The organism is Sphingopyxis sp. YR583, from assembly GCF_900108295.1.
Classification (GTDB): domain Bacteria; phylum Pseudomonadota; class Alphaproteobacteria; order Sphingomonadales; family Sphingomonadaceae; genus Sphingopyxis.
The window spans coordinates 512,754-569,810 of record NZ_FNWK01000002.1; the positions used below are offsets into that span (position 1 = coordinate 512,754).

The 57,057-nt window shown below is 64.5% G+C and carries 51 protein-coding genes and 1 tRNA gene (2 of these 52 running past the window's edge); 30 read left to right on the top strand and 22 right to left on the bottom strand.

Features of this window, described 5'->3' with window-relative positions:
• The 3 genes from BLW56_RS14500 to BLW56_RS14510 form a co-directional block, all read right to left on the bottom strand.
• Positions 1 to 509 carry the 5' portion of a DUF4893 domain-containing protein gene (locus BLW56_RS14500; protein ID WP_093511372.1) on the bottom strand. Its footprint begins 139 nt before the window's first position, so the window shows 509 of its 648 coding nt (coding positions 1-509); the start codon lies at positions 507 to 509; its stop codon lies beyond the left edge, outside the window.
• A gap of 75 nt (positions 510 to 584) precedes the next feature.
• Positions 585 to 1,370, bottom strand: a complete 786-nt coding sequence (locus BLW56_RS14505) for a 3-hydroxybutyrate dehydrogenase (protein ID WP_093511373.1) — start codon at positions 1,368 to 1,370, stop codon at positions 585 to 587.
• A 57-nt stretch (positions 1,371 to 1,427) separates the two neighbouring features.
• Positions 1,428 to 2,573 (bottom strand): patatin-like phospholipase family protein, encoded by a 1,146-nt coding sequence (locus BLW56_RS14510; protein WP_093511374.1) that lies wholly within the window; start codon positions 2,571 to 2,573, stop codon positions 1,428 to 1,430.
• A gap of 147 nt (positions 2,574 to 2,720) precedes the next feature.
• Here BLW56_RS14510 and BLW56_RS14515 point away from each other — a divergent pair, with 147 nt between their 5' ends.
• Together BLW56_RS14515 and BLW56_RS14520 are read left to right on the top strand one after the other, a co-directional pair.
• Positions 2,721 to 3,626, top strand: coding sequence for a KPN_02809 family neutral zinc metallopeptidase (locus BLW56_RS14515; protein ID WP_093511375.1), 906 nt, complete (start codon positions 2,721 to 2,723; stop codon positions 3,624 to 3,626).
• A complete protein-coding gene (locus tag BLW56_RS14520; RefSeq protein ID WP_093511376.1) occupies positions 3,599 to 4,885 on the top strand; it encodes a metal-dependent hydrolase family protein in 1,287 nt (428 codons plus the stop codon). Before BLW56_RS14515 ends, BLW56_RS14520 begins: the two co-directional genes overlap by 28 nt.
• On the opposite strand, the gene BLW56_RS14525 is transcribed toward BLW56_RS14520, so the two are convergent.
• A complete protein-coding gene (locus BLW56_RS14525) occupies positions 4,882 to 5,580 on the bottom strand; it encodes an HPP family protein (RefSeq protein WP_093511377.1) in 699 nt (232 codons plus the stop codon). The two genes, BLW56_RS14520 and BLW56_RS14525, sit on opposite strands and share 4 nt — an antisense overlap.
• 144 nt (positions 5,581 to 5,724) lie before the next feature.
• Here BLW56_RS14525 and BLW56_RS14530 point away from each other — a divergent pair, with 144 nt between their 5' ends.
• Positions 5,725 to 7,794, top strand: coding sequence for a S9 family peptidase (locus tag BLW56_RS14530; RefSeq protein ID WP_093511625.1), 2,070 nt, complete (start codon positions 5,725 to 5,727; stop codon positions 7,792 to 7,794).
• An 18-nt stretch (positions 7,795 to 7,812) separates the two neighbouring features.
• Here the strand turns inward: BLW56_RS14530 and BLW56_RS14535 are convergent, their stop codons facing one another.
• Positions 7,813 to 8,160 carry a cupin domain-containing protein gene (locus BLW56_RS14535; protein ID WP_093511378.1) on the bottom strand — a complete coding sequence of 116 codons (348 nt, stop codon included), beginning with the start codon at positions 8,158 to 8,160 and terminating at the stop codon, positions 7,813 to 7,815.
• Positions 8,161 to 8,246: 86 nt separating this feature from the next.
• Here BLW56_RS14535 and BLW56_RS14540 point away from each other — a divergent pair, with 86 nt between their 5' ends.
• From BLW56_RS14540 to BLW56_RS14560, 5 genes are all read left to right on the top strand, one after another.
• Positions 8,247 to 11,099, top strand: coding sequence for a valine--tRNA ligase (locus tag BLW56_RS14540; RefSeq protein WP_093511379.1), 2,853 nt, complete (start codon positions 8,247 to 8,249; stop codon positions 11,097 to 11,099).
• Positions 11,099 to 11,584, top strand: a complete 486-nt coding sequence (locus BLW56_RS14545) for a hypothetical protein (RefSeq protein ID WP_093511380.1) — start codon at positions 11,099 to 11,101, stop codon at positions 11,582 to 11,584. The genes BLW56_RS14540 and BLW56_RS14545 overlap by 1 nt, the downstream gene beginning before the upstream one ends.
• Before the next feature lie 13 nt (positions 11,585 to 11,597).
• Entirely contained in the window at positions 11,598 to 13,058 is a 1,461-nt protein-coding gene (locus BLW56_RS14550; RefSeq protein WP_256203482.1) for an MATE family efflux transporter, read from the top strand.
• A 101-nt stretch (positions 13,059 to 13,159) separates the two neighbouring features.
• Entirely contained in the window at positions 13,160 to 14,326 is a 1,167-nt protein-coding gene (locus BLW56_RS14555) for a sensor histidine kinase (protein WP_256203483.1), read from the top strand.
• A gap of 2 nt (positions 14,327 to 14,328) precedes the next feature.
• Positions 14,329 to 15,060: a LytR/AlgR family response regulator transcription factor gene (locus BLW56_RS14560; protein WP_093511382.1), complete on the top strand. Its 732-nt coding sequence runs from the start codon at positions 14,329 to 14,331 to the stop codon at positions 15,058 to 15,060.
• A gap of 64 nt (positions 15,061 to 15,124) precedes the next feature.
• Here the strand turns inward: BLW56_RS14560 and BLW56_RS14565 are convergent, their stop codons facing one another.
• Positions 15,125 to 15,472, bottom strand: coding sequence for a UrcA family protein (locus BLW56_RS14565; protein ID WP_093511383.1), 348 nt, complete (start codon positions 15,470 to 15,472; stop codon positions 15,125 to 15,127).
• Positions 15,473 to 15,751: 279 nt separating this feature from the next.
• On the opposite strand from BLW56_RS14565, the gene BLW56_RS14570 reads away from it, so the two are divergent.
• Entirely contained in the window at positions 15,752 to 16,207 is a 456-nt protein-coding gene (locus BLW56_RS14570; protein WP_143043471.1) for a hypothetical protein, read from the top strand.
• Between the two features lie 3 nt (positions 16,208 to 16,210).
• Here the strand turns inward: BLW56_RS14570 and BLW56_RS20950 are convergent, their stop codons facing one another.
• Entirely contained in the window at positions 16,211 to 16,603 is a 393-nt protein-coding gene (locus BLW56_RS20950; RefSeq protein ID WP_256203484.1) for a hypothetical protein, read from the bottom strand.
• Positions 16,604 to 16,735: 132 nt separating this feature from the next.
• On the opposite strand from BLW56_RS20950, the gene BLW56_RS14575 reads away from it, so the two are divergent.
• A complete protein-coding gene (locus tag BLW56_RS14575) occupies positions 16,736 to 18,268 on the top strand; it encodes a BCCT family transporter (protein ID WP_256203485.1) in 1,533 nt (510 codons plus the stop codon).
• A gap of 16 nt (positions 18,269 to 18,284) precedes the next feature.
• Here BLW56_RS14575 and BLW56_RS14580 read toward each other — a convergent pair whose 3' ends face one another.
• Complete coding sequence (locus BLW56_RS14580; RefSeq protein WP_093511386.1) at positions 18,285 to 20,354, bottom strand: M13 family metallopeptidase; 2,070 nt, start codon at positions 20,352 to 20,354, stop codon at positions 18,285 to 18,287.
• A 239-nt stretch (positions 20,355 to 20,593) separates the two neighbouring features.
• Here BLW56_RS14580 and uvrA point away from each other — a divergent pair, with 239 nt between their 5' ends.
• From uvrA to BLW56_RS14605, 5 genes are all read left to right on the top strand, one after another.
• On the top strand, positions 20,594 to 23,488 hold the full coding sequence (gene uvrA, locus BLW56_RS14585; RefSeq protein ID WP_093511387.1) for an excinuclease ABC subunit UvrA: 2,895 nt from the start codon (positions 20,594 to 20,596) through the stop codon (positions 23,486 to 23,488).
• Positions 23,489 to 23,709: 221 nt separating this feature from the next.
• Positions 23,710 to 25,395 (top strand): cellulase family glycosylhydrolase, encoded by a 1,686-nt coding sequence (locus tag BLW56_RS14590; protein WP_218140525.1) that lies wholly within the window; start codon positions 23,710 to 23,712, stop codon positions 25,393 to 25,395.
• Positions 25,396 to 25,465: 70 nt separating this feature from the next.
• Entirely contained in the window at positions 25,466 to 25,978 is a 513-nt protein-coding gene (locus BLW56_RS14595; protein WP_093511389.1) for a DoxX family protein, read from the top strand.
• Positions 25,979 to 26,050: 72 nt separating this feature from the next.
• Positions 26,051 to 27,217: a saccharopine dehydrogenase family protein gene (locus tag BLW56_RS14600; protein ID WP_093511390.1), complete on the top strand. Its 1,167-nt coding sequence runs from the start codon at positions 26,051 to 26,053 to the stop codon at positions 27,215 to 27,217.
• A 7-nt stretch (positions 27,218 to 27,224) separates the two neighbouring features.
• The gene (locus BLW56_RS14605; RefSeq protein ID WP_093511391.1) at positions 27,225 to 28,025 is read left to right on the top strand and encodes an acyl-CoA thioesterase; all 801 of its coding nucleotides are present in this window, start codon (positions 27,225 to 27,227) and stop codon (positions 28,023 to 28,025) included.
• Here BLW56_RS14605 and BLW56_RS14610 read toward each other — a convergent pair.
• From BLW56_RS14610 to BLW56_RS14620, 3 genes are all read right to left on the bottom strand, one after another.
• Entirely contained in the window at positions 28,016 to 29,362 is a 1,347-nt protein-coding gene (locus BLW56_RS14610; protein ID WP_093511392.1) for a sensor histidine kinase, read from the bottom strand. The genes BLW56_RS14605 and BLW56_RS14610 overlap by 10 nt on opposite strands.
• Positions 29,359 to 30,093, bottom strand: a complete 735-nt coding sequence (locus BLW56_RS14615) for a response regulator (RefSeq protein WP_093511393.1) — start codon at positions 30,091 to 30,093, stop codon at positions 29,359 to 29,361. Before BLW56_RS14615 ends, BLW56_RS14610 begins: the two co-directional genes overlap by 4 nt.
• 139 nt (positions 30,094 to 30,232) lie before the next feature.
• Positions 30,233 to 30,817 carry an EF-hand domain-containing protein gene (locus tag BLW56_RS14620; RefSeq protein ID WP_256203486.1) on the bottom strand — a complete coding sequence of 195 codons (585 nt, stop codon included), beginning with the start codon at positions 30,815 to 30,817 and terminating at the stop codon, positions 30,233 to 30,235.
• Between the two features lie 222 nt (positions 30,818 to 31,039).
• Here BLW56_RS14620 and BLW56_RS14625 point away from each other — a divergent pair, with 222 nt between their 5' ends.
• Positions 31,040 to 32,857: a DUF885 domain-containing protein gene (locus tag BLW56_RS14625; RefSeq protein WP_093511395.1), complete on the top strand. Its 1,818-nt coding sequence runs from the start codon at positions 31,040 to 31,042 to the stop codon at positions 32,855 to 32,857.
• A 144-nt stretch (positions 32,858 to 33,001) separates the two neighbouring features.
• On the opposite strand, the gene BLW56_RS14630 is transcribed toward BLW56_RS14625, so the two are convergent.
• Entirely contained in the window at positions 33,002 to 33,175 is a 174-nt protein-coding gene (locus tag BLW56_RS14630; RefSeq protein ID WP_093511396.1) for a DUF1328 family protein, read from the bottom strand.
• A gap of 208 nt (positions 33,176 to 33,383) precedes the next feature.
• On the opposite strand from BLW56_RS14630, the gene BLW56_RS14635 reads away from it, so the two are divergent.
• Positions 33,384 to 33,887 carry an FKBP-type peptidyl-prolyl cis-trans isomerase gene (locus BLW56_RS14635; protein WP_093511397.1) on the top strand — a complete coding sequence of 168 codons (504 nt, stop codon included), beginning with the start codon at positions 33,384 to 33,386 and terminating at the stop codon, positions 33,885 to 33,887.
• 19 nt (positions 33,888 to 33,906) lie between these two features.
• On the opposite strand, the gene BLW56_RS14640 is transcribed toward BLW56_RS14635, so the two are convergent.
• Entirely contained in the window at positions 33,907 to 34,323 is a 417-nt protein-coding gene (locus tag BLW56_RS14640) for a Rap1a/Tai family immunity protein (protein ID WP_093511398.1), read from the bottom strand.
• 167 nt (positions 34,324 to 34,490) lie between these two features.
• A tRNA-Gly gene (locus tag BLW56_RS14645) sits at positions 34,491 to 34,564 on the bottom strand.
• An 89-nt stretch (positions 34,565 to 34,653) separates the two neighbouring features.
• Between BLW56_RS14645 and dinB the strand changes: the two genes are divergently transcribed.
• Positions 34,654 to 35,784, top strand: a complete 1,131-nt coding sequence (dinB, locus tag BLW56_RS14650; protein ID WP_093511399.1) for a DNA polymerase IV — start codon at positions 34,654 to 34,656, stop codon at positions 35,782 to 35,784.
• Here dinB and BLW56_RS14655 read toward each other — a convergent pair.
• Both BLW56_RS14655 and BLW56_RS14660 read right to left on the bottom strand, forming a co-directional pair.
• Complete coding sequence (locus BLW56_RS14655) at positions 35,777 to 36,235, bottom strand: hypothetical protein (RefSeq protein WP_093511400.1); 459 nt, start codon at positions 36,233 to 36,235, stop codon at positions 35,777 to 35,779. The genes dinB and BLW56_RS14655 overlap by 8 nt on opposite strands.
• Before the next feature lie 56 nt (positions 36,236 to 36,291).
• Positions 36,292 to 37,884, bottom strand: a complete 1,593-nt coding sequence (locus tag BLW56_RS14660) for a peptide chain release factor 3 (protein WP_093511401.1) — start codon at positions 37,882 to 37,884, stop codon at positions 36,292 to 36,294.
• A gap of 77 nt (positions 37,885 to 37,961) precedes the next feature.
• Between BLW56_RS14660 and BLW56_RS14665 the strand changes: the two genes are divergently transcribed.
• Both BLW56_RS14665 and BLW56_RS14670 read left to right on the top strand, forming a co-directional pair.
• Positions 37,962 to 38,600 carry a hypothetical protein gene (locus BLW56_RS14665; RefSeq protein ID WP_093511402.1) on the top strand — a complete coding sequence of 213 codons (639 nt, stop codon included), beginning with the start codon at positions 37,962 to 37,964 and terminating at the stop codon, positions 38,598 to 38,600.
• A 272-nt stretch (positions 38,601 to 38,872) separates the two neighbouring features.
• A complete protein-coding gene (locus BLW56_RS14670; RefSeq protein ID WP_093511403.1) occupies positions 38,873 to 39,205 on the top strand; it encodes a hypothetical protein in 333 nt (110 codons plus the stop codon).
• 37 nt (positions 39,206 to 39,242) lie between these two features.
• Here the strand turns inward: BLW56_RS14670 and BLW56_RS14675 are convergent, their stop codons facing one another.
• From BLW56_RS14675 to tpiA, 4 genes are all read right to left on the bottom strand, one after another.
• Positions 39,243 to 39,926, bottom strand: a complete 684-nt coding sequence (locus tag BLW56_RS14675; protein ID WP_093511404.1) for a Crp/Fnr family transcriptional regulator — start codon at positions 39,924 to 39,926, stop codon at positions 39,243 to 39,245.
• Between the two features lie 25 nt (positions 39,927 to 39,951).
• A complete protein-coding gene (locus BLW56_RS14680) occupies positions 39,952 to 41,583 on the bottom strand; it encodes a CTP synthase (RefSeq protein ID WP_093511405.1) in 1,632 nt (543 codons plus the stop codon).
• A gap of 107 nt (positions 41,584 to 41,690) precedes the next feature.
• Positions 41,691 to 42,137, bottom strand: coding sequence for a preprotein translocase subunit SecG (gene secG, locus BLW56_RS14685; RefSeq protein WP_093511406.1), 447 nt, complete (start codon positions 42,135 to 42,137; stop codon positions 41,691 to 41,693).
• Positions 42,138 to 42,207: 70 nt separating this feature from the next.
• Entirely contained in the window at positions 42,208 to 42,960 is a 753-nt protein-coding gene (tpiA, locus tag BLW56_RS14690) for a triose-phosphate isomerase (RefSeq protein ID WP_093511407.1), read from the bottom strand.
• A gap of 180 nt (positions 42,961 to 43,140) precedes the next feature.
• On the opposite strand from tpiA, the gene BLW56_RS14695 reads away from it, so the two are divergent.
• The 5 genes from BLW56_RS14695 to trpC all read left to right on the top strand — a co-directional run bounded on the left by BLW56_RS14695 (position 43,141) and on the right by trpC (position 49,149).
• Positions 43,141 to 45,087, top strand: coding sequence for a peptidylprolyl isomerase (locus tag BLW56_RS14695; protein ID WP_093511408.1), 1,947 nt, complete (start codon positions 43,141 to 43,143; stop codon positions 45,085 to 45,087).
• 7 nt (positions 45,088 to 45,094) lie between these two features.
• Positions 45,095 to 46,612: an anthranilate synthase component I family protein gene (locus tag BLW56_RS14700; RefSeq protein WP_093511409.1), complete on the top strand. Its 1,518-nt coding sequence runs from the start codon at positions 45,095 to 45,097 to the stop codon at positions 46,610 to 46,612.
• Between the two features lie 169 nt (positions 46,613 to 46,781).
• Entirely contained in the window at positions 46,782 to 47,372 is a 591-nt protein-coding gene (locus BLW56_RS14705; RefSeq protein ID WP_093511410.1) for an anthranilate synthase component II, read from the top strand.
• Positions 47,369 to 48,367: an anthranilate phosphoribosyltransferase gene (gene trpD, locus BLW56_RS14710; RefSeq protein WP_093511411.1), complete on the top strand. Its 999-nt coding sequence runs from the start codon at positions 47,369 to 47,371 to the stop codon at positions 48,365 to 48,367. The genes BLW56_RS14705 and trpD overlap by 4 nt, the downstream gene beginning before the upstream one ends.
• Positions 48,364 to 49,149 (top strand): indole-3-glycerol phosphate synthase TrpC, encoded by a 786-nt coding sequence (gene trpC / locus BLW56_RS14715; RefSeq protein ID WP_093511412.1) that lies wholly within the window; start codon positions 48,364 to 48,366, stop codon positions 49,147 to 49,149. Before trpD ends, trpC begins: the two co-directional genes overlap by 4 nt.
• A gap of 48 nt (positions 49,150 to 49,197) precedes the next feature.
• Here the strand turns inward: trpC and BLW56_RS14720 are convergent, their stop codons facing one another.
• Complete coding sequence (locus BLW56_RS14720; RefSeq protein ID WP_143043473.1) at positions 49,198 to 49,491, bottom strand: hypothetical protein; 294 nt, start codon at positions 49,489 to 49,491, stop codon at positions 49,198 to 49,200.
• 210 nt (positions 49,492 to 49,701) lie between these two features.
• Between BLW56_RS14720 and moaC the strand changes: the two genes are divergently transcribed.
• The 3 genes from moaC (at position 49,702) to lexA (ending at position 52,111) form a co-directional block, all read left to right on the top strand.
• Complete coding sequence (moaC, locus tag BLW56_RS14725) at positions 49,702 to 50,175, top strand: cyclic pyranopterin monophosphate synthase MoaC (protein WP_093511414.1); 474 nt, start codon at positions 49,702 to 49,704, stop codon at positions 50,173 to 50,175.
• Positions 50,172 to 51,362, top strand: coding sequence for a molybdopterin molybdotransferase MoeA (glp, locus tag BLW56_RS14730; protein ID WP_093511415.1), 1,191 nt, complete (start codon positions 50,172 to 50,174; stop codon positions 51,360 to 51,362). Before moaC ends, glp begins: the two co-directional genes overlap by 4 nt.
• Before the next feature lie 65 nt (positions 51,363 to 51,427).
• Complete coding sequence (gene lexA, locus BLW56_RS14735; RefSeq protein ID WP_093511416.1) at positions 51,428 to 52,111, top strand: transcriptional repressor LexA; 684 nt, start codon at positions 51,428 to 51,430, stop codon at positions 52,109 to 52,111.
• On the opposite strand, the gene BLW56_RS14740 is transcribed toward lexA, so the two are convergent.
• Positions 52,065 to 54,224 (bottom strand): ComEC/Rec2 family competence protein, encoded by a 2,160-nt coding sequence (locus BLW56_RS14740; protein ID WP_093511417.1) that lies wholly within the window; start codon positions 54,222 to 54,224, stop codon positions 52,065 to 52,067. The two genes, lexA and BLW56_RS14740, sit on opposite strands and share 47 nt — an antisense overlap.
• 58 nt (positions 54,225 to 54,282) lie before the next feature.
• Between BLW56_RS14740 and gltX the strand changes: the two genes are divergently transcribed.
• Both gltX and BLW56_RS14750 read left to right on the top strand, forming a co-directional pair.
• A complete protein-coding gene (gltX, locus tag BLW56_RS14745) occupies positions 54,283 to 55,749 on the top strand; it encodes a glutamate--tRNA ligase (protein WP_093511418.1) in 1,467 nt (488 codons plus the stop codon).
• A gap of 39 nt (positions 55,750 to 55,788) precedes the next feature.
• Positions 55,789 to 57,057, top strand: partial view of a citrate synthase gene (locus BLW56_RS14750; RefSeq protein WP_093511419.1) — the 5' portion only. It continues 15 nt past the right edge of the window; the window shows 1,269 of its 1,284 coding nt (coding positions 1-1,269); its start codon is at positions 55,789 to 55,791; the stop codon falls past the right edge of the window.

The window sequence follows — 57,057 nt, forward strand, 5'->3', positions numbered from 1 at the left end:
GCCATCTTCTCGTCGCCAAGCTCGAGCGTGCCAAGGAAGACCTGCCGCTTCAGATTGTCGGGAAAGATCAGCCCGACGGGGCGCTGCGACCCCGTCAGCTTGGTCAGGCTCGACAATCCCTGTTCGGGGGCGACGCGGCAACGGAACCAGCCGTAAGCCACGTAGGACAGGCTGCTGCGTCCCTGCGCGCCGACCTTGATCGTCCGGCAACGGTAGTCGCCGGCGGGCAAATGCGGATTGGGCAGTGCCGCCGTCGGTTGCAGCAGCACCCCCTCGCGATCGATATCGGCGCCGAAACCCTTCGCGCGCGCGTCGGCGAGCGCCGCTTGCCAGCTGCTATACCAGCCGCGAATCCGCTCCTTGTCGACATCGGTCGCCGTTGCGCGCCAAGTGCCCGTTGTGTCCGACGGTGCGTCGGCCGACGACGGCGGCACCGGCGGCACTACCGACCGGCACGCGCCAAGGGTGACGACGAGCGCCACCGCCAAAACCCAAATGGTGCGACCCATGATTCTCCGTCTCTTCCCCGGCTTGTTGTGGTTAACCTTAGGAGGGCAAAGGAGATTGCTCAAGAGCGCAGCGGATCAGGCGGCCGTCCAGCCACCGTCGACGCTGAGGTTCGCGCCAGTGATGTTTGCGGCCTCGTCGCGCGTCAGGAAAGATGCGACGGCGGCCACCTGCTCGACGGTAACGAACTGTTTCGTCGGCTGCCCCGCGAGCAGGACGTCGTTGATCACTTGTTCGCGCGTCATACCCCGCGCCTTCATCGTGTCGGGGATCTGGTTCTCGACCAGCGGCGTCCAGACATAGCCCGGGCTGATGCAGTTCACCGTAATTCCGGCATCGGCGACTTCGAGCGCGACCGTCTTTGTCAGGCCGGCGAGGCCATGCTTCGCGGTGACATAGGCCGACTTGAACGGCGATGCGACGAGCGAGTGCGCCGACGCCGTGGCGATGATGCGCCCCCATTTCTTCCGGCGCATGACAGGCACCGCATGGCGGATCGTGTGGAATGCCGCGGTCAGATTGAGCGCGATGATCATGTCCCATTTCTCGACCGGGAAATCTTCGACCGGCGAGACGAACTGCATGCCGGCATTGTTGACGAGAATATCGACCCCGCCGAAATCGGCGTCGGCGCGCTTGAACATCTCCTCGATCTGTTCGGGCTTGGTCAGGTCGGCCCCATCATACGCGGCTTTGCCACCGCTGATCGTTTCCAGCCCCTTGCGCTCGGTTTCAATCGCATCGGTATCGCCAAACCCGTTGATGATGATCGAGGCGCCTTCGGAGGCAAAGGCCTTCGCAATGCCGAGCCCGATGCCCGACGTCGATCCGGTGACAAGGGCGGTCTTTCCTTTGAGGCGCATGGGAGAAATCCTTTCAATGGGGGAGAATGGAGAGATGAGAGATAAGGCCGGGCCGCTTCAACCATCCTTTGGTCTGAGGCCGTCCGATTGGACCGCGAAACTGTCGGATCGTCCTTCGGCAATGCTTTCGGCGAGCAGATGTCCGTCCTTCATCGCCGCCTCGACGGCAGCTCGGCCGAGCGCCCAATTGACCTCCATCGTCGAGCGCGAAAATTCGAAGTCGCGCGCTCCGGTCTGCCATTTCGGCGGCTCATGGATCAACTGGACAACGTTGAGCGCCTTGCAGTCGACCATCCGACGCACCGCTTTCACCTCGGGCAAATCGGCAAATTCGTCGGGCAGTTTCTGCAGCATGCGATCGATCAGCCGATGCTCCTTGCGACGCCGCACCAGCCCGTCGGAGATGCGCCGCGTGCGGCTGGAATAGCGGATATCCTTCTCGCGCGACCAGGCTTCCTCCAGGTCGTGCGGCCGCTCGCCCCGCGCGGGGAACAGGTCGACCTGGAACACCAGCATATCGTCATTCGCCGAGGCGACGACATGTTCGAGCGGCGTGTTCGACACGAGGCCCCCGTCCCAATACCATGTCCCGTCGATCTCGACCGGCGGCAGGCCCGGCGGCAGCGCGCCCGAGGCGAGAATATGTCGCGCATCGATCGTGTCGCATGTCGTGTCAAAATAGCGGAAATTGCCCGTCTCGACGGCAACGGCGCCGACCGACAGCCGCACCTTGCCATTGTTCACCCGGTCCCAATCGACCAGCCGGTCGAGCATCGCCACCAGCGGTGCGGTATCGTAGAAGCTCACCGCCTCCGGCGTCTGCCGCGCTGCGAAGGCGGGCGGCGGAAAGCGCGGGATGAAGAAGCCGGGGACGCCGAACGCCGCGACCTGCCCCGCCGCCGCCATATGCGTCCACTCGCGCGCCCAGTCATTGTCCACCATCGGCAGCGAAGGCAGCGCGGACGAGACGCCTTCCCAGAATTCGCGCATCTTTCCGACCGCCTGATCGCGCTCGTTCCCGGCGATGATCGCGGCGTTGACAGCGCCGATCGAGATGCCGGCAACCCAGTCGAGTTCGATGCCGAGTTCGATCAGCGATTCATACACCCCAGCCTGGAATGCCCCGAGCGCTCCGCCGCCCTGCAGGACGAGGACGACAAGGTCGGGAAGCGGCAGAGCGGCACGGGCGGAGCGGCGGGGCATGGACTCGCGATCCTTGGTTAGGAATGCGCGATTTGTGCACCGCAGCACATGCTATTGCAATGGCTTGTCGGCCGCGAAGCCCCTTCCAATTGATCGGCGCTGCTGTAACACTCAGGCGAGACCAGATCTTGCCGGTGGAGAAACCCGATGCGCCTCGACGATTATGATCCCGGAGACGATATTCGCGATCTGGGCCGCGGTGGTGGCGGTTTTGGCGGCGGCGGTGGCGGCGGCCTCGGCGGGCTGCTGATCGGCTTCCTGCCGATGCTGCTCGGCCGCAAGATGGGCTGTGGCACCATCCTGCTTCTTGGCGCGGTCGCTTTCTTCGTACTCGGCCCCGGCGCCAACATGCTGAGCACGGGCGGCGGCACGAGCGATCCGATGGCCGACAGCCGGAGCGGCGCCAATGTCGCTTGCGACACCGATGCCGAACGCTTTGCCTGCAACGTCTTCGGCTCGACGCATCAGGTCTGGGGCGAATTGATCAACGGTTATCGCAAGCCCACACTCAATTTCTTCACCGACCAGAATCGTTCGGGCTGCGGCGCGGCGCAGGCGGCGATGGGCCCCTTCTATTGCCCCGCCGATCAGGGCGTCTACCTCGACACCGCCTTCTTCCGCGAACTCGACCAGCGTTTCGGCGCGGCGGGCGATGCGGCGCAGGCTTATGTCGTGGCGCACGAAGTCGGCCACCATATCCAGACGATCAGCGGCACTTCGGATCGGGTCCGCAGTGCGCAGAGCCGTGCGTCGCAGGCCGAGGGCAATGCGCTGCAGGTCCGTATGGAATTGCAGGCCGATTGCTACGCCGGCGTCTGGGCCGCGCGCGCAAGGAACAGCGCCGGCCAGCCGGTGATGGAGGCGGGCGATATGGAAGAAGCGATGCGCGCCGCCAATGCGATCGGCGACGACACGCTGATGCGCTCGGCCGGACAGCGCCCCGTGCCCGAAAGCTTCACGCACGGAACGAGCGAACAACGCATGACCTGGCTGCGCCGCGGCCTGCAAACGGGGGATCCACGCCAGTGCAACGCTTTCGATACCGCCATCTGAACGCCGCGATCGCGGCAAGCCTTTTGGCGGTATCGCCGGCATCGGCCCAAACGCTTTATATCAAGGCCGGCCGGCTGATCGACGGCGTCTCGAACGAAGTGCGCACGGGCGAGTGCATCACCGTCGAGGGCGAGCACATCAAGGCGGTCGGCCCCTGCGGCAAGGCGCCCGATGGCGCGACGGTCGTCGACTGGTCGGGCTTCAACGTCCTCCCCGGCCTGATCGACCTGCACACCCACTTGGCCGACCTCGGCCAGAGCGCCGATCTCGCCGCGCCGATAAAGGCATCGCCTGCCGAAACCGCGCTGGTCGGGGCGCGCAACGCGCGCGTCACGCTCGACGCGGGTTTCACCAGCGCGCGCGACGTCGGCACCTATCGCGGCCTGACCGACGTGACGCTGCGCAATGCCATCGACCGCGGCGACGTGCCCGGCCCGCGCATGTGGGTTGCGGGCGCCTATATCACCATTCCCAAGGGCGGCGGCGAACTCAACGGCGTCGTGCCGAACGAAGAATTGCCAGCCGACATGCGCCTCGGCGTCGCTGCAACCCCCGAGGAAGCCGCAGCGAAGACGACATATCTGCTCGACCATGGCGCCGACTTCATCAAGACGATCGCGACCGGCGCGGTGCTCGCCATCGGCACCGAGCCCGGCGCGCCCGAATTGACCGTCGAACAACTGCGCGCGGTGGTAAGGGTCGCCCATGCTCGCGGCAAGAAGGTCACGGCCCATGCGCACGGCGCCATCGGCATCCAGAATGCAATCAACGCCGGCGTCGACAGCATCGAACACGCCAGCCTCGCCGACGAGGCGACGCTGCAGCTCGCGAAAAAGCGCGGCACCTGGCTCGCGATGGATATCTATAACGGCACCTATATCGACGATATCGGCACCAAAGAGGGCTGGCCCGAGGAATATCTCCGCAAGAACCGCGAAACGACCGATGCCCAGCGCGCCGCCTTCCGCCGTGCGGTCGAACTGGGCGTCAACATCGGCTACGCCACCGACGCCGGCGTCTATCCGCACGGGCTCAACGCGCGCCAGTTCCGCAATATGGTCAAATATGGAATGACGCCGATGCAGGCGATCCAGTCCGCCACCGGCCGCGCGTCGGAGGAAATGGGACGCAGCGACGTCGGTGCGATCGTCCCCGGTCGCTACGCCGATTTCGTCGCCGTAAAGGCCGATCCGCTCACCGACATCACCGTCCTCGAAAAGATCGACCATGTGATGAAGGGCGGCGCTATCGTCCGCTAGGACTTGTTCCGCTCGGCCGCATGCGCCTCGGCGCGGTCGAGCAGCAGCGCGAGATCCTCGCGGCTGATGTCGAACGTCTCACCCAGATCGTCGAGCGCCGCGTCGATATCGCCCATCAGCAGACCCGAAGCCGGCGCGGGCGCCAGCGCCTTGCCTTCGACGGGCTTCGCGCGGTGCGGATAGCTGTGGCCTGAAAAGCGGTGGAACAGCCAGCCAATCAGGGTCATCAGCAGCGAATTGGCGATCACGACGATCAGGAAATCCGCCACATGCGCCGAAAACAGCGCATAGCCGCCGAGTACTGCGCTGAGCGCCGCGGCCCCCCCGGGCGGATGCAGGCAGCGCAAGAGCGACATCGTCAGGATCGCCAGTGAAACCGCAACTGCGGCGGCAATCGCCGGATCGGGAAATATCCATGCGACGACCGCGCCAACCATCGCCGAAATGACATTGCCGCCGACGATCGACCAGGGCTGCGCGAGCGGGCTCGCGGGCACGGCGAACAGCAATACCGCCGAAGCGCCCATCGGCGCGACGATCCACGGCATCGACGCGGGGAACAGCGCGACACAGGTCAGCCCGACGAAACCGATGCCGATCAGCGCGCCGATGCTGGCGATCACGCGATCACGCAAGCTCGCGCCCGCCAGCAGCGGCACGAACAGGCGGCCGGTGTTCAATATGGCGCGGACCATCGCTTTCCTTCTCGTTCTTGGGCGATGGGCCCGATGGAGCCTTTCGCTCCCTCCCGCCAGCGAAATTTAGTTGGGATCGACGAAGCACCGTTTGGCGTGCCTTCGCGCTTGAACGCGCGGGCCGCTTCGCTAAAAACCGCTTTCATGCGAAACCAGATCCTCTGCAGCGCGATCGCGCTCGCCGCCGCCCTCTCCTCCCCCGCCTCCGCCCGCCCGATGACCGAGGTCGACCTTGCGACCTTGAAGCGCGTTGCAGCGCCGACCGCGTCGCCCGACGGCCGCTGGATCGTGTTCCAGATGACCGAGACCGAGGGTGAGACCTATAAGCGCTCGACCGGCCTCTGGATCGTCGACCGCAATGCGAAGGGCGCAAAGCCTGCCCCGATCGCCGACACGGCAGGCAAGAATGAAACAGCGCCCGCCTTCGACAAGGACGGCATCCTCTATTTCCTATCAAACGCGTCGGGTAAGGATCAGGTGTGGCGGATCGACCCCAAGGCGGACGCCGCCGCGACGCAGGTCACAGATACGCACGCCGATGTGTCGGGCTTCAAGATTTCGCCCGATGCGACCAAGCTGCTCGCTTGGGGCGACATTCCGAAGGAATGCACCGACTTCGGTTGCGACGCCAAGGACAAGGGCGCGCTGCCCGGTCCCGGCACCGGCCGCCTCTATAAAGACGGCGCGGGTTTCGTCCGCCATTGGGATCAGTGGGAAACCCCCGGCACCTACAGCCGCCCCTTCGTCTTCAACCTCTCGGGCGGCAAGGCGACCGCGGCGCGCCCAGTCGATGCCGGCCTTGTCGGCGACAGCCCGTCGAAGCCGTTTGGCGGCGGCGAAGAACTTGCATGGGGCGCCGACAGCCGCACCGTCTTCTTCACGCTGCGCAAGGCCGACCGCAACGAACCGACGTCGACCAATCTCGATGTCTATAGCTGGCTGGTCGACAGCCGGATGATGCCGGTCAATCTGACGCAGGACAATCAGGCAACCGACACGCTGCCGACGCCTTCACCCGACGGCAAATGGCTTGCTTATGCCGCGATGGCACGCCCCGGCTATGAGGCCGACCGGCAGGTGCTGATGCTGCGCAACCTCGAAAGCGGCGAAACGAAAAAGCTGACCGATGCGTGGGACCGCTCGGTCGCCTCGATCGCGTGGGCGGCGGACGGCAAATCGCTCTATGTCACCGCGCAGGACACGCTCGAACATCCGGTGTTCCGCATCGATGCGACAACGGGCAAGGTCGACAAGCTCAAGGCGACGACGGAAGCCTTCGAGGGCAATATCGGCGACGTCACCCCGCTTCCCGGCGGCGCGCTGCTCTATTCGCGCAACACCGCGCTCGCCCCGACCGATCTTTACGTCCGCGATGCAAAGGGCAAGGTCAGCCAGATCACCGCGGTCAATGCAGCAACACTCGCGCAGTTCGATCCGGTCGAAATGGACCGTATCCAGTTCGCGGGCGCAAATGGCGACAAGGTGTGGGGGATCATCCTGAAACCCGTCAGCCCCGTCCAGAAGCTGCCGGTCGCCTTCATCGTCCACGGTGGGCCGCAGGGCAGCTTCGGCAACGCATGGTCGACACGCTGGAACCCGCGCCTGTTCGCGCAGCGGGGCTATGGCGTCGTCAGCATCGATTTCCACGGCTCGACGGGATATGGTCAAGCCTTCACCGACAGCATCAACAAGGACTGGGGCGGCAAGCCGCTCGAGGATCTGAAGCTAGGACTTGCTGCTGCGGGCAAGCAAGACGCGCAGCTCGACCTCACTAACGCCTGCGCGCTCGGCGCCTCCTATGGTGGCTATATGATGAACTGGATCGCCGGCCAGTGGACCGACGGTTTCAAATGCCTCGTCCAGCATGACGGGGTCTTCGATGCGCGCGCAATGGCGTATGAAACCGAAGAACTCTGGTTCGACGAATGGGAACATGGCGGCCCCTATTTCCAGGTCCCCGAAGAATATGAGAAATGGAACCCGGTCCATCACGTGGCCAAGTGGAAGACCCCGATGCTGGTGATCACCAGCGAGAAGGACTTCCGCATCCCCTATACGCAGGGCCTTGCCGCCTTCACCGCACTCCAGCGTCGGAACATTCCGTCGCAGCTTCTCGTCTTCCCCGACGAGAACCACTGGGTGCTAAAGGGCGCGAACAGCGTCCAGTGGCACCAGACGGTGTTCAACTGGCTGGACAGCTATCTGAAGAAATGAGCCTTCACGGGCGGCGGATCACTCGACGATCTCGCCGCCCGTCTTGCCGTAGAATATCCGCCACAGCGCCAGATCGTCGCTGAAATCGGCATAATGATGCTCGACCCCGGCCGCGACAAACAGCAGGTCGCCCGCAGCGAAAGGCGTTCGCTCACCGCCGTGGATCAGCACGCCCTCGCCGCTTATGACAGCGTAAAGCTCATCCTGCTCGTGCGGCGTCTGGCGGTTCGGCGGGACGGGAACCGACAGGCGGACATCGAGCGTCCCGCGTTTCAATGCCAGCACCGATCGTTCGCCCTCTGGTGTCGGCACTTGCGCCGCATAGTCGGCAAAGCGGATGACACCGCTGCGTATCGCATCGTCCATGGCGCTGCTCCTGCAAGCCTGCGTCACTCTAAACTCTGCCGATCCGGCTTGCCAGCCCGCACCCCGGCTGGCAAAGGCGCCCGGCTATGCCGATGGAAAAAACGTTCGATCCCGCCACTATCGAGGCGAAATGGGCCCATGAATGGGAAAGCCGCGGGCTGTATCGCCCTGCGCGTCCCGATGCGACACCCTATACGATCGTCAATCCGCCGCCGAACGTTACCGGCGCGCTCCACATCGGGCATGCACTCGACAATACCTTACAGGACGTGCTCGTCCGCTACGAACGCCTGCGCGGCAAGGACGCGCTCTGGGTTGTCGGTATGGATCATGCCGGCATCGCGACGCAGATGGTCGTCGAGCGCCAGCTCGAGGCGCGGCAGGACAAGCGCACCAATTACAGCCGCGAAGAATTTATCGACAAAGTCTGGCAATGGAAGGCCGAAAGCGGCGGCCAGATCACCGGCCAGCTCCGCCGTCTCGGCTGCTCGATGGACTGGGGCCGCGAACAATTCACGATGGACCCGCATTTCACCGAGGCCGTGGTCAAGGTGTTCGTCGACCTCCACAAAAAGGGCCTGATCTACCGCGACAAAAGGCTCGTGAACTGGGATCCGAAGCTCAAGACCGCGATTTCGGACCTCGAGGTCGAGACGCACGAGGTTCAGGGCGGCTTCTGGCACTTCAAATATCCGCTCGCCGACGGTGTCACACTCGACGATGGCCGCGATTATATCGAGGTCGCGACGACGCGCCCCGAAACGATGCTCGCCGACATGGCGGTCGCGGTGCACCCCGACGATGCACGCTACAAGAGCGTCATCGGCAAGGACATTCTGCAGCCAATCACCGGTCGCCGCTTCAAGATCGTCGCCGACGAGCATGCCGATCCCGAGCTTGGATCGGGCGCGGTGAAGATCACCCCGGGACACGACTTCAACGACTTCGAGGTCGGCAAGCGCGCGGGCATCCAGCCCGGCCGCATGTTCAACATGTTCGACGAAGACGCGAATGTGCAGCAGGTGTCGGACCGGCTGATTCCCGACGACTTTCTCGGCCTGCACCGCTTCCGCCGCAACGGCGAGGACGGCGCACGCGAACTCGTCGTCGCGATGATGAAGGAAGAGGGCTTCCTCATCCCGCACATCGACAAGGACGGCAACGAGCATGACGCCGAACCGCGCACGATCCAGACGCCGTTCGGCGACCGCGGCGGCGTGGTAATCGAACCCTGGCTGACCGACCAATGGTATGTCGACGCCGAAACGCTCGCCCAGCCGCCGATCGCGGCAGTGCGCGACGGCCGGATCAACATCGTCCCCAAGACGTGGGAAAAGACCTTCTTCAACTGGATGGAGAATATCCAGCCTTGGTGCGTCTCGCGCCAGCTTTGGTGGGGCCACCGCATTCCCGCTTGGTACGGTCCCGAAATCATGGCCGACGGCGAGCTCAGCTATCTGCTCACCGCCAAGGGTCAGCTCGGCCGCGAGCCGGTGTTCGTCGCGAACAGCTTCGAGGAAGCCGCCGCGCAGGCGCGCGAATATTACGCGACCAAGCCCAAATATGCGAACGGCGCCGAGATCATCGAACTCAGCGGCGACGAGGATGAAACGCGCGCCTTTATCAAGGCGGTCCGTGAAAACCCGGACAATATCGAGATCGCGCTCCGCCGCGACCCCGACGTTCTCGACACCTGGTTCTCCTCGGCGCTCTGGCCCTTCGCGACGCTCGGCTGGCCCGAGAGCACCGACCTCGTGAAGCGCCACTACCCCAACGACGTCCTCATCTCGGGCTTCGACATCCTGTTCTTCTGGGATGCGCGCATGGCGATGCAGGGCATGGAGTTCATGGGCGACGTTCCGTGGAAGACGCTCTACCTCCACGGCCTCGTCCGCGCGCCCGATGGCGCGAAGATGTCGAAGTCGAAGGGCAATGTCGTCGACCCGCTCGGCCTCATCGACCAGTACGGCGCCGACGCGCTGCGCTTCTTCATGTCGGCGATGGAAAGCCAGGGCCGCGACATCAAGATGGATGACGCGCGCCTCGCGGGCTATCGCAACTTCGCGACCAAGCTGTGGAACGCCGCACGCTTCTGCGAAGCCAATGGCATTGCGGCCTCGACCAGCTTCGAGGCGCCCGCAGCGACGCTACCCGTCAACCGCTGGATCATCGGCGAGGTCGCCGCGACCGTCGCCGCGATGGAGACAGCCTTCGCCGCCTATCGCTTCGACGAGGCAGCGAACGCGATCTACAGCTTCGCCTGGGATCGTTTCTGCGACTGGTATCTCGAGCTGATCAAGGGCGCGATCGATGACGAAACCAAGGCCGTCGCTGGCTGGGTGCTCGACCAGATCCTCGTCATGCTCCACCCCTTCATGCCCTTCATCACCGAAGAGCTTTGGACGGGCCTTGGCGACCGCGCCGATTACCCGCTGATCACCGCGAAATGGCCGGCACCGGCTGGCGCGCGCGATGCTGAGGCCAGCGCCGACATCGACTGGCTAATCAAGCTGGTCAGCGAATTGCGCGCCGCCAAAGCCGAACTCGGCCTGCCGCCGGGTGCCCGCCTGACCGCACATTTCCCGGCGTCGCTGAAGGGCCGCACCGACAAGCTCGCGGCGCAGCTTGACCGCCTTGCGCGCCTCGAGAGCGTCAGCTTCGATCCCGCTCCCGCAGGCGCCTCGGCGCAGCTCGTCGTCGAGGGTGAGACGATCACCGTTCCTCTCGAAGGGGTGATCGACATCGCCGCCGAGCGCGACCGCCTGACCAAGACGCTCGCCGCCGCGACGAAGGAACGCGACGGCCTCGCCGGCCGCCTGAACAACCCGTCGTTCGTCGAGCGCGCCAAGCCCGAAGCGGTCGAAAAGGCGCGCGCCGACCATGCGGCCAAGGAAGCAGAAGCTGATCGGCTGACCGCCGCACTGGCGCGGCTGGGGTGATGCGCGGCTGGCAGGCTCCGCTTCTGGCCACGGCGCTGCTGCTTGCGGCGCCGCTTGCCGCAAGCCAGGCCACGCCGCACACCCCCGCCGTCGGCAGCGCCGAGCGCAAGGCGATCCTCGACGCACTGCGCTCGCATCCCGATTTCCGTTTTACCTTTCGCCATCTGCGCGTGTGGCAGGATGGCGATCGCGCGATCGCCTATGCCGAGGGCGACAATGGCGTCATCGGCGGCTTCAAGATCATCCTCTCCCGCGACGGCGATGCAGGCTGGCGGACGGTCTGGGGCGAAGGCGACGGCGGCAGCGATAGCTGCGCCGCAGGCGCGCGACATTACGCATGGGCGGTGACGCTCATCGCATCCTATCATATTGACGCCGACAAGCTCTTCCCCGGCATCACCGACCAGACCCGCGAATTCGAACGCATGGCGAAAGAGGATCCCGAACTCCAGTGCACCGGCGACCTCGAAGGCGGCCCGGAATGATGGAAGTTCGGCGGTGAGCGACGAGCCCCATATCACCCCCACTCCCGTTGCGGCAGCGGCGGATCCTGCGGCCAGCCCGGTCCCGCCGCGCCAGACCGCGCGCGGTGGTGGACGGATGGACCTGACGACGGGTCCGATCACGAAAACGCTGATCCTCTTCGCCCTGCCCACCCTCGCGTCGAACATCCTCCAGACGCTGTCGGGTTCGGTGAACTCGATCTGGGTCGGACAATTTCTGGGCGAAGGCGCGTTGGCTGCGACCGCCAATGCGAACATCATCATGTTCCTGATGTTCGGCGCCTTCTTCGGCTTCGGCATGGCGGCGACGGTGCTGATCGGCCAGTCGATGGGCCGCGGCGATATCGATGCAGCGCGCCGCGCGACCGGCGGGGTGATCGGCCTCGCGCTTATCTTTTCCGTCGTCATCGCAATACTCGGCTGGTTCGCCTCGGACCGCATCCTCCACTGGCTGAAAACCCCGCCGGAAGCTTTTGCGCTGGCGCATGACTATCTGCGCGTCACCTTCCTCGCCGTCCCCGCCTCGATGCTCTCCGTCACACTGATGATGGCCTCGCGCGGCGCAGGCGACGCGGTGACGCCGCTCCGTTTCATGATCCTCGCGGTCGTCCTCGACATCGCCTTCAATCCGGTGCTGATCCTCGGCCTCGGCCCCTTCCCGCGCATGGGCATCGCCGGCAGCGCGCTAGCGACCGCCCTCGCCGGCACGATCAGCCTCGCGGGTATGATCGGCTGGTTCTATGCAAAGAACCACGTCCTCCGCCTTCGCGGCCGCGAACTCGCCTATCTTTATCCCAAATGGTCCGAGCTACGCTTCATCATCGGGCGCGGCCTTCCGATGGGCGCGCAAATGCTCGTCATATCGGGCGCGGGGCTCGTCATGGTCGGCCTCGTCAACCGCGAGGGGCTCGTCACCGCCGCCGCCTATGGCGCGACGCTCCAGCTCTGGAACTATATCCAGATGCCCGCACTCGCGGTCGGCGCCGCGGTCAGCTCGATGGCGGCGCAGAATATCGGCGCCGGGCGCTGGGATCGTGTGTCGTCGGTGACGAACAGTGGCATCGCGATCAACCTTGCGATGACCGGGGTGCTCATCGTCTTGCTCCTGATCTTCGATCGCGCCGCGCTGGCGCTTTTCCTCGGCAGCGAAAGTCAGGCGATCGACGTCGCACGCAATATCCAGTTGATCGCGACGTGGACCTTCCTGCCGTTCGGCACGACGATCGTGCTCATCAGCACCTTGCGCGCCAACGGCTCGGTCGTCCCGCCGCTCGTCATCCTGTTCCTGTCGATGTTCCCGATCCGGCTTGGCATTTACTATTTCGGCTATCCGGCGATCGGCAGCGACATCCTCTGGTGGAGCTTCCCACTCTCGTCGCTTGCCTCGCTGGCGATGGCCTGGGCGATCTATCGGCGCGGAGGCTGGCGACGCACCCTGCCCCAACCGGCCAGTTGAGCGGCACGCCGCTTTCGACCAAGGCGCGCGCAGCTTCGACTGGCGGCCCGGCGCCCGCTAGCCATCGACCGCGATTTGACGCTAAAGCAGCGTCAATGAATATGACAAATCGCAAAGACGCGCTGCGCGATCAGCGCGCGAAAATGCTGGCGGTCGATCCCGACTGGCGCGCGTCCGACGCGCGCGTCAATCCGCGCGTCGCGATAGGTTCGATCATTGCGATGTGGGTGATCTATTTCCTGATCACCACGGTCCTCGCCATGCTCACCGGCGCGCCCGAGCAATGGACCTCGTCCGGGCGCCGCGCCGTTGTCGTGATCGCGGGCATTCTCTGCACCTTCGTCCTGTACCAACTGCTCCAGCGCGCCCAGCCGCAAAGCTTCGGCGCCCGCCTCGCGGCCGCGATGGGCGCGGCTGTACCGCTCGTCATCGTCTATGCGACGATCAACCTGCTCGTTTTCTATTACTGGTTCCCCGTGGCCGACAGCGCCAAGCTGATCGAGGAAATGCAGACCAAATATCCGGGCGCCTGGGAAATCATGCTGATCCTCGACAGCTCGATCCGCTGGTATTTCTTCTTTGCTGTCTGGGCAGCGCTCTATGTCGCCTTCGGCTATGCCAATGAAATGCGTGCGGTCGAGCGCCGCGCAAATCACTTCCGGATCGAGGCGCAGACGGCGCAGCTTCGCGCCCTCCATTATCAGGTCAATCCGCACTTCCTGTTCAACACGCTCAACTCCCTGTCGACGCTCGTTCTCAAGGGATCGAAGAGCGAGGCCGAGACGATGATCATGAATCTCGCCTCGTTCCTCCGGTCGAGCCTGGCGGTCGACCCCGAGCAACTCGTCAGCCTCGACGAGGAAATTGCGCTTCAACGCCTCTATCTCGACATCGAGCAGACTCGCTTCCCCGATCGCCTGCAGGTCGAAGTAACGATGCCGAAAGAGCTGGAAAACGCCCGCGTTCCCGTGCTGATCCTGCAACCGATCATCGAAAATGCGATCAAATATGGTGTCGCCCCGAGCAAGGGGAAGATCGCGATCAGCCTGCATGCCAGTGCCGAATATGGTTTGCTGGTACTCCGCATCGAAAATGATATCGACCCCAAGGCGCCGGTTCCAGCGTCGGGCACTGGCCTCGGCCTCGGCAATGTCCGCGAACGCCTTCTCACGCGTTACGGCCCCGCCGCAGGATGCGAATGGGGCAAGTCCGACACCGGGGGATTTGTCGTATCGCTTTGGCTGCCATTCGCACGGGAGGCTAGTTGACCATGATCCAGACGCTTCGCACGCTGATCGTCGACGACGAACCGCTTGCCATTGAACGATTGCAAATCCTCACCGGCCAGCAGGACGGCATTTCGCTCGTCGGCACCGCCAGCGACGGCGCCTCGGCGCTCCGCATGGTCGATGCGCTGGCTCCCGATCTCGTGCTTTGCGACATCGCAATGCCCGATCTCAACGGGCTGGAGGTTGCCGCCGCGATCGAAGGATTGGACAATCCCCCCGCGGTCGTCTTCGTCACTGCCTTCGATCGCTATGCGGTCGCGGCCTTCGATGTCGCGGCGGTCGATTATCTGCTCAAGCCGGTGTCTCCCGATCGCCTCGCCCGCGCTCTGTCCCGAGTACGCGAATGGCGCGCGACCGAGCGATCTCCCGCGCAGAAAAGTAAATGGATCAACGAATTCTGGGTGCAGAACCGCGGCGAGATGCTGCGCATCGACGCAGGCCAGGTCGATTTGATCGAGGCGGAGCGCGATTATATGCGGCTCCATGTCGGCGGCCGCAGCTGGTTGATCCACCAGACGATCAAATCATTGGAAGCGCGTATGAACCCCGACCAGTTCATGCGCATCCACCGGTCGAAAATGATCCGCCGCGAAGGGATTGTCGGATTGAAGCATCATGGCGACGGCGCATGGAGTGTCGATCTGGGTGAAGGCGGTGTGCACCGCATCGGCCGCACCTATCTTCACGATGTAAAGGCGATCATGCACGCCTGAGAAAAAAAAGGCGGCCATGCCGCCGGGGCATGACCGCCTTTTTCGCGTCGAAACCGACACTAAGTCAGGGGGCAGCGACGACCAACGCGCCGCGGTCGGCCAAAAGGGCATTCTGCCCGCTGAACACGCTTGCAAGCTGGGTGTCGGCTGCGCGACTGGCCGCGTCTTCGCAGGCACGGACATCGGCGCGTTCGGCAAGCGTGCGGCGGCTGTGCGAGCTGCAAACCTGACGGATTGCCGTTTGCACCCGTCCCGTCAGCCGATCGCGGCCCTTTTCGCTCGACAGGTTGAGGTCATCGTATCGAACGGTGACGCTTTTCTGCTCCTTGTTCGAATCCGATGCAGCGGAAGGCACGCTAAGCCCTGCCGCCGCCAAGGGCGCCGCGAGCAGAATGAAAGAAAATTTCGCCATGGGGGAGTCCTCTCGTCAAAAGGATGCGGGATACCGGTTGGCGGACCGGGGAGACCGTTGCCCGATATCCCGCAAGAAGGTGATACCCTCTGGACGTCATCAGAATCGCGTTTGGATCGATCGGTACGGACTACCGCTCGATTTGCAGACGAAAGACGTTAATCCGTCGACGAACGGCCGACCGGCAGGAAATATCGTAACGGCGGGACTGTATCGGACATATGGCTGCCGCCGAATTTGGCGTTAGCGGAGAAACTATCTTGCGCTACAAGAGCGTCCATGCGCGCTCGATTGTTCCGCTGGTCGATCATAACGCTCGCCGGAGTTGCCGGCGGCCTTGCGCTGGGCGAGGTCGCGACGGGATCTCGGAGTGGCAGCGGCCGCGGCGAGCCCGCATCCTTTTCGCGACTTAGCGCGAATCCGGCGGCCTTGATGCCACAGGGCAAGGGAGCATCTCCCTGCCCCGATTGCCCGGACAGCTATGGCGTCGCGGCACGGCTGCGGGCGCTTCGCGACGATCGAGCGGGCGACGACAGGATGAGCGACGAATTTCGCGAATTGGGCGCGGTCGATCTCGACGCGCCGACAAGGACATACGCCGACGACGACTATCGCTATGGCGGGCGCTTTCCCGATCCGCCGCCTGTCGTGGCGGACAGAAATCCTGCGCCTCCCACGACAGCGGATTGGCCTTCGCTCGGCGACAATGCGGCCGATCCGCCGCCCGAACATTAGGGCTTAACGGGGCGGCGTTGCCGGCGCAGCGCAACGCGTCGTATCGCCGGCCTTGCACGCCGCGACATCGGCTTCCCACTTCATTCTTTCCTCGGCCGACATCGCTGCAACGCGCGCTTTCTCCGCTTCATAAACAGCCGTTTCCTCACTGAACACCTGCTGATCATGCGCTACCTGTTGCTCGGCAGCAGACACTTCCTGTTGATAGGTCGTGTTGTCGGCCTTCGCCCGCGCGGCCTGTTCGGCGTTAAGCCGGGCGGTATTGGAGCGTTCTTCCGCGGTGGTGCCATCCTTGACGGGCTTGGCTGCTGCCTCGGGCGCAGTCTGGAACGCCGCAACCTGACCGGGCATGAGCAGCGCGAATGCGGCGGTAGCCGCCCAAATCTTGATGGTCATCGAAGCATCTCCTTCAATCGATCGGTCTGCGGGTCAAACGCTCTGCCCGGTGGGGCGTTCCCCGGGCGAATTGACCTCGCCACGGGCAATCGCCATGCTGGACATTTCCTTCATGTCCGATCGGCCGATCAATTGCCAGCGCCACCGAAGCACCCTCTCAATCGTCCGGTCTTCTTCACCCCGCTCGCGGTGCTCCTCGCCGCCGTCGTCCTCAGCCTGTGGCGGGGCCCCGACGTCGTTTTGGCCGAAACGGCGATCAACGACTGGATATTGCAGAATTTTTCTCCGCTCTTCGCCTGGGCGGGAATCGGCTTTCTTGCGTTGCTTGCGGGGATAGCGCTTTCACCGCTCGGCGGGCGGATCATCGGCGGGCCCGGCGCCAAGCCGATCCTGACCCGCTGGCGTTGGTTCGCCGTAACGCTTTGCACGACGATCGCCACCGGCATTCTGTTCTGGGGCGCCGCCGAGCCCCTGTTTCACCTCAATGATCCACCCGCGATGCTCGGACTTAAACCGGGCAGCGATGCCGCAGCGACCTTTGCCATGTCGACGATGTTCCTGCACTGGACGCTGACACCCTACGCCATCTACACCGTTGCGGGGCTTGCCTTCGCACTCGTCTATTACAACCGCCGCGAGCCCTTCAGCCTGTCGTCGCTGTTCGTTCCCTTGCTCGGCCGGCGTGCGCATGGCCCCGTCGGGACGGGGATCGATATCATCTGTCTTTATGCGCTGGTCGCGGGAATGGCGGCATCGCTCGGCGCCGGCCTGCTCGCACTTGCAGGCGGGATCGAGGGAATTGGCGGCATTGAGGGCGGAACGGCGCTGCGCTGGGGAATAGCTGCAGCGATCGTCGGCAGCTTCCTGATCTCGGCCGCGACCGGATTGCAAAAGGGTATCGCCGGCCTCTCAGTGCTAAATACATGGATATTCTTTGCAATTATCGCCTTCGTCCTCATCGCCGGCCCCACCGCCGAAATGATCGGCCTGTCGCTACGCGGCACCTTCGACTACTTCCAGACCTTCGTTCCGCGTAACCTCGGCCTCGACGTCGATACCGACTGGCATCGGCAATGGACGATCTTCAACTGGGCCAACTGGTTCGCCTGGGCGCCCGTGACCGCGCTGTTCCTTGGCCGCCTCGCCGTCGGCTACAGCGTGCGCGCGTTCATCATGTACAATCTCATCCTGCCGTCGCTCTTCGGCGCGGTCTGGATGACAGCCATAGCGGGCGCTACGATCCTGTTCGACCAGCAGAGCGGCGCAAGCCTCTATGCTGTCCTGACAGCCCAAGGCCCCGACCCCGTGTTGTTTCGCCTGTTCAGCGCACTGGGCGGCGGTCCCGTCGTTGCCGGGATCGTGCTCTTCGCTATCTTCCTGTCTTATGTCGCGGGCGCCGACGCCAATGTCTCGGCGATGAGCGCACTGTCGACGCGCGGTATCACGCCTGACGCGCCCGAGGCGCCGCTGTGGGTGCAGGCGGTGTGGGGTGTGACCGTCGGGCTGGTCGCGATCGTGCTGGTCGCGGGTGGCGGCATCGACGGCATTCGCATGATGTCGGTACTCGGCGGTTTCCCCGCGCTGTTCGTCATCATCGGCGCGGCGCTGTCGCTAAGCGTGATGGCGGTACGGGGACGGCACGAAGCCGCCCCCGCCGAATCCTGAGAAAGGGGCCTCAAGACTACCAGATCCGTGTGCGTTCCTCGGGCTTCAGATAATATTTGGCGCCCGCGGCGACGCTGAACGCCTTGTACCACGCATCGACGTTGCGCACCGGCCCGATGATACGCCAGCGCGCCGGGCTGTGCGGATCGCTCGCGACCTGCTGCTTGATCGCATCTTCGCGCTGCTTGGTCCGCCAAGCCTGCGCAAAGGCGAGAAAGAAGCGCTGGTCGCCGGTCAGGCCATCGATCACCGGCGCCGGTTTTCCACCCAGCGATCGACGATAGGCGTCATAGGCGACCTCCAGCCCGGCTAGATCGGCGATATTCTCGCCCATCGTCAGGTCGGGGTTGATGAAAGATCCCGGTGCTGCCTCATAGGTCGCATATTGTGCGCCGAACGCCTTGGCCTGCGCATCGAAACGCGCCGCATCTTCGGGCGTCCACCAGTCGCGCACCGCCCCTTCAGCGTCGATCTTGCGGCCCTGATCGTCGAAGCCGTGCGTGATCTCGTGGCCGATCACCGCGCCGATCGCGCCATAGTTTACGGCGTCGTCGACGCTTTCGCTGAAATAGGGTGCCTGCAGGATTCCGGCGGGGAACACGATCTTGTTTTCCAGCCCGCCATTATAGGCGTTCACTTCCTGCGGGTTCATCGACCATTTCTTGCGGTCGACCGGCTTGTTCAGGTCCGACAGCGCATAGGCATATTCGAACGCCGCACTGCGCTTCACATTGCCGTACAGGTCCGCGGGATCGATCTTGAGCCCGGAATAATCGCGCCATTTATCGGGATAGCCGACCATTACGTCCATCTTCGCTAGCTTAGCGAGCGCGGCTTCTTTCGTGGCAGGCGCCATCCAGCTGTTGTTCCGGATGCGGTCGCCCATCGCGAGCTTCAGGTTGGTGACGAGCACCTCCATCTTCGCCTTCGAGCTCGCCGGGAAATATTGCTTCGAATAGGTTTCACCGACGAGTTCGCCAAGGCTGCCGTCAACCAGCGTTAGCCCGCGTTTCCAACGTGGGCGCAGTTCGCCGACACCGCTCAGCGCCTTGGTATATTCGAAGCGGCTGTCGACGAACGCCTTCGACAGATAGGGTGCCGCATTGTCGGCGACATGGAATTGCTGCCACAGCTTGATCGTGTCGAGCGGCGTCTTGGCGTAGAGCGCCGCAATGTCGCGGATCGCACTATTCTCGTTGACGATGATGCGCTTTTGCGGCGCGATGCCCGACCCCGCGAACCATGCCTTCCAATCGAGACCGGGCGCATAGGCGGCAAGTTCGTCCGACGACATCGGGTTGTTGATCTTGCCGATGTCGCGGCGGTCGGCGATCGCCCAACTCACCTTGGCGATCTCGGTCTCGAACGCCATGATCGCATCGGCCGCCTTTTCGGGGTCGGCATTGCCCGCCATCTTCATCGTCCGCGCGATATAGGCGCGGTACGCATCGCGCTGCGGCTTGAAGCTGTCGTTCAGATAATAATCGCGCTCGGGAAGTCCCAGTCCCCCTTGCCCCAGCCACAACACATTGACCGTCGGATCAGCCGTGTCGGCATAGGGGCCACCGCCAACGATCGTCGCACCGAACGTTCCCTGCGTACTGCCCATGAAGCGGGCCATTTCGCTCTTGTCCTTGATCGCGGCGACTGCCGCCATATCGGCGAGCAACGGCTTGGCGCCAAGCGTTTCGACACGCGCCTCGTCCATGAAGCTTTGATAAAGGCCGCCGACCTGGCTCGTCGCGGGCGCCCCCGCGACGACCGCGCGCAACTGGCGCTGCGTCAGGTTATAGACGTCGTAATCGACCCCGGCCGAAGCCTGGTCCGACGGAATTTCGGTGCGCGCAAACCACGCGCCATTGGCATATTTGTCGAAATCGTCGCCGGGCTTCACCGACGTATCGCGGGCGCCGAGGTCGACGCCCCAATTGCCGAAGGTCAGCGCCTTCAGCGATCCGCTTTCGGTTCCGCCCGCGGCTTCGTCGGCCATCAGCGAAGGCGATGGCGAACCATCCTGCGCCAGTGCCGGCGCCGCCAATGCGGCTGCAATGGCCAGCGAGGCCACGCCCAAAAATCCCGTCTTCATTCCCCGTCTCCTTATTCCCCGCGCCGGTCCGAAGGGTCGACGAACATGGCAATGACTGTCCGCCCGTGACGCCAAGCGGTCAAGCGAGCGATACGACGCTTGGTCGAAGCCTTTGGGATGTTGGTGGAAAGGCTTGTCGGCGCACGCGCATTGCGGCGCGGCTCGAGCCACCCTATCTAGGGCCCAACCGCGCAAAACCGCACTTGCGCCCCTAGAACAAATCTGGAACATACCTCTCCATGAGTCTCACCCACATTAAAGTGCGCGGCGCGCGCGAGCATAATCTCAAAGGCGTCGACGTCGACCTGCCGCGCGATGCGCTGATCGTCATCACCGGCCTGTCGGGTAGCGGCAAATCGTCGCTCGCCTTCGACACCATCTATGCCGAGGGGCAGCGGCGCTATGTCGAGAGCCTGTCGGCCTATGCGCGCCAGTTCCTCGAGATGATGCAAAAGCCCGACGTCGAGCATATCGACGGGCTGTCGCCGGCGATCAGCATCGAGCAGAAGACGACCAGCCGCAACCCGCGCTCGACCGTCGCGACGGTCACCGAGATTTACGACTATATGCGCCTGCTCTGGGCGCGCGTCGGCATTCCCTATTCGCCGACGACCGGCGAGCCGATCAGCGCGCAGACGGTCACCGACATGGTCGACCGCGTGATGGCGCTGCCCGAAGGGACGCGTGCCTATCTTCTCGCGCCCGTCGTGCGCGGCCGCAAGGGCGAGTATAAGAAGGAACTCGCGCAGTGGCAGAAGGACGGCTTCACGCGCGTCCGCATCGACGGCGAATTCTACGAGATCGGCGACGCGCCGGCGCTCGACAAGAAATACAAGCATGATATCGAAGTCGTCGTCGACCGCATCGCGGTGCGCGAAGGCCTCGGTACGCGGCTCGCCGACAGCTTCGAGACCGCGCTCAAGCTCGCCGAAGGGCTTGCCTATGTCGACCTCGCCGACGGCCCGGTTCCGGGGCGCGAGGAAGAAGACACCGGCGGCGCGATGAAGGGCGCGGGGATCCCGGCGAACCGCCTGATCTTCTCCGAAAAATTCGCCTGCCCTGTCTCGGGCTTCACGATTGCCGAGATCGAACCGCGGCTGTTCAGCTTCAACGCACCGCAGGGTGCATGCCCGGCCTGCGACGGCCTCGGCGAACGGCAGGAGTTCGACCCCGACCTCGTCGTCCCCAACCATGCGCTCAGCCTGAAGAAGGGCGCGGTCGTACCTTGGGCGAAATCGAACCCGCCCTCACCTTATTATATGCAGGTGCTCGAAAGCCTCGGCAAATCCTATGGCTTTGACCTTACGACCCCGTGGCAGGATCTGCCCGGCGAGGTGCAGCTGATCATCCTCTACGGCACCGGCGGCAAGCCCGTCGAGCTGACCTTCAAGGACGGTAAGCGCACCTACACGACGAATAAGGCGTTCGAGGGCGTCATCGGCAATCTCAACCGCCGCCTGCTCCAGACCGAAAGCGCGTGGATGCGCGAGGAACTGAGCAAATATCAGGCGCCGCACCCGTGCGAGACCTGCCATGGCGCGCGCCTCCGCCCCGAACCGCTCGCGGTGAAGATCGCGAGCGAGGACATCAGCATGTCGGCGCAGCGTAGTGTCGCGGATGCCCTCAATTGGTTCAGCACGCTCGACGAGAAGCTGAACGACACGCAAAAGCAGATCGCCAAGGCGATCCTAAAAGAGATCAACGAGCGCCTCGGCTTCCTCAACAATGTCGGGCTCGATTACCTCAACCTCAACCGTACCTCGGGCACGCTCTCGGGGGGCGAGAGCCAGCGCATCCGCCTCGCTTCGCAGATCGGCAGCGGGCTGTCGGGCGTGCTCTATGTCCTCGACGAGCCGAGCATCGGCCTCCACCAGCGCGACAACGACCGGCTGCTCGCGACGCTCAAGCGCCTCCGCGACCTCGGCAACACCGTGATCGTCGTCGAACATGACGAGGATGCGATCCGCCACGCCGATTATGTCGTCGACATGGGCCCCGGCGCGGGCCTCCATGGCGGCGAGATCGTCGCCGAGGGCACGCTCGACGAAGTGCTCGCGAACACGAAGAGCCTGACCGCGGCGTACCTCACCGGTGCCAAGAAGATCGAAGTGCCGAAGCATCGCCGCAAGGGCAACGGCTTCGACCTCGTGCTCAAGGGCGCGCGCGCGAACAACCTCAACAATGTCACCGCGAAAATCCCGCTCGGTACATTCACCTGCGTCACCGGCCTGTCGGGCAGCGGCAAGTCGAGCCTGATCATCGACACGCTCTATGCCAGCGCAGCACGCGTGCTCAACGGCGCGCGGATGATCGCGGGACCGCACGACAGCCTGAAAGGGCTGGAGCATTGCGACAAGGTGATCGACATCGACCAGTCGCCGATCGGCCGCACCCCGCGGTCGAACCCCGCGACATATACCGGCGCCTTCACGATCATCCGAGACTGGTTCGCGGGGCTGCCCGAAAGCCAGGCGCGCGGTTACAAGCCCGGGCGCTTCAGCTTCAACGTCAAGGGCGGACGCTGCGAGACCTGCACCGGCGACGGCCTCATCAAGATCGAGATGCACTTCCTGCCCGACGTCTATGTGACGTGTGAGACGTGCCACGGCAAACGCTACAACCGCGAAACGCTCGAGGTGAAGTTCAAAGGCCACAGCATCGCCGACGTGCTCGACATGACGGTCGAGGATGCTGCCGAGTTCTTCAAGGCGGTGCCGTCGATCCGCGAAAAGATGGCGATGCTCGTCCGCGTCGGACTCGGCTATATCAAGGTCGGGCAGCAGGCGACGACGTTGTCGGGCGGCGAGGCGCAGCGCGTCAAGCTCGCCAAGGAACTCTCGCGCCGTTCGACCGGTCAGACGCTCTACATCCTCGACGAGCCGACCACCGGCCTCCATTTCGAAGATGTCCGCAAGCTGCTCGAAGTGCTGCAGGCACTCGTCGATCAGGGGAACAGCGTCGTGGTGATCGAGCATAATCTCGATGTCATCAAGACCGCCGACTATATCCTCGACCTCGGCCCCGAAGGCGGGGTCAAGGGCGGCGAGATCGTCGCGGCGGGAACGCCCGAGCAAGTGGTGAAGGAGAAGCGCAGCTTCACCGGGCAATATCTGGCGCCGCTGCTGGGGAAATGATCCAACCCCGCTACTCGCGGACGCGCTGCGCAGGGATGTGCGGCCGGATAGGTTCCGCGTAGCGCCTTAAATCTTCCGATCCCTCGGCTGCGTGAAGGAAGGCCAAGCTTGCCGGGGCGAAAGGATTGTTGCGCCCGTCAAAAGTGATGATAACGTTCTCATTTCCATAATATGGGGATGAGGCGATGAAATTCTACGCGGTTGCTTTGACGCTTTCAGCCTTGTTTTCTTCAGCCATCGCGAATGCCGAAGGCTTTCTGACGGTCGAGGGCACCCGCATCGTCGACACTTCGGGCAAACCCGTCATCCTCCGCGGAATGGGGCTCGGCGGCTGGATGCTGCAGGAAGGATATATGCTGAAGCTCGGCGAGGTCGGGCAACAGCATCAGATCCGCGCTAGGTTGGTCGAACTTGTCGGTGAGGAGCGCACTGCGACCTTCTATCGCGCATGGCTCGACAACCACACGACCGAAGCCGACATCGCGCAGATGGCGAAATGGGGTTTCAACTCGGTGCGCTTGCCGATCCATTTCGACCAACTCACGCTGCCCGCTGACAAGGAGCCCAAGGCTGGACAGGACACTTGGCACGAGGAAGGTTTCCAGCGCATCGACCGCCTGCTCGCATGGAGCAAAGCGAACGGCATCTATCTGATACTCGACCTCCACGCCGCGCCCGGCGGTCAGGGCAACGACCTTGCGATCTCCGACCGCGACCCCGCCAAGCCGTCGCTTTGGGAAAGCGAGGAAAATCAGCGCAAGACCGTCGCGCTGTGGAGCAAGATCGCGGCGCGCTACAAGGACGAGCCGTGGATTGGCGCCTACGACCTCATCAACGAGCCCAATTGGAGCTTTGCGACCCCCGGCAAGGGCAATGGCTGCGACGAGACCGAGAACAAGGCCGTCTGGGATCTGCAGAAGCGCATCACCAAGGCGATCCGCGCGGTCGACAGCAAGCATATCGTAATTATCGAGGGCAATTGCTGGGGCAATAACTACAAGGGCCTGCCACCCGCGTGGGACGCCAATATGGTGCTGAGCTTCCACAAATATTGGAACCGCAACGACGAAGCGAGCATCGCCGAGATCAAAGCGCTGCGTACCAGCTATAACCGCCCGATCTGGCTCGGCGAGTCGGGCGAGAACAGCAATGGCTGGTATCGCGACGCGATCGCGCTGGTCGAGGGAGACGGGATCGGCTGGAACTTCTGGCCGCTCAAGAAGATCGGCTTCAACCAGCCGCTCGAGATCGTCGCCGGCGACGGATGGATGAAGATCGTCGCGTGGATGACCGGCAAGGGCCCGAAGCCCGCCGCCGACGAAGCCTTCGCCGCGATGATGCAGCTCGCCGAGAACACGCGGGTCGACAGGAACGTTCCGAAACCCGACGTCATCGACGCAATGCTCCGGCAGCCGCGCGACGCGAGCTACCGCGCCTTCGCGCCGCGCACGCTCGGCACGACACCGCTGACCATCGCCGCCGCCGACTATGATCTTGGCCCACCGGGCGTCGCCTATCACGACGGCGTCGACGGCAATTATCACGTCGCGACCGGCGGCGAACGGACGCCGTGGAACAATGGCACCACCTATCGCAACGATGGTGTCGACATCGCGCGCGAAGCCGACGGAACGCCCTATGTCAGCGATTTCGTCACGGGCGAATTCATGCGCTACAGCGCCGATGTCGCAAAGGACGGACGCTGGACCGTCTCGGCACGCATACGTTCGGCGAAGGGGGGGCGCGTCGGCATCGACGAGCGCGGCGTCGCAATTCCCGCGAGTACCGTCTGGCACGTCGTCAAGCTCGCCGACGTCGACCTGCCCGCCGGTCCCGGCGCGGCGACATTGCACGCGATCGATTGCAGCGATTGCGAGGTCGCCGCGCTGATCTTTACTCCGCGCTGACCGGAACCCGATCCCCTTGCCGCGCGTCCTGTCTGCACAAGCGGACGGGGCGTGCAGTGGAGGAATGCCAATGTCCATGATCGCCGTCTTTTTCGGCCGCCTGTTCATCGCCCTGATCTTCATCGTTTCGGGGATCAACAAGCTGATCCATGTCAGCGATACCGATGCGATGATCTCTGCCGCGGGATTGCCCGGCGGCCTCGCCGTCCCCACCGGATTGTTCGAGCTGCTCGCGGGCATCTGCCTCGCATTCGGCATCGCAACCCGGCTCTGGTCGGTGCTGCTTGCAGGCTTCGTGTTGCTGACGATCCTTTTCTTCCATCGCGAGTTTACCGATCCGGTGCAGGCGATGGCGGCGATGAAGAACCTCGCGATCGCGGGCGGGCTGCTCTGCCTGTTTGGCTATGGCAACACGCGCTGGAGCTATGATGCCCTGCGCGCAAGGAGGCGGGCGGAAGTGGCCGAAAGTGCCGCGCAGCGTCACGCGACCGAAGCGGAACTTCGGGCGGCGCGGGCCGAGGGACGCGCCGAAGCGGCCGGGGCCCCGGTGGCCGTCGAAAAGCGTCCTTTCTGGAGGCGTTAGACCTTCGCGCTTGGCATCGCGTGCCGTCTGCGCTAGCCTTCACTTAACGTTTACGTAAAGGGAGGGTTTGCCATGGCGTCCCGCGATCTCGACATCGTTGTTTACGGCGCGACCGGTTTCACCGGTCGGCTCGTCGCCGAATATCTCGCGCACCAATACAAGGACCGCAGCGACGCGCCGAAATGGGCGATGGCGGGGCGTAGCCTGGAAAAGCTGGCCGAAATACGCGACCTCATCGGCGCGCCGCAAGAAACTCCGCTGATCGTCGCCGACGCGAGCGATCCCGCGAGCCTCGACAAGATGGCGGCGAGCACGCGAGTTGTCCTCACTACGGTCGGCCCTTACCAGCTTTACGGCAACGAACTCGTCGCCGCCTGTGTCCGCGCGGGCACCGCCTATGCCGACCTTTGCGGCGAGCCGGGCTGGATGCGCGAGATGATCGACGAACATGAGGCCGCCGCCAAGGCCTCCGGTGCGCGTATCACTTTCAGCTGCGGCTTCGACTCGATCCCCTTCGATCTCGGCGTCTCGTTCCTGCAGGCCGAGGCCGTCAAACGGCACGGCCAGCCCGCACCGCGCGTGAAGGGCCGCGTCCGCAAGATGGCGGGCGGCGCCTCCGGCGGCACGATCGCGAGCCTGACCGAGACGCTGAAAGCGATCGCGAAAAAGCCTTCGCTCGCGCTGCTCCTCAAATCCTCTTTTGCGCTGACCCCGGGCTTTGAGGGTCCGTCGCAGCCGACCGGACTGATCCCCGAATATGACAGCGCGACGGGCACCTGGACCGCGCCCTTCGTGATGGCGCCGATCAACACCAAGAACGTCCATCGGACCAACTTCCTGCTCGGCCACCCCTGGGGTCAGGATCTGGTGTATGACGAGATGGTGATGACTACGATCGGCGATGCGGGCAAGGCGATGGCCGAAGCGATGGCAAAGGCCAACCCGTTCGATCCGAGCATCAAACCCGGCGACGGCCCGAGCAAGGAAGAACGTGAAAACGGGTTTTACGACATCCTTTTCGTCGGTGAATATCCCGACGGGACCACCGTGCGGGCGAGCGTTCAGGGCGACCGCGATCCCGGCTATGGCTCGACATCGAAGATGCTCGCCGAAACGGGAATCGCACTGCTCGAGAACAAGGGTGCGGGCGGCATATGGACGCCGGGCGCGCTGCTCGGCGACGCGCTGATCGCGCGGTTGACGGCGAACGCCGGATTGACGTTCCAGATCGAGGAATAAACATAGGATGACGACCTCTCCCAGCGCGCTCGACGCGCTTCTCTCCACCGTGCGTGTCGATGGCGACGTCGCGACCGCGCATATCGACGATGGCTGGATGCAGGGCCGCACCGCCTATGGCGGGATCAGTTCGGCAGTCGCGCTGGCGGGGGCGATGGCGCTGCATCCGACCGAGACCCCGCTACGCTATGCCCAGATCAGTTTCGTTGGCCCCGTCGGCGGCGATTGCACCGTCGAAACGCGTGTGCTGCGGCAATCGAAATCGAGCCTGTTTATCGATGCCGGCGTATCGAGCGATCAGGGTTTCGGGACCGCGGCGGTGTTCGCTTTTTCGGGCGACCGCCAAAGCCATCTCGACCACAACCGCCTCGGCATGCCTGACGCCCCCGATCCGGAAACGCTGGAGCCGGTTCCCGAGCATAAGGCACGTCCGAGTTTCGTGCGGCATTTCGATATGCGCCCGACCACCGGCCCACGCTTTGCGTGGAAAAGCGATGTCGGCGAATATCTGACCTGGGTGCGCTTCGTCGAGGAGCCCGCCTGCCATCCCGCAATCGCGCTTCTCGCGATGGGCGACGCCCTGCCCCCCGCTGCGATGGCCTTGTTCAGCGAGTTCGGTCCGATCAGTTCGATGAACTGGACGGTGAACATGCTGACCGGCAATCCGCAAACCGACGACGGCTGGTGGCTGCTCTCGGCCAAGACGGGCTATGCGCGCCACGGCCTGTCGGTGCAGGACATGATGCTGTGGAACCGCGCCGGCGAACCGGTGCTGAGCGGCAGTCAGGCGATCGCGATCTACGCCTGAACCGGCAGCTCGATAATCGCGTCGAGACCTCCGCCGGAGCGGTTGTGGAGCGTCAGGGCGCCGCCTTCGCCTTCGGCGATGTCGCGCGCAATCGACAGGCCCAGCCCGGCACCACCCGTGGCGCGGTTGCGTGACTGTTCGCCGCGCGCGAAGGGTTCCACCAGCGTCCGTATCTGTTCTTCGGTTAGCCCCGATCCGTCGTCCGACACGATGATGCGTGCCCGCCCCGCCTCTGCCGTGACCGAAAGCCGCGCCCGGAGGCCATAGGCGACGGCGTTGTCGGTCAGATTGCGCAGCGCCCGCTTGAGCAGCATGGGCCGCGCCAAAACGTTGACGCCGGCGACATCCTCCATCGCGACATCCTTGCCGCGTTCCTGATAATCCGCGACCAGTTCGCCAACCAGCTCGCGAAGCGGAATGCGCTCCTTCGCCTCGGTTCCCGCGCCCGACCGTGCAAGCGCCAATATGTCGCTGAGCATCGCGGTCATTTCCTCGATACTCGCAATCATCTTGTCGCGCAGCCTATCGTCGTCGACCTGCTCCACCCGCACGCGCAGGCTTGCAAGCGGGGTGCGCAGATCGTGACCGACGGCGCCGAGCATACGGTCCTTGTCCGAGAGCATTGTCGAAATTCGTGCGCGATAGGCGTTGAATGCGGCAATCAGATCGCGGACGTCCGATGGCCCTTCTTCGTCGAGCGGCTCGGCATCGCGCAGCGCCGGATTGACCCGCGCCGCGCGGGTCAGATCGCGCAACGGCCGCGCCGCGCGCCATGCGATGAACATGATCGGGACCAGCAGCAGCAGATAGAGCGACAGCGTCTGCCAGACGAGAAAGCCCTGCAGCCGGTTGCCCCCCGCCGCGATGCGCGAGCGTACGGCGAAATAGCGGCCATCGACCTTTGCCACGACGACAACCGCGCGGTCGGGAAATTCGGGTCGCCGCAGCCGCTGGCGTTCGCGCAGCGGAAGCGCCCAGGCGTCGACCGATTCAACCTGGATATTGGTTTCGTCCAGCAAGCCTCTGACATATTTGGCAAGATCGGGAAGCGGTGTTGCGCCGACGGGCAGCGGCGGCATAGTGTCCGAAATCTGGAGCTTTTGCGCACGCTCGCGCGCCTCCTCATCGGACTGGGGGCGCCTGAAATCGCCGCGACGGTCGCGCTCGATCGCATCGATGACACGCGCGACCGCCATGCCGCCGCCATGCGCCAGCGCCTGCTGCTTCATCCCGCGCGACAACAGAACGAAATTGATCGCCTGCGCGACGAACAGCATCACCGCGACGGCGAAAACAAGCTGGCCGATCAGGCTTCGGGGCCACAGGCGCAGTTTCATGCCGCCGGCCCCATGCGCTTGACTTCACAGGCGAGCGTATAGCCCCCGCCCCACACCGTCTTGACGATCTGGGGATGGGCGGGATCGACCTCGATCTTCTTGCGCAAGCGGCTGACCAGATTATCAATCGCGCGATCGAATATATCGGCTTCGCGCCCGCGCACCATGTCGAGCAGGCGGTCGCGGCTCATCACCTGCCGCGGATGGCGCACCAACGCGTGAAGCAAATGATATTCGCCCGACGACAGCGCGACCTCATTGCCTTGATCGTCGACGAGCACGCGTTCGACCTCGCGCAGCACCCAGTCGCCAAAGGCATAATAGGTGCCGCCGGGGTCGAGCGCCCGCCCGCCCTGCTGCGTTCGGCGTAATACGGTGCGGATGCGCGCAACGAGTTCGCGCGGATTGAAGGGTTTAACGACATAGTCGTCGGCGCCGATCTCCAACCCGATGATACGTTCGGTATCCTCGGCGCGGGCGGTCAGCAGAATGACGGGAATGCTGCTCGTCTCGCGCAGATGGCGGGTCAGCGAGAGGCCATCCTCGCCCGGCATCATGATATCGCTGACGACCAGGTCGATGCCTTGCGCGCGCAGCACCGAGCGCGCCTCGGCGGCGCTCGCCACATCGGTCACCGCGAAGCCCTGCGCGGTCAGATATTCGCCCAGCGGCTCACGGATCGAAGGTTCATCGTCGATCAGCAGGATTCGGGGCGTATCACTATCGGTCATGAGGGTTCCGTCGAAAAGATGCTAGTTCGCCCACCGACCGCAGGGGCCGATGGGCGATAGCTGGCAGGGACCGGCAACAAAGGCAATGCCGGGAGGGGAGGAGGGCCTGCGCCTTGCCGCGCGGCCCCTGCCAAATGGCTTAAGGGTTGGCGGGAGCTGCCGGGGCAGTGCCGCCGCGCTTGGCGCGCCAGGCGCTGCGCTGGGCCTGACGTTCCTCCGGCGTGACCTGCCCATCCTTATTCGCGTCGGCGGCATCGAAGCGCGCGAGCGCCGCGGTCTGGAATTCCGCCAGGCTGATCGCCTTGTTACCATCGGTATCGGCCTTGCCCATCATCATGCCGCGATGACCGCCACGCTTGCCGTGATGACCGCGCATGCCGCCTCGCTTGCCGTCGCCGGCCTCGGCACGCTTCTCGCCACGCTCGGCGCGTTTTGCGGCGCGGTCGGCACCATGCTGGTCCCACTCGGCCTTGCTGATGCTGCCGTTGCCGTCGGCATCGAGGCTGGCAAAGCGCTTCGCCTGCATTTCGGCGTGCCGCGCTGCGCGGTCGGCCGCGTCGACCTTACCGTCCTTGTTCACATCCATCTTCGCGAACATCTCCGCCGTCTTGGTCTGCACCTCGGCGCGGGTCTGGACGGCATTGCGGTCGGCGCCGCCGGGAGCAGCGAGAACGGGCACGGCGATCAGCGCGGAGCCCAGCATCAAAAGAGAAATTTTCTTCACGTAACGAACTCCTTCAAGGGACGCCCGGGGAAAGGCTGTTGTCCCGATGACGACCTTTTAGGCACCATTTGTCCCAACCAATTGCCGGATAGGCGAAAAATTGTCGCAACATGTCGCAGAAGCCGTGCCCCGTTCATTTGCCGGCAAGCGACGCGGGGGAGAGTTGCCGCGACCGTATACTAAATCTAGGGTCGGCCCAAATTCCCCAGGAGAGAGAATCGCATGACCGACCACGCACCCGATCGACGGGCAATTCTTGCCGGAATAGGTAGCCTTGCCGTCGCCAGCGTCGCGGGGCCCGTCGCGGCAAAAGAAAGTCCCGACGCTCGCCTCGACGCGCTACTCTCGAATCAATTCGAACAGGGGCTGCGCGACGATCCGACGCGCGCGACGTCACTCGGCATCGATACCGGAACCCGCGCTGCGCTACGTGCGAAATTCCCCGACTGGTCGCCCGCGGCGCGCACGGCGCGGACAAAGCAGATCGACCGCGACCTTGCCGCGGTCCGCGCGATCAAGGCCGACACACTCGGCGATGCATCCCGCATCGCGCATGACAGCGCCGAATTCGATTTGGTCACGCGGCAGCGTCTTGCGCGGTTCACCTATCACACCGGCGGGTTCGGTCACCGTCCCGGCCCCTATGGCGTCACCCAGCTTGGCGGCTTCTATACCGGCGTCAGCACCTTCCTCGACAGCCAGCACCCCGTTGCGACCAAGGCCGACGCCGATGCCTATATGACGCGGCTTCAGGCGATCCCCGCGCTGTTCGACGCCGATACCGACATCGTGAAGGCGAATACGGCGATGGGGGTGGTCGCGCCGCGCTTCATTCTCGATCAGGCGCTACAGCAGCTCGCGCGCCTGCGCGACGGCGAGGTCGGCGGCAAGACACTGGTCGCGTCGATCGCGAAGCGCAGCACCGCGATCGGGCTTTCGGGCTATGGAGAACGTGCCGCCGCGGTTTTCGACGGACCGATCCGTGCCGCGCTGACGCGCCAGATCGAAACGCTCACCGCCCTCCTCCCGCGCGCCGGCACCGATGCCGGTGTTGCGCGCCTGCCCGACGGCGAAGCCTATTATGCCGCCACACTCGCGCAGCATACGACGACGAACCTTAGCCCGGCGGAAATCCATCGTATCGGCCGCGAGCAGGTCGCTGACCTGACGGCGCGGATGGATGTTCTCCTGAAGGCGCAGGGCTATACGACCGGCAGCATCCGCGACCGGCTGAATGCGCTCGGTAAGGCCGAGGGCCAGCTGTTCGCCAATGACGACAGCGGGCGCGCCGAAATGCTCGCCTATCTGAACGGCCTGCTCGTCAAGATCCGCGGCCGCCTGCCGCAGGTGTTCACCCGCCTGCCGAAGGCGCCCTATGAAATCCGGCGCGTGCCGCCCGAGATCGAGATCGGTGCGCCGGGCGGATCGGCGCAGGCGGGCACGCCAGATGGATCGCGCCCCGGCATCTTCTTCATCAACCTGCGCGATACCGCCGAATGGCCGCGCTACACGCTCCCCACCCTCGCCTATCACGAAGGCGCGCCGGGGCATCTGTTCGAAGGTGCGTTGAAGTTCGAGGATGGCGAACTGCCGCTTTACCGGCAGGCGGCGTCGGTTACCGCCTATGGCGAAGGCTGGGGGCTCTATGCCGAACAGGTCGCGGACGAACTCGGCATGTATGAGGACGATCCGCTCGGCAAGATCGGCTATCTCGCCTCCTATGCCTTTCGCGCGTCGCGGCTGGTCGTCGACACCGGCCTGCACGCGATGGGATGGAGCCGCGAGCAGGCGATCGATTATATGGTTGCCAATTCGTCGACCTCGCCGACCGCGTCGCGCACCGAGATCGACCGCTATATCGTCTATCCGGGTCAGGCCTGCGCATATAAGGTCGGGCAGATCGCGATCAGCCGCGTTCGCGATGAGGTGTCGAAACGTCCGGGCTACGATATCAAGCGTTTCCACGATGTCGTACTGGGCGCCGGACGCATCCCGCTTGCCGTGCTCGAACGGCGCGTTCGTGCGGCTTTTCCTGCCTAGAAACGAGTAAGCCCCGTCGCATTTCTGCGGCGGGGCTCCCTAGACTTCGTCCGAAGACAGAAGTCAAATTCCACTCTTTCTTTCGATCAAGCAGATAGAAGAAACGCGGCCGGAACGAGTTGGTTCCCGCCGCGCGAAATTTTTTTAACTCAGCTTTCGCGCCGCAGCCGAACCCAGGATCAGGAACAGCACGACCAGCGCCAGGCCAACGAAGAACAGGATCTTGGCGATCCCAGCGGCCGCACCGGCGACACCGCCGAAACCGAGCGCCGCAGCCAGCAGTGCGATTACGGCGAAGATCAAGGCCCATTTGAACATCTGACGTCTCCTTGCATAGGCGCGCGGCTCCGGCTTCGAAAGCATGCAGCTTCCAAGGGGAAACGGCCTGTCGCCGCGCCTCAAATTTCTGATTGTCGTTCCGAAGGCATAACAACCACAGCACCCGAAAGTTCCTGTTCTTCGAAGAAAGCCCCTTGCCTAACCCGTCGGCGATGCGTTTAAGCGGCCGTCGATCGAGGGAGTTTTCATGCGCATTTCATCGCTTAACCGGCTGCTCGCCGCAGCCGCACTGACGCTCTGCATTCCGGCTTCGGCCAGCGCCCAGCAGAGCGATGCGGCGCCGACGCAAGGCACGGCCTGGCTCAACAAGCAGATGGCGGCGCTTGCCGAGCGGAACGGTGCCGACGGCTGGCGTGTGACGCGGAGCGGGCTGCGCTGGCGCCGGATCGCGGGCGACGGCAGCGGCGCGCACCCCGGCCCGACCGACGAGGTTACCGTCCATTATGTCGGCACTTTCGCCGACGGCCGTGAGTTCGACAGTTCGGTGCGCCGCGGCGTGCCGACGACCTTTCCGCTCAACCGCGTGATCGACGGCTGGCAGGAAGGCGTCGCGTTGATGGGCGTGGGCGACAAGGTCGAACTCGCGATCCCCTGGCAGCTTGCTTATGGCCCGGACGGCACGGGACCAATCCCGGGGGGAGCGACCCTGCTGTTTACGGTCGAGCTGCTCGGTATTAAGCCCGCCGGCTGACACCAAGAAGCGGACGCCCCTATTGCGGTTTGGACGCCGACATGAACACTTCGCCCGTCGCCGGGTCGACCGAAAGCGTCGGCGAGTTCTTGCACGGGAAGGACGAATTCATCGCGATCAGAAACAGCATGTGCGTCGACACCTGCCGGCTCTGCGGATGCTCGCGAAGATATTTGTGGAAGATGTCCCGGTTCTGCTCATAGGTCGCGCCCGCGGGCAGGCAATAGACCGCCTCCTCGGCAGATTTGTCCGCGTTCATCACTGGCGCATCGGCCATGCCCATGAAATATCCGATGCACGCGCTATAATCCTTCGCGCTTGCAACGCACTGGTTGTAATAGGAATTGCCGCCCGCGAGGCTCTCGCGCGCTTGAAAGGCCGCGCCCTCGGCCGGAATCGACCCCGCCAACAGAGCCAGAGCAACCAGTCGCTTCATTCACCCTCCCCGGGCTTTTGTCCGATCGTCATTCTATACCCTAAGCGCGCGCCGGCATAATGATATGCGACAGTCTGCATCGACCCGAAAAACCACCCGGCGTCACCGTGACATCTACTTGGGGCAGGAAAGTTAAAAGGCTGGTCCGAACCCATTGGTTCGGAAGGTGGAGCGGGTAGCGGGAATCGAACCCGCCTAGCTAGCTTGGAAGGCTAGAGCATTACCACTATGCTATACCCGCATCTCCAAGGTCGGCGGCGATTGCCATTTTGCCCGCCCGCCGTCAAGCGCATCATTGAGAACATCTTGGCAACATGATAAAGATGCACCGTGCAAGACGGTGAAGACCATGGCGCGGGCGACGCGGCGGATACCCCGATCCGCAAGATCATCCATGTCGATATGGACGCATTTTATGCGTCGGTCGAACAGCGTGACGATCCCGCATTGCGCGGCAAGCCCGTTGCCGTCGGCGGATCGTCGCGCCGCGGTGTCGTCGCGGCGGCGAGTTACGAAGCCCGAAAATTCGGGGTCCGGTCGGCGATGCCGAGCATCACCGCCAAACGCCAGTGCCCCGACCTGATCTTCGTGCCGCCGCGTTTCGAGGTCTATCGTGACATTTCGCACCAGATTCGCGCGATCTTTTGCGACTATGCCGACGAGGTCGAACCGCTGTCGCTCGACGAAGCCTATCTCGACGTCAGCGCCGACAAGGCCGACGTCGGCAGCGCAACGGCCGCCGCAAGGCTGATCCGCCAGCGCATCCGCGCCGAAACCGGCCTCACCGCCTCTGCCGGCGTGTCGTACAATAAATTTATCGCCAAGCTCGCGTCGGACCAGAACAAGCCCGACGGCCTGACCGTCATTCCGCCGGGCCGCGGCGCCGCCTTCGTCCAGACGCTGTCGATCCGGCGCTTTCATGGCATCGGCCCGGTGACCGCCGCCAAGATGGAGGGCCTCGGCATATTCTCGGGCGCCGACCTTGCCGCGAAAGATCCGATGTGGCTCGCCGAAAATTTCGGAAACAGCGCCGAATGGCTCTACAATCTCGCCCGCGGGATCGACCATCGCCGCGTCAAGTCGAACCGACCGCTGAAATCATTGGGCGGCGAGCGCACTTTCTTCAACGACCTGATCACCGACACCGAAATTCGCGAGGCGCTTGCGCATGTCTGCACCGTGGTATGGGATCGCGCTGCCAAAAAGGGCGCTCGCGGGCGGACGGTGACGCTCAAGCTGCGCTATGCGGACTTCCGGACGATCACGCGGGCCAAATCGGTCCCCTCGCCCATCCTCGACGGCAATTCGTTGCTCGCTGCGGGCGAAGCGATTCTCGCTCCGCTGCTTCCCACCGAACAGGGCATCCGCCTGCTCGGCGTGACATTGAGCAAATTCGAGGGCGAGGAGGATGACGAAGACACCGACGCTGCGGCGCCCGCCGACCTGCTCAGTCTTATCTAGCGACCAGCATCGGTGCGTGACGCCGCAGTGCCGCCTGCATCTTCGGCGACAGCGAAGCGAAATTGCAGCGGATCAGCGTCTCGTCCGTTTCCTGGATCTCGTCGCGGAAGGGCGCGCCGACGCGGTAAAGTGCCTTGTCAGGGCCTAGCGACTTGATCCGCAAATAGCCCGTGCCGTCATAGCCGCCGAACTGCATCTGGGTAAAACCGCCCGCGACGACCCGCGCCTGCGTGATCGGCTGAAGCTCGGCGGAGGGTCCCATCGACCCGCCCGGCCCGTGATAATAGAGCGCGCCCCAGCGCTTTCCGTCAAAGACGTAGCCGTGATAGACGGTGGCGCATTTCTCGGTCTCGGTCGTCCAGAAGCCCTTGTCGATCGGCAGTGCGATCGTCTGGGCCGCCGCCGGCACGCTGCCCGCCGTCACGGCGAGCGCCAAAATCCATCCACGCATCGATACCCCCACCTTTGCTGACAGTGACGTCATGGTGGCGGAATTGGGCGATACGATCAACCCGCGTCGGCGAACACGCGTTCCTTGGTCGCGGTGAAGCGGATCGACGGATTGCGCTGGGTCACATAGCCGACCTCCCACGCGTCCTTCGCCATGAAGACCGGCGCGCCGTCGCGGTCGGTCGCCGCGGCGCCGCGGTTGTCCGACTGGAACGCCTTGAGCGCCGCAGCATCGTCGCTTGCGATCCAGCGTGCGGTATCCCACGGCGACTGCTCGAGCTTCGCCTCGACCTTATATTCGGCCTCGAGCCGGCTGATCAGCACGTCCAATTGGAGCTGCCCGACGACGCCGACGATCATGTTCGAACCGATTTCGGGATAGAAGACCTGGATGATCCCCTCCTCGGCCATATCGTCAAGCGCTTTCCTGAGTTGCTTGGTCTTCGTCGGGTCGACCAGCGCGACGCGGCGCAGGATTTCGGGCGCGAAGTTCGGCAGGCCGGTGATCGTGATATCGCTGCGTTCGGACAGTGTGTCGCCGACGCGCAAAGTGCCATGGTTCGGAATGCCGATGATGTCGCCCGGAAACGCCTCTTCGGCCATTTCGCGGTCCTGCGCAAGGAACAGCATCGGGCGGCTGATCGCGATCGCCTTGCCCGTGCCGCCCTGCATCAGGCGCATGCCGCGTTCGAACTTGCCCGAGCAGAGCCGCATGAACGCGATGCGGTCGCGGTGCGCGGGGTTCATGTTCGCCTGCACCTTGAACACGAAACCGGTCACGGCGTCATCGTCGGGCTGGACCGGCGCAGGCTCGGCGGGCTGCGGCTGCGGCCCCGGCGCATGGCTGGCGAGCCCCGCGAGCAGATCGACGACACCGAATTCCTTGAGCGCCGATCCGAAGAACACCGGCGTCAGGTCGCCGTTGCGGTACGCCGCGCCATCGAACGGCGCGTAGCAAGCCGACGCCAGCTCGGTCTCTTCCCTGAGCAGCGCCATTGCGTCGCCGCTGAGCCTTGCGGCAAGACGCGGATCGTCGAGACCGTCGACCGCAATGCGCTCACCTTCATACATGCGCGAGGCGTCGCCGCCGGGCACCATCAGCGCCGGGTCGACAAGGTCGTAAATGCCTTCGAACTGCCCGCCCATGCCCGCGGGCCAGTTCATCGGGCAGACGTCGAGTGCCAGCCGGTCGGCAACCTCGTCGAGCAATTCGAACGGAGTCTGTCCCTCGCGGTCGACCTTGTTGATGAAGGTGATGATCGGTACCGAACGCAGACGGCACACCTCGAACAGCTTCAATGTCTGCGGCTCGATACCCTTCGCGGCGTCGATCACCATCACCGCGCTGTCGACGGCGGTGAGGGTACGATAGGTATCCTCGCTGAAATCTTCGTGTCCCGGTGTGTCGAGCAGATTGAAGATCAATCCGGCATGTTCGAAGGTCATCACCGACGAGGTCACCGAAATCCCGCGCTGCTGCTCGATCTTCATCCAGTCGGAACGCGCGCGCCGCGCAGCGCCGCGTGCCTTGACCTCACCCGCGATATGGATCGCGCCGCCGGCGACGAGCAATTTCTCGGTCAGCGTCGTCTTGCCCGCGTCGGGGTGCGAGATGATGGCGAAGGTACGGCGGTCGGGATGTTTGGACATGGCGCGGGCGCCTAGCAGGTGGCGCGAGATGTGGAAAGAGGCTGGCGTCGGCGCCGCCTTCACCGCATGATCGCACCATGCGTACCCTGCTTCTCGCCGCTGTCCTGATCGCCGCGCCGGCAATGGCGCAGGATTCACCCTTCATTGGTGAATATGGCCTCGCCGAAGGGCCAGATGTCGGCGGCGGCCTGCTCATCCGGAACGACGGACGTTTTCAGTATTTCCTCGCCGCCGGCGCGCTCGACGAACGTGCCGAGGGGGGCTGGGAAATGCGCAGCGAGCGCATCTGCCTGACCACCGATCCGAAACCGGTGCCCCCGGCGATGAAAAAAGGCCCGCCGATCGAGGTCGAGGGTGCCGTCCCCACGCTGCTCGTCACCTGGCCCAATGGCAAAGGCATTCCCGGCGTCGATTTCACGATCGGCTTCGACAGCGGCGACCCCATCGAGGATTATACGCAAGTTTATGGCTGGACGATGCCCGAGGATGACAAGCGCATCCCGCGATGGGTCGAGGTCCGCGAGGCGATCTATGACATCACTGCACCGCGCTATGAACTGACCGGCGCCGACGAAGGCAAGTTGCGCGTGATCATCGTTCCCAACGATATCGGCGTGGTCGATTTCGATGGCACCTGCGCGGACAAGACCGAACGCGGGCTGACGCTGCATCGCGGCGAAGGCGATATGCGGTTCGTGCGATTTGGCAGCGAATGAACGAAGCGGCAGCGGTTGATCGCTTCATTCTTCGCTTAAGTAGACAAAAGATACGGATGGACCGCACGTTTGTGTCTCCTTTGTCGCTTTAAGCGAAGGGGTGGATATCGACAAAATCAAAGAGCCAAGCCCGAGGCTGGCACAGCGAAATAATGTAGGAAAGCCACATTTTTTAGGGAGCGAGGGTCCGCTTTGGAGTAGGAAGCTGACATGGGTATCGATAGTGAGTTCCGGCAATGAGTAAACCGTGGTCAGACGAAGATCGCTCCCGGATGAGGGCCGAACTTGGCTTCCTAAAATGGGAAGCGATGGGGCATTTCTTTAGCGATGGAGACTACCTCGGCTTCAACCAATCCGATTATCGGGGCGCAATTGCCGAGTATGAGAAGGCGTGGGAGCTACTGAGCAGCGGGTGGCAGCAACAGACGGGTGGCGCGGATATCCTTGAGGGTATTGCCGACTTTGCATTGCGCTCGGAAGATCCGGATCTTGCTGCCGAGATACTGGACAGCCTTTTGCCTCGCGTAAACCGAATTGCCGAGACCTCTTTGCGAGATGCGTGCGACAAACTTGCGCGACTAGCCAGTCAGCGGCCTCAAGATTGAACGCTTGCTGATTTCCGAAACCGGTCGAAACCGCCCCTTACCCTTCGCTCTCGCTGATATCCTCGAGCATCTCGGCGTCGAGCACGCGCACGCGCCCCTGTTCGAGCGAGATCACGCCCGATTCCTCCCAGCTTTTGAGCTGGCGGTTGATATGTTCGCGGCTCATGCCCGCGAAGTTGCCGAGTTCGGTCTGGCTGAGCTCGACGCGCTGCGACGTTTCGACATCCTTGCGGATCAGGCGCTTCAGGTACCGCGCTAGCCGCGGGCCCGAAGCATAGGCACGGTCGCTCTCGATCGTCTGATCGGCGGTGCGCAGCCGCCGCGCGAGTTGCTGCATCAGCGACCAGGTAAATTCGGGATGGCTCGCGGCGAAATCCTTGAGCGCATTGCGACCGAGCTGGAGCGCGCTCCCCGCGCTCGTCGCGGTTACCGATGCGGTGCGTTCGCCGCCGTCGAGCAGCGCGATTTCGCCCAGCACGGCGCCCGGTTCAGCATAAGCGAGCACGATCTCGCGCCCGCCCGAGGTCAGCATCGACACGCGCGCCGTGCCCTCGGTCAGGATCAGCATCATGTCGCCCGGGTCGCCCTGGACGAGCAGTTCCTTGCCCTTGACGAAATTGACCTGCACCGCGCGGCTGGCGATTTCGGCCCAATCTTCGACCGTCAGCCCGGAAAAGATGCTGTCGGGGCCCTGCAATTCGGCGAGTCTCGCGTGATCCATTGCCCCTAAACCCCTTTTGCCCGGCCTAGACCAGTCGGCTCTGCTTTACCGCCGCCTCGATGAAACCCGCGAACAAGGGATGCGGGTCGAACGGCTTCGACTTGAGTTCCGGATGGAACTGGACCCCGATAAACCACGGATGGTCCGGGCGCTCAACGATTTCCGGCAACATGCCGTCGGGCGACATGCCCGAAAAGACGAGACCGCCCTTCTCCAGGCTCTCGCGATAGGCGCCATTGACCTCGTAACGGTGGCGATGGCGTTCGCTGATGTCGTTCGCGCCATAAACACTCGCAACATGGCTGTTCGGCGACAGCTTCGCTTCATAGGCGCCGAGCCGCATCGTACCGCCGAGGTCGGTGTCGGCCCCGCGCTTCTGCAGGCCTTCGTCGCTCATCCACTCGGTGATCATGCCGACGACGGGCTCGTCGGTCGGGCCGAATTCGGTGCTCGACGCATCCGCGATGCCGCTCGTGTTCCGCGCCGCCTCGATGCACGCCATCTGCATGCCGAGGCAGATGCCGAAGAAGGGCACATTGCGTTCGCGCGCGAAGCGCACGCTCGAAATCTTGCCCTCCGACCCGCGCTCGCCGAAGCCGCCGGGGACGAGGATGCCGTGCATCGGTTCGAGATTGGCGGCGAGATCCTCGTCGCGTTCGAACATTTCGGCGTCGAGCCAGCGGATATTGACCTTGACCCGATGCGCCATGCCGCCGTGGACCAAGGCCTCGTTCAGCGACTTATAGGCGTCGGGCAGCGACACATATTTGCCGACGACGCCGATCGTGACCTCACCCTCGGGATGCTGCTTGCGGTCCATGATGTCGTACCAGCGCGAAAGGTCGGGCGCGGGCGCGTCGTGGATGCCAAACGCACGCAGAACCTCGTTGTCGAGCCCTTCGCCATGATATTGGACGGGGACCGAATAGATGCTGTCGGCGTCGAGCGCGGGGATCACCGCTTCCTTGCGGACGTTGCAGAAGAGCGCGATTTTCGCGCGCTCGCTCTCGGGCAGCGGCTTTTCGCAGCGGCAGAGCAGGATATCGGGCTGGACGCCGAGCGAGGCGAGTTCGCGCACGCTATGCTGCGTCGGCTTGGTCTTGAGCTCGCCCGCAGCCGCGATGTACGGCACCAGCGTGACATGGACCGAGATCGCGTTTTCGCGTCCCTCTTCATTCTTGAGCTGACGGATCGCCTCGATGAACGGCAGCGATTCGATATCGCCGACGGTGCCGCCAATCTCGCACAGCACGAAATCGAGGTCGTCGATTTCGGCGCGCGCAAATTCCTTGATCGCGTCGGTGACGTGCGGGACGACCTGCACCGTGGCGCCTAGATAGTCGCCGCGACGCTCCTTGGCGATGATGCCCTGATAGATGCGGCCCGAGGTGACATTGTCGCTCTGCCGCGCAGCAACGCCGGTAAAGCGTTCATAATGGCCGAGATCGAGGTCGGTTTCGGCGCCGTCGTCGGTCACATAGACCTCGCCGTGCTGATAGGGCGACATCGTGCCCGGATCGACATTCAGATAGGGATCGAACTTCCGGATACGGACACGATAGCCACGCGCCTGCAACAAGGCTGCGAGGCTAGCCGCCATCAAACCTTTGCCAAGCGAGGAGACCACGCCGCCGGTGATAAAAATGAACCGCGCCATGGGAGGAAAGACTTACTCAACGGGAGGGGGACGGCGCAAGCCGTCGAATCGCTTCCGGCGGAAATAATTTCCGCCGGGCGGGCTTAAGTGGAGGCCGAAGCCGCCGGTTATTTCTTGGCGGGCGGTGCCTGCGCGGGAGCCGGAGCGGCATCCTGGCTTGCCGCCGCCGCGGCAGCGGCCGCCAGCGGATCGTCGCTCGGCACCGCCGGCGCCGCATTGGCAGGGGCCTGCTGCGCCGGACCGGTCAGCGACGAAGCGGGCGCGCCGCTTGCCGGCTGTGCCGCCTTCGACAGCGAGGTATCGATCGTCGATCCGCTGCGACCGACCGAGGCCATCGCGGCGAGGACGATCGACAGCGCGACGAACGCGGTCGCGAGGATCGTCGTCGCGCGGGTCATGAAGTCCGCCGCACCGCGTGCCGAAAGCAGGCCCGCAGGGCTGCCCCCGACGCCGAGGCCGCCACCTTCCGATTTCTGCATCAGAATGACGCCGATCATCACCGCAGCGACGAGCGCTTGCAGGACGAGGATGAAGGTGAAGAGGCTGGACATCATATTTTCCCGAACTTGCGCGGCCTCAAACGGTCCGCGCCCGCGGCGCACATAGAGACGAAGCGGCTTCGCTTCAACCCGCGAGTGTCGCCGCCGCAGCGATGATTGGCACGAACTTCGCCGCGGTCAGGCTTGCACCGCCGACGAGCGCGCCGTCGACATCGCCCGCATCGAGCAGCTCGGCGGCATTGTCGCCATTGACCGATCCGCCGTAAAGAATGCGCATATCCCCGGCCGCACCACCGAAGCGCGCCGAAAGCGCGCCGCGGATCGCGCCGTGCATCGCCGCCACATCGCCGACGGTCGGGACCAGCCCGGTCCCGATCGCCCAGATCGGCTCATAGGCGATGGCGAGCCGCTGCGGATCGAAGTCGTCCGGCACCGATCCCGCGATCTGCGCGAGCACGAAGTCGATGGCGCCGCCCGATTCGCGCACTTCGCGCGGTTCGCCGACGCACAGGATCACCGACAGTCCGGCGGCGAGCCCGGCTTCGGCCTTGGCGCGCACATCGGCGTCGCTTTCGTCAAACCCTTCGCGGCGTTCGCTATGCCCGACGATCACGACGCTCGCCCCGATGTCGGTCAGCATCTCCGCCGCGACCGAGCCGGTGAAGGCGCCCGACGCCGCGCTGTGGCAATCCTGACCGCCGACGGCCTTGCCCGGCGCTGCGGCGATCATCGCGCCGATCAGCGTGAAGGGCGGGCAGATCGCGACATCGACGGCGCCATGCCCCTCCGCCGCAGCGAAGATCGCCTGCGCTTCGCCGATCGCGGCCGAAAGCCCGTTCATCTTCCAGTTGCCGACCACATATTTGCGCCGCGTCATCTATCGCGTCTCCCTTTGTTCGAACCTTACCCATCGCCCTAGCGGCGCACGGGCGTGATAGGCAAGCGGCGTCGCGCACGCATGAAAAGCCCCTTTCCGGCCTTGATGCGGCCCCGCCTCCCGCCTAAAGCAACGCGCTATCGCGCTTGAAACGCGCCCTGCCGAAAGAATGCCCGTTCCATGATTACCGCCATCCGCGCCATGTTCTCCTCGACGATCGGCAAATTCCTCGCCCTCGCCTTCGTCGTCCTCGTCGGGCTTGCCTTTGCGCTGGGCGACGTCACCGGCAATGCGAACTTCGGCGGCATCGGCGGCGCGAATGTCGCAAAGGTCGGCAGCGAACAGATCGGCGTCGGCGAACTGCGCGACCGGGCGCGGCAAGCCTATGATCAGGCGCGTCAGCGTCAGCCGGGGCTGACGATGGCGGCGTTCGTCGAAGGCGGCGGGCTCGATCAGGTGCTCGACCAGCTCGTCGAGGGCAGCGCTTTCGACCAGTTCGCGACGGACCTCGGCTTCAGCGTCAGCAAGCGGCTGATCGACGGGCGTATCGCCGACCTGCCGGCATTCGCCGGCGTGTCGGGCAAATTCGACCAGAAGGTCTTCGAAAATTTCCTGCGCCAGAACGGCCTGACCGAAACCCAGCTTCGCCGCGACCTGCGCCAGCAGATCCTGCTCGAACAGCTCGCCGCGCCGATCGCGATGATGCCGCGGATCGCTTCGGGCATGGCGCAGCCCTATGCCGCGCTGTTGATGGAACAGCGCCGCGGTCAGGCGACTTTCATCCCGGCGAGCCCCTTCGCGCCGACCGCCGATCCCGGCGACGCCGCGCTCCAGAAATTCCTGTCGCAGAACAAGGCCAAGTTCACCGTGCCCGAACGCCGCGTGATCCAGTACGCGCTGTTCGACCGCAGCGCGGTTCCGGTTCCCGCCGTCACCGACGCCGAAATCGCCAAGGTGTACAAGGATAGTGCCGCGCAATTCGCCGCGAGCGAGACGCGCCGTTTCGCGCAGGTGATCGTTCCCGATCAGGCCGCAGCGAACGCGCTGGCCGCCAAGGTTCGCGGCGGCACCCCGCTCGCCGCGGCGGCGCAAGCCGCCGGCCTCTCGGCCTCGACCACCGGCGACCTCACCCAGTCGGCCTATGCCGCGACGAGCAGCGCCGCAGCAGCCAAGGCCGCTTTTGCCGCCAAGCGCGGCGATGTCGTCGGCCCCCTGCAGACCGGTCTCGGCTGGACCGTCGCGCGCGTCGAGGATGTGACCAGCAAGCCCGCGCGCAGCCTTGCCGACGCCAGCGCCGAAATCCGCACCGAACTTGCCAAGAACAAGGCGAACGAAGCGATCGTCGATTATTATAACGCGATCCAGGATGCCGTGAACGGCGGCGCGTCGGCCGAGGAAATCGCCGCCGACCGCAAGCTCCAGCTCGTCGAGACGCCGGCAATCCTGCCGAGCGGACGCGCGCCCGGCCAGCCCGCATTCACCCCCGCTCCCGAACTCGCGCCGCTCGTCGCGCAGGCGTTTCAGGCGGCCGGCGAAGGCGAAGGCCATATCGCAACGCTCGTCGAGAACGAGAAATTCGCCGTTTATGCCGTGAAGTCGATCGTCGCCGCAGCGCCGCCGCCGTTCACCCAGATCCGCGCCGACCTGCTCAGCGAATGGCGCTTTGCCGAGGGGCAAAAGGTCGCCCGCGACAAGGCGCGTGCGATCGTCAAGGCCGTCGAAGGCGGCAAGGGCCTGAACGAAGCCGTCGCAGCCGCCGGCCCGAACATCGGCTCTGTCCAGACGATCGGCGGCCGCCGCGCCGAACTCGGTGCGGACGGAAAGCCCGTATCGCCCGATCTCGCGCTGCTTTTCTCGATGGCGAAGGGCAGTGTGAAGACGCTCGAGATTCCGGGCAATCGCGGCTGGATGGTGATCGCGCTCAACGACGTCCAGCGTCCTGATCCGAAGACGATCGAACCGGCGCGCGTCGCCGCGATCGCCCAGCCGCTCGCTCCCGCGTTTGGCAACGAACTGATCGAGCAACTCGCAGCCGAAGCAAAGCGCCGCGTCGGCGTCACGATCAACAAGAAGCTCGTCGACCAGCTGCGCGCGGAGCTGACCGGCAACGCGCCGGTCAACGAATAATCCGGCGATGGCGCTGGAGGGGAGAGCCGCCGCGCTCGAGGCGCTGGCGCAGGGTCGCGGCGCGGTCGTCTGGCAGCGGCTGATCGCCGATATCGAAACCCCGGTGTCGGCGGCGCTCAAGCTGATCGAACCGGGGCGCGGCGACTGGGTACTCGAATCGGTCGAGAGTGGCGAAACGCGCGGGCGCTATAGCCTGCTCGGGCTCGATCCCGATCTGATGTTCGAAGTCACCGGCGATGCCGCGCGCATCAACCGCGATTGGCGCAGCGACCGCGATGCGTTCCAGCCGCTCGCGACCCCCGCGTTGCAGGCGCTGCGCGACCTCGTCGCCGAATGCCGCTTCGACGTGCCCGACGGCCTGCCCAAGGCGCTCGCAACGCTCGTCGGCTTCTTCGCTTATGAAACCATCGGCCTCGTCGAGCGCATTCCGCGTGCGCCAGGCGCCGGGCTCGGCCTGCCCGACATGATATTCGTGCGCCCGACGACAATCCTCGTCTTCGACCGCCTTGCCGACGAACTGTTCCTGATCGCGCCGATCTGGCCGGACAAAACCGGCGCCATCGACCGGATGATCGAAGCGGCGCAGGACCGGCTCGACACCATCGCCGCGCGTCTGTCGAGCGTCAGCGCCCACACCGAGCGCGCCGCAACCGACGCGCTGCCGACCGATATTGCGGCGAACCCCGCAACCCCGCCCGCGCGTTTCGCCGAAATGGTGGCGACCGCGAAGGATTATATCGCGGCGGGTGACATTTTTCAGGTCGTGCTGTCGCAGCGTTTCTCGACCCCGTTCGACCTGCCGCCCTTCGACCTCTATCGCGCGCTTCGCCGCATCAACCCCTCGCCCTTTCTCTATTTCCTCGACCTGCCGGGCTTTGCGCTGATCGGTTCGTCCCCCGAGATCCTCGTCCGGGTGCGCGACCACGAAATCACCATTCGCCCGATCGCCGGCACCCGCCCGCGCGGCCGCACGAGTGCAGAGGATGCCGAGAATCGCGAAAGCCTGCTCGCCGATCCCAAAGAACGCGCCGAACATCTGATGCTGCTCGACCTCGGCCGCAACGACGTCGGCCGCGCGGCGGTTGGCGGCAGCGTGACCGTCACCGACAGCTATACCGTCGAATTCTACAGCCATGTCATGCACATCGTATCCAATGTGATCGGCCGCATCGCACCCGACAAGGATGCGATCGACGCGCTGTTCGCGGGCTTCCCCGCGGGCACGGTCAGCGGCGCCCCGAAAGTCCGCGCGTGCCAGATCATCGCCGAACTCGAAGCCGACGCGCGCGGGCCCTACGCAGGTGGCGTCGGCTATTTCGCGCCCGACGGCAATATGGACAGCTGCATCGTGCTGCGCACCGCAATCGTCAAGGACGGCGAAATGCATGTCCAGGCGGGCGCGGGCATCGTCGCGGACAGCGATCCCGCTTATGAACAGCGCGAATGCGAAGCGAAGGCCGGCGCGCTGTTCGCTGCGGCGCGCGAGGCGGTGCGGCTCGCGGGCACGCCGGGTTACGGGCAGTAGTTGGGGCTACGGTAACCTCTCCTCCCTCGTCATTCCCGTAAAAGCGGGAACCCAGCGAGCCACCGTCGCAACTGGGTTCCCGCTTTCGCGGGAATGACGAAGTTGGGATTGCAACGTCGAAAGCTACTTGTCCTTTCCCCACCGCCGCAAAAACGTTAGGGCCGCCGCCATGATCCTCGTCATCGACAATTATGACAGCTTCACCTTCAACCTCGTTCATTATCTGATCGAGCTGGGTGTCGACGTGCGCGTCGAGCGCAACGATGCGTTGAGCGCGGCGGACGCACTCGCGACCGGCGCCGACGCGATCCTGATCTCGCCCGGCCCCTGCACGCCGAACGAGGCGGGCATCAGCCTCGACCTCGTCGCCGCCTGCGCCGACGCGCGCCGCCCGCTGCTCGGCGTCTGCCTCGGCCATCAGGCGATCGGCCAGCATTTCGGCGGCACCGTGCAGCGCGGCCATCTGATGCACGGCAAGACGTCGCCCGTATGCCATGACAATAGCGGGCTTTACGCCGGTCTGCCCTCACCCTTTCAGGCGACCCGTTATCACAGCCTCGAGGTCGTCGATATTCCAGCCAGCCTCGTGATCAACGCGACGAGCGACGATGGCGCGGTGATGGGTTTCCGCCACACCGACCTGCCTATCCACGGCGTCCAGTTCCATCCCGAGAGCATTGCGACCGAACATGGTCATGCGATGCTCGCCAATTTCCTGAAAATTGCGGGGTTGCCAGTCGGCGAGCGGAAGGCCGCATGAGCCGCTTCGGTCCGTTTCCCGACCCCGCGGGGCTGCTCGAGCATGATGAGGCGGCCGACGCCTTTGCGACGATGCTCGACGGCGGCGCCAGTGACGAGAATATCGTCGAGTTCCTGAACGCGCTGTCCGATCGCGGCGAAACGATGGTCGAAATCGCCGCTGCCGCGCAGGCGATGCGCGACCGGCTGATCCCCATCGCCGCCCCTGCGAACGCGATCGACGTTTGCGGCACCGGCGGCGACGGCCACCACACCCTCAATGTCTCGACCGCGGTGTCGATTGTGGTCGCGGCATGCGAGGTTCCGGTTGCAAAGCACGGAAATCGTGCGGCTTCTTCAAAATCCGGCGCGGCTGACACGTTGGAGGCACTCGGCCTCGACATGGAGCGCGCGGACCGGCAGGCCGAGGAACAGCTCGCCGACCTTGGTATCTGTTTTCTTTTTGCCGGCACGCGCCACCCCGCGATGAAGCGCATCATGCCGATCCGCAAGGCGATCGGGCGGCGGACGATCTTCAACCTGATGGGGCCGCTCGCGAACCCCGCGCGCGTCACGCGCCAACTCGTCGGCATCGCGCGCCCGGCCTATGTCCCCGTCTATGCCGAGGCGCTCCACCGGCTCGGCACCGAACATTCACGGGTCATATCGGGCGACGAAGGGCTCGACGAGCTTTCGCTCGCGGGCGGTAACGAGGTCGCGGTGGTGACCCCCGAAGGCGTGCGCATGCAGCGCAGCGTCGCGGCCGACGCCGGTCTTCCGACGCGCGCATTGTCCGAAATCCGCGGCGGCGACGCCGAATATAACGCCAGGGCGCTGCGCCGCCTGCTCGAAGGCGAACCCGGCGCCTATCGCGACGCGGTGCTTTACAATGCCGCCGAGGCGCTCGTCGTCGCCGGGGCGGCCGATACGCTGGCCGAAGGGGTCGAGGAGGCCGCCGAGGCAATCGACAAGGGCCTTGCCAACGCGCTGCTCAATTGCTGGATCGCCTATAAATGAACAAGCTCACGCAAATCCTTGCCACCAAGGCCGACGAAGTCGCCGAACGGCGCGCAGCGCGCTCGCTCTCCGCCCTCGATGCGATCGACGCCGGTCCGGTGCGCGGTTTCGCCGCCGCGCTCCAGGCAAAGATTGACGCGGGCTCATTCGGCCTGATCGCGGAGATCAAGAAGGCTTCGCCGTCCAAGGGTTTGATAAGAGAAGATTTTAACCCGGAAGATCACGCGCGCGCCTATGCCGCCGGCGGCGCCGCCTGCCTGTCGGTCCTGACCGATGCCCCCTATTTTCAGGGACATGAAGATTATCTCGTCGCAGCGCGCGCGGCATGCTCCCTCCCCGCGCTGCGCAAGGACTTCATGGTCGATCCCTGGCAGGTCGCCGAGGCGCGCGCGATCGGCGCCGATGCGATCCTGATCATCGTCGCCGCGCTCGAAGACGGCATGATGCGCGAGATCGAGGCTGCGGCGTTCGAGCGCGGCATGGACGTTCTTGTCGAGGTCCACGACGAAACCGAGCTCGACCGCGCACTGACGCAGCTCAAATCGCGCCTGATCGGCGTCAACAACCGCGACCTTCGCACTTTCGAAACCGATCTTGCCGTCACCGAACGGCTCGCAAAGCTGGTCCCGCCCGGAACGCTGCTCGTCGGCGAAAGCGGCATCGCCATCCACGCCGACTGCCAGCGACTGGCAAAAAGCGGCGTCAAAGCGTTCCTTGTCGGCGAAAGCCTGATGCGCCAGCCTGACGTCACGACGGCAACCAAGGCGCTGCTGGAGGGCTGACGTCCGCTTTGGGGTGGTTAGCTGCCGTTATTCCTCGCGCGCGCTAAGTCAGCGTCTGATCGCATCGAACATGTCGATCACACTCAGAAGACCTTTCCGCTCGTCGTCGAAAAGATCCTCGTACTTCAGCGCCTCATGACATTTTTCGACAAGAATGCTGTCTAGGTGTCTGGCTCGAAAATGCATGAACACAAAATGGGCACGCCACTGGAGAAATTCAGAAAAAGCTCTAGTTTCGTCGGCATTCTGGCGCTTGAGAACGGGCCATAGTGCAGCAAAAGCCGAATTGGATACCGCCATCGTCGCCGCGACTGAGTTCGGGACAAGTTCTTCAGTGCTCAAAGTCGCCATCCTTCGGCCGCCGCCCAATTTTGGCACTTAGCCTACGTCGGCGCGGCAATGTCCGCAACCGGTCGTCAGCTGCCTTTCCCCATCCGCGATCCCTACCTACACCAAAACTGCCCCGCAAAAGCGGCCACAGCTTGGCGCCTATCATTTCCGCTCGGTCATCCCCCTTGCCTTTCCCGCCCCGCGTTGCTTGGCTGCGAACACATGACACCCAAACCGACTCACCTCGACGAAACCGGCACCGCGCATATGGTCGATGTCGGCGCCAAGCCCGCAACGCAGCGGCGAGCGGTCGCCGGCGGGCGCATCATCATGTCGCCCGAGGCGCTCGACGCGATCCGCAGCGGCAATGCGCCCAAGGGCGACGTGCTCTCGACCGCGCGCATCGCCGGTATCATGGGCGCCAAACGCACCGCCGACCTCATTCCGCTCTGCCATCCGCTCGCACTGACCATGGTGGGCATAGACTTTATATGGGAAGACAATGGGATATCGGTCGTTGCTGTTGCGCAGACGACGGGACAGACCGGCGTCGAGATGGAGGCGCTCACCGCCGCTTCGGTGGCGCTCCTCACCCTCTATGACATGGCAAAGGCGCTCGACCGCGCGATGATCCTCGGCGACATCCGCCTGCTCGAAAAGAGCGGCGGCCGCTCGGGCGACTGGCGCGCCGCATGAGCGGCCTGCTTCCGGTCGAGGAAGCACAGGCGCGGCTCCTGGCGCTGTGCGCGCCGCTCGGCAGCGAAAATATCGCCTTTTCCGAATCGCTTGGCCGCTATCTCTCGCATGATGTGAACGCGCTGCGCGATCAGCCCGCGGCGCCGCTGTCGGCGATGGACGGCTATGCGATCCGCTTCGACGATCTTCCGGGTCCGTGGACCGTCATCGGCGAAACCGCCGCGGGCGCCGCGCCGGACCTTGCGGTCGGGCCCGGCGAAGCGATGCGGATCTTCACCGGCGCGATGCTCCCGGCGGGCGCCGACACGGTGATCGTGCAGGAAGACGTCGTGCGCGAAGACGACAGGCTGCGGTCGACCGGTGACGGCCCCGGCGCGCGCGGGCGCCATATCCGCTCGCAAGCCGCCGACTTCGCTGCCGGCGACTGCCTGCTTCCCGCCGGCACGCGCCTGACCCCCGGCGCGATCGCCGCCGCGGCGATGAGCGGTGCGGGCGAACTTGCCGTCGGGCGCCGCGCGCGCGTCGCGATCCTCACCACCGGCGACGAGCTGGTCCAGCCCGGGCGCACTCTTGCCCCGGGGCAGATCCCCGACAGCAATGGCGTGATGCTCGCGGCAATGCTGTCGGGCGAGGTCGACGGGGTCATCCTGCCGCACCATGTCCGCGACGACCGCGAGACACTTGCCAAGGTTCTGAAAGAGTTGGCGCGACGTCACGACGTCATCGTGACCGTCGGGGGCGCATCGGTCGGCGACCACGACCATGTTCGCGGCGCGCTGGGCGACGCAGGCGGGCAGCTCGATTTCTGGAAAATCGCGATGCGCCCCGGCAAGCCGCTGATCGCCGGAACGCTGGGCGACGCGATCCTGCTTGGCCTGCCCGGCAACCCCTCCTCGGCCTTCGTCACCGCGACGCTCTTTCTCCTGCCGCTCGTCCGCCACCTTGCCGGGGCGGCCGATCCGCTGCCGCCCGTCCATCAGGCCCCGCTCGCCGCCGCCCTTGCCGAAGGCGGCACACGCCGCGACTATCTGCGCGCGCGACTCGAAAACGGGCGCCTGACGCCGTTGATCGGGCAGGAAAGCGGCCGCACCCTTCCCCTCGCCTCGGCGAACGCGCTGCTGATCCGCGACATCGGCGCCCCGGCACGCGATGCGGGCGACCTCGCGGATTATCTTGTCATCGCTTGACAAATTCCGCTTTGTTCCACTATCGTTCTCAATATGTCCGGAATTGGCATCATGGAGAACGAACGATGTTGACCGCGAAGCAGCATGAACTGCTCCACTTCATCCAGGAACGCCTTGATTCGAGCGGCATTTCGCCGTCGTTCGAGGAGATGAAGGAAGCGCTTGGTCTCAAATCGAAATCGGGCATACACCGGCTGATAAGCGCCTTGGAAGAAAGAGGTTTTCTCCGCCGCCTGCCCAACCGGGCCCGCGCGCTCGAGGTTCTCAAGGTGCCCGAGGCTGTGAAGCCCGCGGTGCGTGAGCGTAGCGACAATGTGGTTCCGCTCCGCAAGCCCGCCCCGGCGCTCAAGCCGATCGCCGCGAACGACGTCATCGAGATCCCGCTCCACGGCAAGATCGCGGCGGGCGTCCCGATCGAGGCCTTCGAGGATCACAATAATCTGGCCGTTCCCGCCGCACTGCTCGGCTCGGGCGAACATTATGCGCTCGAAATCTCCGGCGACTCGATGGTCGAAGCGGGGATTTTCGACGGCGATTATGCTCTGATCCAGAAAGCGAGCACCGCGCGCGAAGGCGACATCGTCGTCGCGCTCGTCGACGGGCAGGACGCGACGCTCAAATATTTTCGCCGCGAAGGGCAGATGATCCGTCTCGACCCCGCGAACAGCGCCTATGAGCCGCAGCGCTACCCCGCCGATCGCGTCATCGTGCAGGGTCGTCTGTCGGGATTGCTTCGTCGTTACCACTAAGCTGCTGCGGCAGCCGCCAGGGATGCCCGTCGCCCGCCTTGAGCGTGGCGACGGCCTTGGGCGTTTCACCGAGGTAGAGCGCTAGGCCGCCGCTGGCCGCAAGGCTGTCGCGATCGATCGTCATCCAGCGCCCGGCGCACTCGCGCGGTAACCAGCGATCGCTGATCACGACATCAGCCGCCGCGCAGGCGGCCGCCATATCGGCGCCCTCGATCCGGTCGCGCCCGCGCGATGCAAGAATGACATATTGCGCTCTGCCCCGCCCCTGCTTCCAGCGGCAGAAATCGCGATTGCATTCGACATGGCCGAGACCTGCCAACGCCGCCAGCGGCATGTCGGTCCCCGCCGCTTCCGCCATCGTATCGCGGATATAGTCGCCCGCCCGGTCGCGCAGCAACGCGTAGCTGCCATCGGGCAGCGCCGCGGCGATGTGGCGGCCATCGCCGGTGACGAGCAGGTCGGGGCGCGGCTGAAAAAGCAATGTTGCCGCGCCGATCGCCAGCGGAACGAACCCTGCATGGCGCCAGCGCGTTTGCCAAAGCAATATCCACAGCCCGCCGAAAACCGCGAGGCCAAAACCCCATGGAGGAAAGCTCGGCAGCGTTGCCACCGCACCTGGTGCGTCGGCGACGGCATGTGCGAGCCACAACAGGAGCCGCAACGCCTGTTCGGTGATCCACCAGAAGGGCGCCCCCGCCCCGATCGTATCAAACAGGAGCGCCAGCGCCTCGAACGGCATGATGACAAAGGTTGTGAGCGGAATCGCGACCACATTGGCGAGCGCGCCGTAGAGACCCGCCTTGTGGAAATGGAACAGCGCGATCGGCGCCAGCGCCACTTCGACAATCAGCCCGGTAATCAGCAGCCCGGCGACGCCGCGCCCCAGCCGAAACAGCCACGTCTCATCGCGCCGTGCGAGAAACGCTCGCATCGGCCGACTCTCGTGCAATGCGATGATAGCGGTGACGGCGGCGAAGCTCAGTTGGAAACTCGGTCCCGCGAGCGACTCGGGGCGCCAGACGAGGGCGATCAACGCACCGGCGGCGACGAGCCGCAGCGTCAGCGCCTCACGCCCCATAAGGAACGCGACGAGGACAAGCAGGGCGGCGATAAATGAGCGCAGCGTCGGCACCTCGGCACCCGCGAGCAATGTGTATCCGCCACCCGCCAGTGCCCCTGCGGCGGCGGCAAGCGACAGGACATAGCCCGCGAGCGCGAGCCGCCGGTTCAGCGCCAGCAGCCGCAGCGTCAGGAACATCGCAAATCCGACGACGGCGGTCACATGCAGCCCGCTGATCGACAGGAGATGCGCCAATCCGCTCCGCCGCATCGCCTCCTCGTCGGCTTCGCTGATCGCGCCGCGGTCGCCCGTGACCAGCGCGGCGGCGATTCCCCCGGGCGAGCCTTCTATCCGATCGTGAATATGCGCGCTGAGCCGCGCGCGCAGTGGCGGCGTCGCGCCCCTTTGCGCTGGTGCCCGGGAAATATCGCCGAGCACCGTCCCGACCGCCCCGATCCGGTCGAACCATGCCCGCTGGGCAAAATCATACCCCCCCGGCAGGCTTGCCGTAGGCGGCGGCATCAATCGCGCGCGGACGCCGATCGTTTCGCCATCGGTGAGGTCAGCGGCCTGTTCGCTGCGCAACGTCAACCGCACCCGCGGCGGCAGATCGCTGCGCTGCTGGGGCAGAGCGAGAATGCGAATCTGTCCCTTGGCCGGCAAGGGCTCGGCGCGCTCGACGATTGCGGAAAACTCGGTCACCACGGGCGCCGCGAGCACCGGCGCCGCGACCCATATGGCGCGCGCCCAGATCAACAACACGCCCGCCGCCATAACGCCGCATCCCACGACGACCATCCGCCCGGAGCGGTTGTTCCAGCCGATCAGCGCGCCTGCGCACATGCCGCCCGCCATTAGCAGAAGGAACCCGATCCAATGCGTCTCGGCAGGTAAGGCGAACCAGGCGGCGATGCCGGCGCCCAGCGCAACGGGCAACCAGAGCCCGATCCGCTCGCGCTCCGCCTCGAGCCGAGCTTCGAGCGCGGGACCGATCCGATGCAGGATAGTTGCCCAGCGAGCCGCAATGGGCGTTTGAAGCAGCCTTGTCGCCATGCTAGGGGCTCCCCCGATCCCCGCCCAGAGGGCGGCAAATTGAGTGAAAGAGGCCGGAGTGGCAACCGAAAACGAGACCAAAGTGGCAGAAGCGATCTCCGAAGCGACCGGCGCCGATGTCGTCACGCGCTTTGCGCCATCGCCGACCGGCTATCTGCATATCGGCGGCGCGCGCACTGCCCTGTTTAACTGGCTGTTTGCCCGCCACCACGGCGGCAAATTCCTGCTTCGCATCGAGGATACCGACCGCGCGCGCTCGACCGATGCCGCAATCGACGCGATTATCGACGGGATGCAGTGGCTCGATTTGGACTGGGACGGCGAGACCGTGTTCCAGTTCGCCCGTGCGCCCCGCCATGCCGAGGTCGCGCACGACCTGCTCGCAAAGGGTGAAGCCTATCGCTGTTATCTGACGCAGGACGAACTCGCCGCGATGCGCGCAGAGGCGCAGGAAAAGCGCCTGCCTTTCCGCGTCCGCAGCCCTTGGCGCGACCGTAACGACGGCGATCCGTCGATCCCGCATGTCATCCGGCTGCGCGCGCCGCAGGAGGGCGCGGTGACCATTGCCGACAAGGTTCAGGGCGAAGTCACCGTCCAGAACGCCGAACTCGACGATTTCGTCCTGCTGCGCAGCGACGGGACGCCGACCTATATGCTGAGCGTCGTCGTCGACGACAATGACATGGGCGTCACGCATGTGATCCGCGGCGACGACCATCTGAACAATGCTTTCCGCCAGCTAGCGCTCATCCGCTCGATGAACTGGCGCGAACCGGTTTACGCGCATGTGCCGCTGATCCACGGCGCCGACGGCGCGAAGCTGTCGAAGCGCCACGGCGCGCTCGGCGTCGACGCCTATCGCGACGCAATGGGTTATCTCCCCGAGGCGGTGAACAATTACCTCCTGCGCCTTGGCTGGGGTCATGGTGATGATGAGATCATCAGCCGTGCGCAGGCGACCGAGTGGTTCGACCTCGACCATGTCGGTCGCTCGCCCTCGCGCTTCGACTTCAAGAAACTGGAAAATCTGAACGGCCATTATCTGCGCGAAGCCGACGACGCCCGGCTCGCCGGTCTGATCGCGCCGCGGGTCGAGAAACTCGTCGGCCGCACTCTCGACGGCGCCGACCGCGACCTGCTGACGCGCGCGATGGAATCGCTGAAACCGCGTGCCAAGACGCTCGACGAAATCGCCGATGGCGCGATCTTCCTGTTCCAGCCGGACCCGTTGCCGGTGGACGAAAAGGCGGGCGAGGTGCTGAAGGCCGCGCCCGAAGGCCTGCTTGCTGCCGTGACGGAGCGACTGCGCGGGCTGAACGATTGGACGACAGAAGAGCTGGATGCCGCCGTGCGTGCCGAAGCCGAAGCCGCCGAACTGGGGCTGGGCAAATTGGCGCAACCGCTACGCGCAGCACTAACCGGCCGAACCGTTTCCCCGGGAATTTTCGACGTGCTGCTGTTGCTCGGACGCGAAGTAAGTCTGGCGCGACTTGACGCAGCGCAACATTATCCGGCAGGGGCGTAGCCACTCTCTCTCCCCGCCGTCAGTACAGGGAAAAAATATATGACCGACACCGCGAAAATCACGCTGGGCGACAAGACCGTCGACAGCCCTGTCCTGTCGGGCACCGTTGGCCCGGACGTCGTCGACATCCGCAAATTCTACGCGCAAACTGGCGCTTTCACTTACGACCCCGGCTTCACTTCGACCGCGAGCTGCGAATCGCAGATCACCTATATCGACGGCGATGAAGGCGTCCTGCTGCACCGCGGTTATGCGATCGGCGACCTCGCCGAACATTCGAGCTTCATGGAAACCTGCTACTTGCTGCTGAACGGCGAGCTGCCGAACGCGCAGGAACTGTCCGATTTCGACAATACGATCACGCGTCACACGATGCTGCACGAACAGCTCGCGACCTTCTATCGCGGCTTCCGCCGTGATGCGCACCCGATGGCCGTCATGTGCGGCGTCGTCGGCGCACTCAGCGCTTTCTATCACGATTCGACCGAGATCCACGATCCGCACCAGCGGATGATCGCCAGCCACCGCCTGATCGCGAAAATGCCGACGATCGCCGCGATGGCCTATAAATATTCGGTCGGCCAGCCGTTCGTCTACCCCGACAACAAGCTGAGCTACACCGGCAATTTCCTGCGCATGACCTTCGGCGTTCCCGCCGAGGAATATGAGGTCGTTCCCGCCGTCGAGCGCGCTCTCGATCGCATCTTCATCCTGCACGCCGATCACGAGCAGAATGCGTCGACCTCGACCGTTCGCCTCGCGGGTTCGTCGGGTGCCAATCCCTTTGCATGCATCGCGGCGGGCATCGCCTGCCTTTGGGGTCCGGCGCATGGCGGCGCGAACGAAGCCGCGCTCAACATGCTGCGCGAAATCGGCCGTCCGGAACGCATCCCCGAATATATCGCGCGCGCCAAGGACAAGGACGATCCGTTCCGCCTGATGGGCTTCGGTCACCGCGTCTACAAAAACTATGACCCGCGCGCGACGGTCATGCAGAAGACGGTGCGCGAAGTGTTCGACGCGCTGAAGGTCAACGACCCGGTCTTCGAAGTCGCGCTGCAGCTTGAGGAAATGGCACTCAACGACCCCTATTTCGTCGAGAAGAAGCTGTTCCCGAACGTCGATTTCTATTCGGGTGTCATCCTGTCGGCGATCGGTTTCCCGACGACGATGTTCACCGCGCTCTTCGCGCTCGCCCGCACCGTCGGCTGGGTCGCGCAGTGGAACGAAATGATCTCGGATCCCGCGCAGAAGATCGGCCGCCCGCGCCAGCTCTACACCGGCCCGACGCATCGTCCGTTTGTTCCG

Coding starts and splice junctions, on each gene's coding strand:
- trpC (WP_093511412.1), top strand. CDS start 48,364: ATGAACAAGCTCACGCAAATCCTTGCCACCAAGGCCGACGAAGTCGCC.
- BLW56_RS14565 (WP_093511383.1), bottom strand. CDS start 15,472: ATGGCGAAATTTTCTTTCATTCTGCTCGCGGCGCCCTTGGCGGCGGCA.
- BLW56_RS14665 (WP_093511402.1), top strand. CDS start 37,962: ATGCGTACCCTGCTTCTCGCCGCTGTCCTGATCGCCGCGCCGGCAATG.
- BLW56_RS14525 (WP_093511377.1), bottom strand. CDS start 5,580: ATGGTCCGCGCCATATTGAACACCGGCCGCCTGTTCGTGCCGCTGCTG.
- trpD (WP_093511411.1), top strand. CDS start 47,369: ATGAGCCGCTTCGGTCCGTTTCCCGACCCCGCGGGGCTGCTCGAGCAT.
- BLW56_RS14635 (WP_093511397.1), top strand. CDS start 33,384: ATGCGCATTTCATCGCTTAACCGGCTGCTCGCCGCAGCCGCACTGACG.
- BLW56_RS14700 (WP_093511409.1), top strand. CDS start 45,095: ATGGCGCTGGAGGGGAGAGCCGCCGCGCTCGAGGCGCTGGCGCAGGGT.
- BLW56_RS14530 (WP_093511625.1), top strand. CDS start 5,725: ATGCGAAACCAGATCCTCTGCAGCGCGATCGCGCTCGCCGCCGCCCTC.
- BLW56_RS14600 (WP_093511390.1), top strand. CDS start 26,051: ATGGCGTCCCGCGATCTCGACATCGTTGTTTACGGCGCGACCGGTTTC.
- tpiA (WP_093511407.1), bottom strand. CDS start 42,960: ATGACGCGGCGCAAATATGTGGTCGGCAACTGGAAGATGAACGGGCTT.
- BLW56_RS14615 (WP_093511393.1), bottom strand. CDS start 30,093: ATGACCGATAGTGATACGCCCCGAATCCTGCTGATCGACGATGAACCT.
- BLW56_RS14580 (WP_093511386.1), bottom strand. CDS start 20,354: ATGAAGACGGGATTTTTGGGCGTGGCCTCGCTGGCCATTGCAGCCGCA.
- BLW56_RS14570 (WP_143043471.1), top strand. CDS start 15,752: ATGCGCGCTCGATTGTTCCGCTGGTCGATCATAACGCTCGCCGGAGTT.
- BLW56_RS14695 (WP_093511408.1), top strand. CDS start 43,141: ATGATTACCGCCATCCGCGCCATGTTCTCCTCGACGATCGGCAAATTC.
- BLW56_RS14515 (WP_093511375.1), top strand. CDS start 2,721: ATGCGCCTCGACGATTATGATCCCGGAGACGATATTCGCGATCTGGGC.
- BLW56_RS14655 (WP_093511400.1), bottom strand. CDS start 36,235: ATGCGTGGATGGATTTTGGCGCTCGCCGTGACGGCGGGCAGCGTGCCG.
- glp (WP_093511415.1), top strand. CDS start 50,172: ATGAGCGGCCTGCTTCCGGTCGAGGAAGCACAGGCGCGGCTCCTGGCG.
- BLW56_RS14660 (WP_093511401.1), bottom strand. CDS start 37,884: ATGTCCAAACATCCCGACCGCCGTACCTTCGCCATCATCTCGCACCCC.
- BLW56_RS14610 (WP_093511392.1), bottom strand. CDS start 29,362: ATGAAACTGCGCCTGTGGCCCCGAAGCCTGATCGGCCAGCTTGTTTTC.
- BLW56_RS14670 (WP_093511403.1), top strand. CDS start 38,873: ATGAGGGCCGAACTTGGCTTCCTAAAATGGGAAGCGATGGGGCATTTC.
- BLW56_RS14560 (WP_093511382.1), top strand. CDS start 14,329: ATGATCCAGACGCTTCGCACGCTGATCGTCGACGACGAACCGCTTGCC.
- BLW56_RS14505 (WP_093511373.1), bottom strand. CDS start 1,370: ATGCGCCTCAAAGGAAAGACCGCCCTTGTCACCGGATCGACGTCGGGC.
- BLW56_RS14675 (WP_093511404.1), bottom strand. CDS start 39,926: ATGGATCACGCGAGACTCGCCGAATTGCAGGGCCCCGACAGCATCTTT.
- BLW56_RS14540 (WP_093511379.1), top strand. CDS start 8,247: ATGCCGATGGAAAAAACGTTCGATCCCGCCACTATCGAGGCGAAATGG.
- secG (WP_093511406.1), bottom strand. CDS start 42,137: ATGATGTCCAGCCTCTTCACCTTCATCCTCGTCCTGCAAGCGCTCGTC.
- BLW56_RS14555 (WP_256203483.1), top strand. CDS start 13,160: ATGACAAATCGCAAAGACGCGCTGCGCGATCAGCGCGCGAAAATGCTG.
- BLW56_RS14605 (WP_093511391.1), top strand. CDS start 27,225: ATGACGACCTCTCCCAGCGCGCTCGACGCGCTTCTCTCCACCGTGCGT.
- BLW56_RS14705 (WP_093511410.1), top strand. CDS start 46,782: ATGATCCTCGTCATCGACAATTATGACAGCTTCACCTTCAACCTCGTT.
- BLW56_RS14545 (WP_093511380.1), top strand. CDS start 11,099: ATGCGCGGCTGGCAGGCTCCGCTTCTGGCCACGGCGCTGCTGCTTGCG.
- BLW56_RS14595 (WP_093511389.1), top strand. CDS start 25,466: ATGTCCATGATCGCCGTCTTTTTCGGCCGCCTGTTCATCGCCCTGATC.
- BLW56_RS20950 (WP_256203484.1), bottom strand. CDS start 16,603: ATGACCATCAAGATTTGGGCGGCTACCGCCGCATTCGCGCTGCTCATG.
- BLW56_RS14625 (WP_093511395.1), top strand. CDS start 31,040: ATGACCGACCACGCACCCGATCGACGGGCAATTCTTGCCGGAATAGGT.
- uvrA (WP_093511387.1), top strand. CDS start 20,594: ATGAGTCTCACCCACATTAAAGTGCGCGGCGCGCGCGAGCATAATCTC.
- BLW56_RS14510 (WP_093511374.1), bottom strand. CDS start 2,573: ATGCCCCGCCGCTCCGCCCGTGCCGCTCTGCCGCTTCCCGACCTTGTC.
- BLW56_RS14640 (WP_093511398.1), bottom strand. CDS start 34,323: ATGAAGCGACTGGTTGCTCTGGCTCTGTTGGCGGGGTCGATTCCGGCC.
- BLW56_RS14740 (WP_093511417.1), bottom strand. CDS start 54,224: ATGGCGACAAGGCTGCTTCAAACGCCCATTGCGGCTCGCTGGGCAACT.
- BLW56_RS14535 (WP_093511378.1), bottom strand. CDS start 8,160: ATGGACGATGCGATACGCAGCGGTGTCATCCGCTTTGCCGACTATGCG.
- moaC (WP_093511414.1), top strand. CDS start 49,702: ATGACACCCAAACCGACTCACCTCGACGAAACCGGCACCGCGCATATG.
- BLW56_RS14680 (WP_093511405.1), bottom strand. CDS start 41,583: ATGGCGCGGTTCATTTTTATCACCGGCGGCGTGGTCTCCTCGCTTGGC.
- BLW56_RS14630 (WP_093511396.1), bottom strand. CDS start 33,175: ATGTTCAAATGGGCCTTGATCTTCGCCGTAATCGCACTGCTGGCTGCG.
- lexA (WP_093511416.1), top strand. CDS start 51,428: ATGTTGACCGCGAAGCAGCATGAACTGCTCCACTTCATCCAGGAACGC.